The following is a 56,437-nucleotide window of genomic DNA, read 5'->3' on the forward strand; positions in this document are numbered from 1 at the left end:
CTGGATGCCGAGGTAGCGGAGCGCATAGGCTGCACACTCTCGCCGGATCGTCAGTGGATCCCGCGCCTCGGGAGGGAGGTCCGCCATCACCTTGGCCTCGATGGGAAGGCCGTGGCAGTCCCAGCCGGGGATGTAGGGGGCGAAGAAGCCCATCATGTTCCGCGACTTGAGGACCAGATCCTTGAGCGTCTTATTGAGCAAATGCCCAAGGTGGGCGTTGCCGTTCGCAAACGGAGGGCCGTCATGCAGGATGAACCGGGGACCCGAGCTGCGCGCCTCCAGGATCTGCTCGTAGAGATGGTCTTGGCGCCACCGTTCGAGAAGGAGCGGCTCCCGTTTGGGCAGCTCGGCGCGCATCGGAAAGGAAGTGCGTGGCAGAAGGACCGTGTCGCGGTAATCCATGGAGCTTAAGCGGGGGAGCTTTGGTTGCGGAGGAATCGGATGTCGTTTTCGGTAAAGAGCCGCAGATCGGGCACCTCCTCGACGATCATCAAGAGCCGCTCGATGCCGAATCCGAAGGCAAATCCGGAGTAGCGGTCCGGATCGATGCCGACGCCCGAGAGCACCTTGGGGTGGACCATTCCGCACCCGCAAAGCTCCAGCCACTCCTTCCCCGCTTTCGACCGGCCAGGACGCAAGCCGTCGATTTCGAAGCTTGGCTCGGTGAAGGGGAAGTAGTGGGGGCGAAAGCGGAAGCGAGTCTCCGGGCCCAGCAGCTCTCCGAAGACGAGCTCGAGCGTCCCTTTGAGGTCGAGCAGGCTCGTGTCTTCTTCCACGACGAGCCCTTCGACCTGGAAGAAGGCGATCGAGTGGGTGGCGTCGATCTCATCCCGCCGATAGCAGCGCCCCGGAGCGAAGATGCGGATGGGCGGTCGTCGCCTCTCCATCGCCCGGATCTGCACGGGGCTCGTCTGGCTGCGGAGCAAGAGCCGGCCGCCGCCACGGGAGGGAGTTGCGGGAAGGAGGCCCGGATCCTTGAGGAAAAACGTATCCTGCTCGTTGCGTGCCGGATGGTCGGGAGGAGTGTTGAGGGCGTCGAAATTGTAGAATTCCGTTTCGACTTCCGGGCCGTCGGCCAGGGCGAAACCGAGCCGATGAAAGATTTCCACGATCCGCCGCGACATGCGAGAGACCGGATGGATCGAGCCTTCGGGCACCGGGCGGCCCGGAAGGGTCGGGTCGAGAGAGGGTCCCCGGGGATGGGCGGAGGCCAGGGACCCGCGTCTCTCCTCGATCGCCGCCTCGGCCCAAGCCTTGAAGCGGTTGATCGCTCGGCCGGCCTCCCGTCGCTGCTCCGGCGGAAGGGCGGAGAGGGAAGCGAGCTGACGCGGGATCTCTCCCTGCCGGCCGAGGTAGCGGATGCGGATCTCTTCGAGAGCGGCTTCCGTCTCTGCCACCCCCAGTGCGGCTCGAAGCTCGGCTTCCCGCTCTTGCATTTCCTTTTCCACGAATGACACTCCTTGCTAGGCCGAAATTGTTCTTCCCCACTGCGCTTCCGTCCATCTACCGAGTCGGCGTGGCACCGGCGCTCCGCTCCGAAGGGATCTCGTCGGGCGGCAGAACCGTGGGGACCGGAGTCGGATTCTTGGGCGATCCACGATGGAGGAACATGAGGAGAATGCCTCCGCAAATCAAGAGCGAGCCGACCCACTTGCAGGGCCAGCCTGGATCGTAGAGCACCTGAAGGGTGGTTTCCTGGAGATCCTGGGGATTCCAGGATGCCTGAGAAAACTTGTAGTTGCGCCCGAGCGCCGATCGCCAAAAGCCTCCCGGGAAGGTCGCCGGCGAGTTCATGTGGGCGGTTGCGACGCGGGTCGTGCCGGCCTTCGGATCCTCAAAGCGGACGGTCGCCTGAAAGTCGACGGGCGACTCGCTTCCCTCTTCCCGGGGGACAGCGAACTTTTCCAGCGAAATGCGGAAGGGGAGGGATCGGCTCTCCAGCCCGTAGGCAACCCGGATGGGGATCCCCTCCACCGCGAAGGTCTGGGTGAGCCCCGAGAGAATCCAGAGGCGAGGGGATTCCGCCTTGCTCTTCGGATCCTCCACCCACGCGCGAACGCCCGAGCCGATCGTCATCGTGAAGGCCGTGCCCGGTTCCCGCTTCCGGATGATGGACTGAATCGATGCATGAGATTCGTAGCGGAGAACCGAGGCCTCCCAATCGGCCCATCCCAGGGAAAAGTTCTGACCGAGGGTGGCCTTTCCTTCGGCCGAGACCTCTTCCCGCCGATTCAGGGCCCGAAAGGCGATGCGGTCGTCATCTGGGGATTTCCACAGCGAAAGGCCGGTGGAGCCACCCCCCCCTTCCGTCCAGCGAAGCTGCACCAGGACGGCAGGATTTTCGGGACGATCCGAAAGGGAGGTCGGCTTCCCTTCCCGCATGGCGAAGTCGGGCCAATAGCTGGTCAAGAGCGCTTGCGCGCCGCCGGGTAACTCGAGTGCCTTGCCGATGTGGGAGGCTACCTCCCAGGCGTTCTTTTGTCCCGAGGGGGAGATAGCGACCAGGAGCATCTGCCGGCTCTGCTCATCGGGGACGAGAAAGAAGCGGTAGTGGGACGGGATGCCCTCGGCCGCATGGGTGATCGGTTGGTCGGGGGATCGGGCAAAGACGACCTGAGCCTCATGCACGGTCCGCCCGGAAGAGGAGGCGGGTGGTCCGGAGAGCCAGTGAACCTTGGCGAGGCCGAAGAAGTCCTGAGTCTGGTGGGCGGGCTCCCTTTCCAAAAGAGCGAGCAGCGTCTTCTGTCTGGCCATCCGGCTCTGCAGCAGGAGGGTGATCCCGGGTCCAGAGGAGGGATCGGAGGAGGGGACCACTTCCTCCGCAAGGGCCAAGTCTGAAGAAAAATCATCGACGACCAGCCGAAGGTCCGTTCCGGGAATCGTGAGCTTTCGTGGATGGTCGGAACGGGGACGCCAGAGCTCTGCAGGGAAGCTCACGCGGAAGATCTCCTTCCGGAAGGGGTCTTCCAGGAAAAGAGCGGTCTGATTGAGCGTCACCCGATCCTCGGCGGGCTCGCCGAGCCGCAAGTGGACGAATCCCTCGAAGCCCGCGATCCGGCCGATCATGGCCCCGGAAAGCAGCAGGATGATCCCGTAATGGGTGATGACGAACCCGAGGTGGCGCGGCTTCCAGGGGATCCGGGTCAGCGTGACCGCAAAGAGATTGAGGCAGAGGAGGACGAGCCAGCCGAGGAACCAGGGCGACCGATAGACGTAGTACTGGGCGACGCTCGAATCGAAGCGCGACTCGATCCAGGTGGCGGCGGCGCAGGCAGCAGCCAGGCTCAGAAGCAGGCCAACGGCGATACGGAGAGAGCCCAAAAGATGGATGGCCCTCCAAAGGACGGAGTTGCGCTTGCGCTCAGCGATGAGCTCCTGGCGGGCCTGATCGGAGAGGGATGTGAAGAATTTCACCCGGGCGGAAGGGAAGCTTGTCGCCTATTGAAAGGCATTTATGGTAGTCGGGAATGCGTGGAAAAGCCAAGCGGAAATCCGTTTGCCAGGCGGCGGACAAGAGACCAATCCGGAGGGAAGTCCCATGAGTCATCCGTTTACCGATCTTGCCATCGCGCAGCATGCCCGCCCCGCTCCGATCGAGGAGATTGGAGCCCGGCTCGGCATCCCGAAGGAGGCGCTTCTTCCCTACGGAACGGGGTCCGCCAAGCTGCGCTGGCCTTTCCTCAAGAGTTTGCGTGATCGACCCAAGGGCCGATTGGTCCTGGTGACGGCGATCACCCCGACTCCCGCCGGAGAAGGGAAGACGACGACGGCGATTGGCTTGGCCGACGCCTTGCGCCGGCTCGGGCAGAAATCGGCGGTCTGCCTGCGCGAACCGTCGATCGGGCCGATCTTTGGAAGAAAAGGGGCGGCAACCGGAGCGGGTTGGGCGCAGGTCGTGCCTCGGGAGGAGATCAACCTTGAGTTTACCGGCGACTTCGGCGCGGTCGGGCTCGCTCACAACCTGCTTTCGGCTCTTCTCGACAACCATTTCTATCAGGGGAACGAGCTTCACCTCGATCCAAGCCGGCTCCAATGGAAGCGAGTGGTCGATATCAACGATCGGGCCTTGCGGCAGATCGTTGTGGGCTTGGATGGCCACAGAGGGCCGGTCCGGCGGGATGGGTTCGAAATCATCGCCGCATCGGAGGTAATGGCGATCCTCTGCCTTGCCCGTAACTTTACCGATCTGCGAACCCGTCTTTCGGAGATTCGTATTGGCGCCCGTGTCGGCGACGGATCGGTGACTGCGGGAGATCTGGGTGCTGCCGGAGCGATGGCGGCGGTCCTCCGGCACGCCTTCCTGCCCAACCTGGCGCAGACGCTCGAGCAGGTCCCTGCGTTCATTCACGGGGGGCCATTCGCGAACATCGCTCATGGGTGCAGCTCGGTAGTCTCCGTAGAGGCGGCGTTGAGCCTTGCCGACTGGGTGGTGACGGAGGCGGGGTTCGGGAGCGATCTCGGGGGAGAGAAGTTCGTCGATATCTTCTGCCGTCAATCGGGCTTGCGTCCAGCGGCGGCAGTGATCGTCGCTACCATTCGCGCGCTCAAGTTCCATGGCGGTCTCCCCTTGGATGCCCTCGATCGGGAAGACTTCGGAGCGTTGGAATCGGGGATGGCGAACTTGCGGAGGCATGTGAGGATCCTGCGGGATCTCCTGGGGCTCCCCGTGGTCATTGCCTGGAATCGCTTCGCCTCGGACACCGACGCGGAATTGCGGTGCGTCGAACAAGGAGCGAGGAGCATCGGCGTGCCTTCCGCCGAGTGCCGGCACTGGGCGGAGGGAGGGGCGGGTGCGGAGGAGCTCGGGCGAAAGCTGCTGGAAATGGCGGCCGATCCCGCCCCTTTCCGTTTCCTCTATGACGAAGAGACCCCGCTCTGGGAAAAGATCGTCACTGTGGCCGAAAAGGTCTACGGCGCCGGTGAGGTGAGGGCCAAGCCGTCGGTTCGGCGCGCACTTGTCCAGATGGAGGAGGAGGGCTTCGGCCACTTGCCCGTCTGCTTTGCGAAGACCCAGTACTCGTTCTCCGCCGATCCCCGACTGCGCGGAGCGCCAGAAGGGCACTCGCTTCCCGTCCGAGAGGTGCGCCTGGCCTCTGGCGCGCGCTACGTGCTGGCTCTCTGCGGAGAGATCCTCACCATGCCTGGCCTGCCAAGCGAACCCTCCTCCCTGCGGATCGATATCGATGAGGACGGACGGGTCGTGGGCGTTCTCTAGGCCGGCTCGAGCGGGAACGGAACGGCCAGCCGATGCACATCTCTGGCAAATGCGGTCTTTTCCCGCGGGAGACCTTCGACTACTCTTTCAGTGGCCTCCGTGTATCACTGCTTGCTTGTACCCCTGGAGCAGAGCCCCGTCGATGACGCGGTGCTTGGCCATGCACGCGAGCTTGCGCGGCTCTCGGGCGCGCGCTTGGTGCTTCTTCATGTCTCCCCTCTTCCGGCCTTTCCGCTCGCCGGCATCGAGGAGTGGACTCTCGAATCGGGAGAACGGATCGCCTTGCGCCAGGATGAGGCGATGAACCGGGCGCGGCAATACCTCGAAGAGAGGGCGCGTGATCTGCGAAGCCAAGGACTCTCGGCTGAGGTGGAGCTTGCTCTAGGGGATCCGGTCAACCAGATCGTTCGGACCGCGAAGGAAAAAGGAGCCGATCTCATCGTCATGGGAAGCCATGCACACTCAATCCTCGGGGAACTCTTCGGGCGGAGCACCTCCTTCCCGGTTCGACGGCTGGCCGAGGCTCCGATCCTGCTTGTCCGGACCGAGAGCCAAGCGACCGCTCAGTGAATCCAGCCCCAGCGAGGGCTAAGCGGCCAGTAGACGAAAAGGCCGGTCCCCACAAGGTCGTTTCGGGGGACCGGCCCCCAGAAGCGGCTGTCCTGGCTATCGGGGCTGTTGTCGCCCATCGCCCAGTAACCATCCTTGGGGACAACCACCTGCTCTTCCGGGGAGAGGAGGTACTGCTGGCCGGGGAGGACGACGTAACCGTGGTACCCGGCGCGCCCCGCTTCGACCCGGGCCATGGCGGCATTCGGGGGCGTAGTGCTCCCGTTGATCCGGAGCGCCGGAGGGTCGATCTGAAGCCGGTCACCCGGAACTCCGACGCACCGTTTGATGTAAAAGAGCGATCCATCCAACCCGTGATCCCGCAAGGTGGATTCGATGCCTTCGATGCCGGCGGTCCGGAAGACGAAGACCTCGCCGCGTCTCGGGGGGCGCAGGTGATACACCGCCTTGTTGACCAGGACCTGGTCTCCCGCGACGCTCAAAAAGTTGAAGACGGGCTCTCCGGCGTGAAAGGTGAGGCCGGGTCGGAGCCCGACCTTGTAGACCAACGTGGGTGCCGGGATCCAGACGCGCTGCTTTTGTCCGTCGTCAAAGAGGAGATCGGTGTATTCGATGAGAAACTTTCCTGGAACCAGGTCGACCAGGGCGGCGTCATGGGAGAGGCGAAGATAGTGGTATTGCTTGCCGAAGAGAAGCAGGTGCAGAAGACGGACGGGAGCCGATGGGGGTGGGCCGGTCCGGGCGACCGTCTGAATCCCGTAGAGGGTCGGCTTCATCGAATCGGTGGGAATCTTGAACGGTTGGAGGAAGTAGGCGCGGATGGCCAGTGCTGCAGCGATCGCGACCAGGAAGATCTCGACGTTTTCCCTCAGCTCCCCCCAGGGCTTTCGCGGAAAGAGCTTCGCCGCGAGCTTGTCCCCCCGTTCGAGAAGAACCGGAGCCGTCGCGGAGGACGAATCCGCGTTGGTGAGGTAGGATGCCACCTCCCTTTCGAAGGTTTCCGCTTCTTGCCGGGCTTCCTCGGAAAGCAGGTCCCTCTGACGGACGCACATCCGATGAATTGCCTTTCTCAGCCGGTCGAGCGCCTTTTGGTGGCGGCGGCGTTCCCGCCGGTCCGAGAACGATAAGGGCGCCGATCTCATGATCCGGTCTCCGTCTTGAGGATCTGCAGAAAGGCTTCCTGCGGAATATCGACGCGACCGAAGGTCTTCATTCGCTTCTTGCCCTCCTTCTGCTTCTCCAAGAGCTTGCGCTTCCGGGTGATATCCCCGCCATAGCATTTTGCGGTCACATTCTTTCCCACGGAGCCGATGTCTTCACGAGCGAGGATCTTGCTGCCGACGGCCGCTTGGAGAGCGATCTTGAAGAGATGCCGGGGGATGAAGTCCCGCAGCTTGGCCAGGATCGCCCGGCCCCGGGCTTCCGCGCGGCTGCGCGCCACGATGCAGGAGAAGGCCTCTACGGGCTCGCCGTTGACGAGGATGTCGAGCTTGATCAGGTCTTCGGTCTGGTAGGGGGCCGGCTCGTAGTCCATCGAACCGTATCCTCGCGTGAGCGACTTCAACCGGTCATTGAAATCGACCAGGATCTCGCTCAGGGGCATCCGACAACGCAGCATCACGCGGTTTTCTCCCGCCGATTCGGTCGATTCGCAGATGCCGCGCTTCTCCAGGACGAGCTGGAGAATCTCCCCGATCCGTTCCGTCGGAATCAGCAGGAAGGCGCGCACCGTCGGTTCCGCGATCGAGTCGATCTGCGCAGGATCGGGCATCCGGAGCGGGTTATCGACCTCGAGCGTCTTCCCGTTGGTCAGATGCACCTGGTAGACGACGCTGGGATAGGTGGCCAGGATCTCGACTTCGTGCTCCCGTCGGAGCCGCTCCTGGACGATCTCCATGTGGAGCAGGCCTAGGAAGCCGCATCGCAGGCCCGACCCCAACGCCGCAGAGCTCTCTTGCGTGAAGACGATGGCCGGATCGTTGATTTGCAACTTGTGAAGAGCGGTCTTGAGCTTCTCGAAATCCGCCGGGTTGATCGGGTAGATGCCGCTGAAGACCATCGGGCGAGCTTCCTGGAACCCCGAGAGCGGTTCCGATGCCGGATGAAGAGCCGAGGTGAGGGTGTCCCCGATCTTGACCTCGAGCGGGCTCTTCATGTTGGCGATCACGTAGCCGGTGGCTCCCGCCTCGAGGCGATCTTGCGAGGTCATCTTGGGAGAGAAGATCCCGACTTCCTTGATCTCGTAGACGCTTTGCGTCGCCATGAGGAGGATCTTCTCGCCCCGGGAGAGCTCTCCGGACCGGACGCGTACGTAGAGGACGACCCCTCGGTAGGGATCGAAGATCGAGTCGAAGACCAGGGCTCGGATGATCCCGTCGGTGAAGGGATCCGGAGGAGGAATCCGGTGGACCACCGCCTCCAAGGTCTCGCCAATGCCGATTCCCGCCTTCGCACTTGCCAGGACCGCTTCCTCTCCGGGGATGGCGAGAACCTCTTCGAGCTGCCGCTTCACCGAGGCCGGGTTAGCGGTGGGCAGGTCGATCTTGTTGATGACCGGGATCAGATGGAGATTTTGCCGCGCGGCCAGGTGGACGTTCGCAACCGTTTGCGCCTGTACGCCTTGGGCTGCGTCGATCACGAGGAGAGCCCCTTCGCAGGCCGAAAGGCTTCGGGAGACCTCGTAGGAAAAGTCGACATGGCCCGGCGTGTCGATGAGGTTGAGCTGATAGGTTTCCCCGTCTGCAGCCTTGTAGCGCATGGTGACCGGGTGGGCCTTGATCGTGATCCCCCGCTCTCGTTCCAGGTCCATGGAATCAAGAAGCTGGTCCTGCATCTGCCGTTCGGGAATCGTGCCGGTGGCCTGGAGAAGACGGTCGGAGAGGGTTGTCTTGCCGTGATCTACGTGCGCGATGATGCAAAAATTGCGAATCCGGGATGGGGGAAACATGCGGGCGTTCTTTTCTTCTTATAGTGGGAAAGGAGCAGGCCGCAAAAGGTTAAAGCGTAGACGCGCTGCATCGTCCGAAGGTCCGTCGACGGGCGGCGGCTCCGGCTCCGTGGCCTGCCGCTGGCTAGACGAGCGCCTTTTCGATCTCCTGGTGGAGCTGATTGCAGCCGATCTGAAGCTCCACCAGGAGGTAGCTCAGCCGATTCTTGGAGGTGCCTCCCAGGGAGGCGAGAGCCGCCCTGAGCGCCAGAGCCGACTCAGAAGCGGAAGAAAGGGTGTAGGTGCTGCTCTTCTCGAGCCGCTCGAGCGAGGCCGAAACCGATTGCAGGAGCGCGGCGAAGCTCCTGGGGATCCGCCGGTCGCCCAGAAGGGCGCGGCAGACCGGTTCATCCTCGTAACAGGGGCCGAAGGTTGCCCGGTAGGCGTCGAGGGAGCAAAAGCCGCAGAGAATCGCCGCTTCTTCCTCCGGGGAGGGAGGCGGGCTTCCCGATTCATCCGGGACGAGCGCACTCAAGGCCGCCGTGAGGTTCCCCATCCCTTCGATCGCCTGACCCAGGGCGAGGCAATCCGGCCCCGCCCCTTGCACGAGGGAGAACCGGGCGATTTCGTAGATGGCGCTAATCCCCTGAACCCGGTGGAGGAAGACGCTCCATGGGAAGGGCGTTTCGAGGAGCGGCGCGGGGGGCACGGCCGGGAGCCCCGAGGGGAGCTCCCCGAGCATCTCCCATAGCTCCTCCGGGAGCTCCTCTCGCAAGAGGCGCGCATTGGATCGTGCGGCTTCGATCGAACTTCTCACGGAGAGAGGATTTTCGGTAGCCTCCAGAAACCAGAAGAGCTCACCCGCTGGTCCGAAGATTGGGCCGGGAGCCGACATGCGCAACGCTTGGCGCAGCCGGATCAGTGAGGCCTCGCCCCGTCCCTTTCCGCCGTCCCAGCAGAGAGGCCAATAGGCTTCCACGAGCCGGATCGTGTCGAGTGCCCTTGTCAGGTAGCGCGAGAGCCAATAGAAGTAGGCCGCCTTGCGAAAGATCATGGCTTTCCCAGGTTCTGCGGCCTTCCGGCATGCTTGTCGGCGCGCAACACCCAGGTGTCCTTGCTCCCGCCCCCTTGGCAGGAGTTTACGATGAAGGACCCTTTGCGCAGGGCGACGCGGGTAAGTCCTCCCGGGATGACCGTGGGAGAGGGTGCGAAGAGAACGAAGGGGCGCAGATCGATTCGCCGGGGCTCGAGGCGTCCGTCGATCCAGCAAGGGACTTGGGAGAAGGAGAGAACGGGCTGCGCAATGTAGTTGCGCGGCTGGGCGAGGATCTTCTCGCGAAAGGCCGCGCGCTCCCGGGCGCTGCTCGTGGGTCCAAAGAGCATGCCGTATCCTCCCGCTTGGCTTACTTCCTTGACGACCAGGTCCTTCAAGTGGACAAGAACATGGTCTCGCTCGGGTGGCCGGTCGCAAAGAAAGGTCTCCACGTTCGGCAGGATGGGCTCCTCCCCGAGATAATAGCGGATCATGGAGGGGACAAACGGGTAGATCGCCTTGTCGTCTGCGACCCCGGTCCCAATCGCATTGACCACATTCACTGCTCCGGCTCGACAAGCGGCCACGAGCCCCGGTACGCCGAGGAGCGATTCCGGGCGGAAGGCGACCGGATCGAGAAAGTCGTCGTTGAGCCTGCGGTAGATGGTGCCCACCCCCTTCCAGCCGGAAGAAGTGCGCAGCTGCACCTTCCCATCGATTACCGCTAGATCCTTCCCTTCCGCCAACGGGATGCCCATCTCCTGCGCAAGAAAGGTGTGCTCGAAGTAGGCCGGATTGTGAATTCCTGGGGTCAGAAGGACGGTGAGGCCGTCGCGAGCTCCCTCGGGGCGAAGGGCGGTGAGAGCCTCCCGCAGGAGGGTGGGGTAGGGCTCGACGGAAGCGACCGGGCCCGCTTGGAAGAGCGAGGGGAAGATCCGGCGCAGGACGCGGCGGTTGGCGAGCATGTAGGAAGCGCCACTCGGCACCCGCAAGTTGTCCTCCAGGACGACAAAGCCCTCCCGAAGTCGCAGAAGATCTGAGCCAGCGATCATCGCATGAAGCCCGTGGGGCATTGCAACCCCCACCATTTCCCTTCGAAATTGGGAAGACCCATAGACCAGAGAGGACGGGATGACTCCTTCCTGCAGGATCCGGGCCCGGGTGTAGACATCCCGGAGAAAGCAGTTGAGGGCGGTCACCCGCTGGATGAGCCCCCTCTCGATCGGGAGCCATTCCGAGGCGGAGAGAATCCGAGGCAGAAGATCGAAGGGGAAAATTCGTTCCTCGCTCTTCGAGTCTACGGCAAAGGTGACTCCGCGACGCAAGAGCTCTTCGGCAGCGGCCCGCTGCCGATGCTCCCACATTTCCGGCGAGAGCTTTTCGAGGAACTTCCAGAGGCCCTGATAGGGAGGCCGCGGCCCTAGCTCGCCGTCGACCATCTCGTCGAAATCGGCGGGGAGCGGGTAGTCGGGACCGGGTAAGCAGTTCTTTTCCTGACGGCCAACGCCGGTGTCAACCGGAAATGTCGAGTGCATGGCCTCCTTTATAAAGCAAAAACCATGCCGGGGCGCGGGAGCTGGGAGAACGGACGGTCGTTCAGAGCGGCGGAGCCATGAATTCCGGGCCGATCGGCTCCGGAATGCGCGCTGCCAGGATTCGGTCGATGTCGGCCAGCTCCCGCTCCGAGAGCAAGGAGGCCGGGACCGCTGCCGCCTCCAAGATCTGCCCGGGGTTTCGCGCTCCCCAGAGCACGACGGAAATTCCCGGCTGCTGCAAAGCCCAGCGGGCGGCCAGCTGGCCCAGCGAGCAGTGCCGGGCCCGGGCGATGGAGCGGAGATCCTCCGCCGCGGAGAGGTAATGGCGGAAGGCCTCCGCTTGGAACTTGGGATCGAACCGGCGAAGGTCGCCCGCCGGAAAGGTGTCGCCTGCGGAGAACTTGCCCGTGAGCAGTCCTCGGCAGAGCACCCCGTAGGCCACGACGCCGATGCCGTGAGCGCGGCAGTAGGGAAGGATATCCTTCTCGATCCCGCGCTCGAAGAGATTGAAGGGAGGTTGGTCGGTGTGAAGGGGCGCGACGCTCCGCCACGCATCCATTTGACTCGGGGAGAAGTTGCTCACCCCGAGTGCCCGAATCTTCCCTTGCGCCTGGAAATCGAGCAGGGTCTGCGCCGCCGCCTCGATCGGTGAGCGGGCATCCGGCCAGTGAATCTGGTAGAGATCGATCCAATCGGTTCCGAGCCGGCGAAGGCTCTCGTCGATCTCCTTTCTGAGCCGTGCCGGGCTCGAATTGCGTCGGATTTCCTCTCGCTCGTTCCATTCGAGGCCGCCTTTGGTGGCGAGGATGACCTTGTCTCGACCGATCCTCCGGACCGCTTTCCCGACGATCTCCTCCGCGCGCCCGAACCCGTAGACTGGAGCGGTGTCGAGGAAATAGATGCCCGCCGCGACCGCCGCCTCGATCGCGGCGATGGCGTCCGCTTCTTCGGCTCCACCCCACATCCAGCCCCCCACGACCCAGGTTCCCAAGCCGATCCGGGGCACCTGCTTTTTCAAGCCGGGCAGCGAAGTGTATTCCATGGCCTTATGCTAAGAAAACCGGAGGCTCCACGCAACGGCCTCTCCCCAAAGACGCCCTTCTTTCAGGATTGGGTGTCCGGGCGGAGCGCTTCTTCCAGGGCATCCCGGCAGGCCGCGAGCTCGGAGGGAGAGTCGTCTCTCGGGGGAGTGATCAGGCTCCCCACATGGATGGTGCATCGGGAGAACGGGTAAGGAATCTGAAAGCGATCCCAGCTTCGCAGCTCCCACTTTCGGGAGAAGCGGCAAGTGATGGGAAGGACGGGGCGTTGGAGCAGCTGGGCGACCTGCAGGACCCCGTCTTGCAGCTGGTAGCGGGGCCCGCGTGGGCCATCCGGCGTCACCGCGATGTCTCGTCCTTCCCGTCCCAGCCGAAGGATCGTCCGAAACCCGAGGCTTCCTCGCCGCGAAGATGAGCCTCGGGCCGCTTCGAATCCGAACTGGGCGAGCAGCCGGGCCAGAACCTCGCCGTCGTTGCTGGCGCTGACCAGTGCCACAAGCTTGCGTCCGGGAAGGTGGCGAGAGTAGAGCGCCGGCATGACCAGGAGCCGGTTGTGCCAAAATGCGAAGATCAGAGGCTCTCGCGGGGGACGGCTCACGATCCCCTGGGGGTCTTCGATGGTCGGACGCAGCGTCCCGGTCAAGCGGCGGATCAGGAGAGCCCCAAGTACCGGAGAGAGGTTCCTGCGGAGAGAGCGGCGGCGGGCCGTGAACCAAGCGCCCAGATCTTGCCGCCCGGGGGGTGCGGACCGGGTGCGGTTTGATTCGCGGTCCGAGCTCATGCCGATTCGTCGGTCGCTTCCGGAAATTCTTCCTTGAGCCGTTCGATGCGAACCCGCCGGAATTTCTGGGGGAGCACATCTTCGGCAACCAAGAGGAAGCCGTTGACACGGAGGGTTTCGAATCGTCTCGGCTGCCGGCCCCATTGGGCCAGGCACCATTGGGAGACGGTCTGGGTCGTCTCGGTGGGCAGCGGCCAATTGGTTTCGATGGCAAGATCGCGCAAAGGCAGATCCCCGTCGACCGTCGCCGAGTCCTGGGTCAGCTCGTAGATCGGGCTCTTTTCGATGTCGAACTCGTCCCGGATGTCGCCAACGAGCTCTTCGAGGACGTCCTCAAAGGTCACCAGGCCCAGCATGCGGTTGCCGGCGTCCGTCACGATCGCCATATGCGTCCGCGCCTTGCGGAACTCTTCGAGCATCGCGGGCAAGAGAATGCTCGGCGAGAACAAAAGGGCCGGACGAAGGATCGAGGCCAGGGTGGTCTGCTTGCCCAAGGCGATGTATTGCCAAAGAAGCTCCTGCAAGAGGATGATTCCAACGACCTGGTGCTCATTCTCCCCGCATACGGGGAATCGGCTGTAGCCCGAGCTTTGCGCAATGCGGATCGTCGCCTCGATCGGGGCATCCCGCCAGAGGAGGACCGCGCGCTCCCGCGGAACCATGACATGCTCGGCTCGGGTTTGACGCAAGCGAAGCGCCTTGACCATGATCTTGTTGATCAGCTCGTCGAAAGGATGAGCGTGCGGAGAGTGGATGAGGATCTGCTGGAGCTCCTCGCGGCTGAGCGAAGGGCCACCGCCTTGGGGCTGGGGGAGGGCGAAGCCGAGCAGCCGAAGAAGACGGTCGGCGGTCTCGTGCAGGATCCAGACAAAGGGAAAGAAGAGGTAATAGAAGGCGACCAGCGGTGGGCTGAGCAGAAGGACGATCTTTTGCGAGTACTGAAGGGCGAGAAACTTGGGGGCGAGCTCGCCGAGTGCGATGCAGACGAAGGTGATCAGGCTAAAGCCGAGGATCGAGGCGACCGAGCTGAGATAGGGACCCTTCGGCAAGCCGATCGAGAGAAGCAGCGGGTGGATGCAGTCGACCATGATCGGTTGCCCCGCCCATCCGAGGCCGATGCTGGCCAGGGAGACCCCGATCTGGATAGCGGGAAGAAAGCGATCGGGTTCGCGAACCATCCGCAAGGCGAGGGGAAGCCTCCAGTCGGAGCTCTTCAACAAGGGCTTCAGCTGGGTGACGCGGACCTTGACGATCGCGAATTCGATGGCGACGAAAAACGCGTTGGCTGCCACCAACAGCGGCAGCAAGAGGGCCCTCCACCCGGAATCTGCCCCTGTATCCATTCTCCGTTCGACTTTCCGTTTGCTGAAAGTTGCGCCTTGCCCGAATTCCCTTGGGTAAAAAAAATCTTTCCCCTTAAATGGAGCCTGGACGCTTCCTCATGAATCCTGCGGCCTCACCCTGCTCTGGTCGTCCACGAGGCCCGTCAGAGGAGGAGGCGTACCGGGAGGCGCTCGCCTTTCTCGGCCGATGCCGCCGATGGGGCATGAAGCTCGGGCTCGAGAAGATGGAGCTTCTGGCCCGAGCCGTAGGATCGCCGCAGGACGGCTTGCATTTTCTTCATATCGCCGGCACCAACGGCAAGGGATCGACGGCCTCCTTCCTGGCCTCCGCTCTCCGTTCCGCCGGCTACCGTGTCGGTCTCTATACTTCGCCCCATCTTTGCACTGTCCGTGAGAGAATCCAGATCGATGGGGCCATCGCTTCGCAAAGTCAGTTTACGCGTTGGATCCGGAGGGTTCAAGTGGCAATCCGAAACCTGGAACAGACCCAGCCCGGCTTTGCTCCGACCTTCTTCGAGGTCCTGACGGCGGCGGCTCTGCTCGCCTTTCGGCAGGAGGAGGTGGACTGGGTCGTCTGGGAAACGGGCCTGGGAGGAAGGCTCGATGCGACCAACATCGTCCGCCCGGAGGCCTGCGTCATCACCACGATCGCCCTCGAGCATACCCGGCACCTCGGCTGCTCCTTGTCCGAGATTGCTCAAGAAAAGGCGGGCATTCTCAAGCCGGGAGTCCCTGCCGTGATCGGGGTCTGCCCGGGGGAAGCTCGGCAGGCGATTGAGGAGCGGGCGCTCCAGGTAGGGAGCCCGCTCCGGGAAATCGGAGCGATGGCCGTGGAGCCTGGCGGGGAAGAAGGGCCTTGCCAGCGGGTGCGGATCGAGGGGCAGCGGCTCGTCCTCGGGCTCCTGGGCCACCATCAGCTGCACAATGCGGCCTGCGCCTACGCGGTGCTCCGGTTGCCTCTTTTTTCCGGAAGGGCACTGCCGCAGAAATCGATTCGTGCGGGCTTCCGGGCGGTGTCCTGGCCGGGCCGGTTCCAGGTATGGAAGAGGAATCCTCTCTGGATCCTGGACGGAGCCCACAACCCTCAGGCGGCTGAGGCCCTCGTCCACGCTTGGCGAACCGGCTTCGGGCAACGACCCTATCACCTGGTTTTTGGGGTCTTGGCAGACAAAGACTTTAGGGCGATGGCCGGCATTCTCTCCCGGCAAGCTTGCCGAGTCAGCCTGGTCAAGCTCTCTGCCGAACGCGGGCTCGATCCCGGTCGCCTCGCCGGATGCTTCCCCGCGTTGCCGTGCGAAGCCTACGGCTCGTGGGAAGAGGCGAGGCGGGAGTTGGCCAAGGTTCCGGGCCCCGTGCTGGTGACTGGCTCTCTCTTCCTGATCGGAGAGGTGCTGGCTGGTCATGGCGGTTTCGACCCCGATCTCGAATCCAATGAGCGGATCGAGCCTTCGCATGCCCATTCGCATGGTTCTTTTTGATCTGGTCGGCACACTCCTTGTGCCGGCGGTTCCCGTGGGGGAGACCTACGCGGCGGCGGCCGTGCGGCATGGGTTCCCAGTCGATGCCGCGGTTGTGACGGAGAACTTTCATCGGGCCCTGGCTCGCCGCCGGTATCGGCCTCGGGCGACCGTTCCCTCGGATGGGGAGGACCGCGCCTATTGGCGCGAAGTGGTCCGGGAGAGCCTCGCGCTGGTGCCCGGCACCTTGCCGGAGAGAGAGAAGCAGGTGACCGAGGAGCTCTACGCGCACTATGGGCGCGGCGCGGCCTGGAGGCTCTATCCGGAGGTTCGCGTCGTTCTCGCTGCTTTGCGGAGCTCAGGAAGGCCGCTGGGGGTTCTTTCGAATTGGGATCGGCGAGCGAGGCGGGTGCTGGCCGATCTGGGGCTGATCGACTCGTTCTCAGCCCTCTTCTTGAGTGCCGAGCTGGGTGCGGCCAAGCCCGATCCATACCTCTACCGCCTGGTGGCCGAGCGGCTGGGACTCCCGCCGGTGACCATCCTTCTGGTCGGCGACGATCCGGAGAACGACGGTACCGCCGCAAAAGCGTGCGGTTTCTCGACCTGGGTCTTCCGGCGGCCGGCGGCCGGCCTGGAAGGATTGCCCTGCCTCTTGGCGAGCGGTTCGCTTGGGGGACCCAGCCTGCGAACATCGGGCGCCGGACGCGCATAAGATCTCTTTGCGTTTTTCCTCGCGCTGTGCGATAGGAGAGCCCCGGTGACGGAGCGGACGAGCGTCTCGACGATCGGCCTGAAGGTCCTCATGGGGGCGACGGGCCTGATCCTGGTCGGCTATGTCTGCCTGCACATGCTGGGAAACTGGCAGATCTTTCTTCCCGCGGTCTACATCAACCAGTATGCCTATCTTCTCAAATCGGTTCCCCTCGTTCTCTGGACCGTGCGGTTGGTACTCCTGGGTTCGTTCGTCATCCATATCTGGTGCGCGGTCCGGTTGGCCCAGCTCCGCCGAGAGGCGCGACCAGCCCCTTACGACCAGCGGAAGCCCAATGGCGCGAGCTGGGAGTCCCGTTCGATGCTGCTGACCGGGATCGGGCTCGGTCTCTTTGTGATATTCCACCTCTACCATTTTACCTGGCACTTCCCGCCCTTTTCCGCGTTCGAGAGCTTCACCGCCCATCTTTCGGAAACAAGGCGCTCCGTTCCCGACGTGCACCGCATGATGATCGAAGGGTTGAGGACTCCTTGGGTGGCGGGAGTCTATCTTCTTGGGATGGGATGCCTCTTCTTTCATGTCCGCCACGGGATTGATGGGATCTTCAGCTCATTTGGGTTGGTCAACCGGCGGAGCTTCCCCTGGGAACGGTGGCTTGCCCACGCCCTGGGCTGGGTCTTTTTTGTCGGCTTTTCCGTCATCCCGGTGGCCATCGTCCTGAGGTGGATCCGGTGAGTGCTGGCGGGAGAAGCGAGGGACACGGATGAACGCCCCCGATGCCCGGATCCCCGATGGACCGCTCGAGCGAAAGTGGCAGCGATGCCGTGATGGGCTCTCCTTGGTTTCTCCTGCCAACAAGCGGCGGATGCGGGTGATCGTGGTCGGGACCGGGCTGGCGGGTTCCTCGGCGGCGGCAGCGCTCGGCGAGCTCGGGTACGCGGTCGACTGCTTTTGCATTCAAGACAGCCCTCGGAGAGCCCACAGCGTGGCCGCGCAAGGGGGAATCAACGCCGCCAAAAACTATCGGAATGATGGAGACTCGGTCTTCCGCCTCTTCCAGGAGACGATCAAAGGGGGAGACTTCCGGGCCCGCGAGGCCAACGTCTATCGCCTGGCCGAGCTGAGCGCCCGGATCATCGATCAGTGTGCGGCCCAAGGGGTGCCTTTTGCCCGGGAGTATGGCGGCATGCTGGCCAACCGTTCCTTTGGGGGGGTGCAGGTCTCCCGGACCTTCTATGCCCGAGGGGCGACCGGGCAGCAGCTCCTGCTGGGCGCCTACGGCGCCCTCAACCGGCAGATCGCATTGGGTCAGGTGCGGATGCACTCGCGGGCGGAAATGCTCGATCTGGTCGTGAGTGAGGGCCGCGCCCAGGGGGTGATCGTCCGGGACCTGGTGAGTGGCCGGATCTTCGCCTGTGCGGGCGATGCGGTCGTCCTGGCGACGGGCGGTTACGGGAATGTCTTCCATCTCTCGACCAACGGGCGGATGTCCAATGCGACCGCGATTTGGCGGGCCTACAAGCAAGGAGCTGGCTTTGCCAACCCTTGCTTCACCCAGATTCATCCGACCTGCATTCCGCCCGCGGGAGGCTCCCAGTCGAAGCTCACCCTGATGTCGGAGTCCCTGCGGAATGACGGAAGGGTCTGGGTCCCGAAAAGCCCGGGCGATCCGCGGCCGCCGGATCAGATTCCGGAATCGGAGCGCGACTATTTTCTCGAACGTCTCTACCCCAGCTTCGGGAACCTCGTTCCTCGTGACATTGCCAGCCGGGCCCTCAAGCGAATGTGCGACGAGGGTCGTGGCGTCGGTCCCCATGGGCTGGGCGTCTACCTCGATCTCCGCGATGCCCTGCAGCGGCTTGGGCCCGAGGCGATCCGGGAGCGATACGGAAATCTCATCGACATGTATCGCCAAGTCACCGGAGAAAGCCCGCTCGCTCAGCCGATGCGGATCTATCCCGCGATTCACTACGTGATGGGCGGACTCTGGGTCGATTATCATCTCATGTCGACCATCCCGGGGCTCTTTGTCCTCGGCGAGGCCAACTTCTCGGATCATGGGGCGAACCGCTTGGGGGCGAGTGCCCTGATGCAGGGCCTCGCCGACGGATACTTCGTGCTGCCTTCTACGATCGGCGACTACCTCTCGCGCAAGAAGGATCCTTGCCTGCCCTGGGAAGCGGCTCCTTTCCGAGACGGCATTCGGAGGGCGGAGGCGCGGGTGGGGAAACTCCTTGCGCTGCGTGGATCGAAGATCCCCGCCGACTACCACAAGGAGCTTGGCGTGCTGCTTTGGGAGCATTGCGGTATGGCGCGGAACGCGGCTGGCCTCCGGTTGGCGGCCGCAAAGATCCGGGATCTCCGGGAATCCTTCTGGGCGAATGCCCAGCTCGTCGGAAGGGCAGACGGGTACAATCAGGCGCTGGAGCAGGCGGGGCGAGTCGCCGATTTCCTGGAGCTGGGAGAGCTGCTCTGCCTCGATGCGCTCGCGCGGGAAGAGTCGTGCGGCTGTCACTTTCGGGAAGAGCATCAGACGGCGGAGGGAGAATGCCTGCGGGATGATTCCCGTTTCGCTCATGTCGCGCTCTGGTTCTTTCGAGGCGAGGGGGAGGCTCCCGAGCGGGCGGTCGAGCCTCTCCGGTTCGAAAGCCTCGAGCCGGTCGCAAGGAGCTACCGGTAGGTGAAGATCATCCTGCGCATCTGGAAGCAGCCTTCCCCCAACGAGCGGGGAGCCTTCGTCGAGTACGTTCGGGAGAACGTTCGCCCCGACCAGTCCTTCCTGGAAATGCTCGACGAGCTCAATCACGATCTGGAGAGGGGAGGAAGCGATCCGGTGGCCTTCGAGCATGATTGCCGCGAGGGAATTTGCGGGAGCTGCTCGCTCGTGATTGACGGGCGACCCCATGGACCCGGGAAGGAGACGACGACCTGCCAGATCTACATGAGGAGCTTTTCGGACGGGGCCCGAATCACCGTGGAACCCTTCCGCAGCAAGGCTTTTCCGGTGATCCGGGACCTTGTGGTCGATCGGAGCGCCTTCGACCGGATCCTGCAAGCGGGGGGGTACATTTCCGTCGGGACCGGGCAGGCTCCAGAAGCAAACAGCTTGCCCGTCGCTCATGACGTGGCGGAGGAAGCATTCGATGCTGCGCATTGCATCGGCTGCGGCGCCTGCGTCGCGACCTGCATGAACAGCTCCGCCGTCCTCTTTGTCGGAGCAAAGGTGAGGCACTTGGGGCTTCTCCCCCAGGGGAAGATCGAGGAGGATGCGCGGGTGCTGCGGATGGTGCGGGCGATGGATGAGGAAGGCTTTGGCGGATGCAGCTTCACGCGGTCCTGCGAGGCTGTCTGTCCGAAGGCCATTTCGGTCGAAGTCATCTCCGCACTCAATCGGGCCTACTGCTCTGCGCGCGCGAAGGAGCTCCTGGGCTGGATCCAGCCGAGCAGCCAAGCTTGACCCTCGCGGCCGTTGGTTGCCGCGTTTTGGAGCCGTGCTCCCCAGGAAGGAAAGCGACGTCATGGAAAAAAACGAGGGATCTTCCCCTCAGCGAATCGGGTTCTGTCTCGACTGGCTCCACCGCCGCTTCTTTTGGGCATTGCTTGCCGCGCATGGGCTGGCGGCGATCGCGCCGGGCTTGGGTCAGCGCGCGCGCAGCCTTACATTCGGGTCGTTTTCGATTCTGGGAGAGCCCTTCGCAATCTCCCTGCCGGTCGTCCTTCTGTTCCTGCTGCTCTGGAACGGGGGGCTCGGAGTGCCGGGAGGCAAGCTTGGGGAGCTTTTCCGCAATCTTCGCGCCCTGGTTCCCGGCCTTCTGGTCAATTTCCTGATCCCGCTGCTCTTTCTCGCCGGCCTGCGTGCCGCCCTGAGGCAGTGGCATAATTCAGAAGAAGTGGAAAGCCTCGTGATGGGGCTCGGTCTTGTGGTGGCCATGCCCATCGCGGGGGCTTCGGCCGCCTGGTGCCAGAATGCGGGCGGAGACATGGCCCTTTCCTTGGGCCTGGTGCTCGGCTCCACGGTGCTGAGCCCTTTTGTGGGCTCTCTCTCCCTCCATGCCGTAGCCGCGATGGTGGGAGGCGACTACGCGGAAGATCTCCACGAGATGGCCGGGCGCGGAATGGGGGTCTTCCTTTTCCTCTGCGTCGTCCTGCCCTCCCTGCTCGGGATTGTGGCGCGGCGCAAGGCAGGAGAAGCGCTTTTCGCGCGGATCCGCCCGGCCCTGCGGCCCGCCAACGAGCTGATTCTCCTCTGGCTGATCTACATGAATGCCTCGGTCTCCCTGCCGTACGCCTTCGGCCATTTCGACCCCGATTTTCTGGCGATGCTCCTCCTTGGCTCCGGTCTCCTCTGCCTGCTCCGCTTTCAGTGCGGGGAGTGGCTGGGACGGCTTCTGCGGACCTCGGCCCCCGAGAGGACCGCACTCGTCTACGGCCTCGGCATGAACAACAACGGTGGCGGATTGACCTTGGCGACCGTCGCGATTCCCGACCACCCGCTGGCGATCCTTCCGATCGTCTTCTATACACTCCTGCAACAGGTCACCGCTGCCTGGTACTACAGCTATCGGATCCCTCGTCGCAAGGAGCCGCGAGCCCCCGGCTCGGAAATCGATGCTACTCGAAGCGACCGGTGAGGTAATCCTCCGTCTGCTTCCGGCTCGGATTGGTAAAGAGCTTCTTGGTCGATTCGAACTCGATCAGCTTTCCCTCGAGGAAGAATGCGGTGAAGTCGGCTGTCCGTCCGGCCTCCTGCAAGTTGTGGGTCACCAGCACGATCGAATAGTGCTCCCGGAGATCCCGGATGAGCGACTCGATCTGGGCCGTGGCGATCGGATCGAGGGCAGAGCAGGGCTCGTCCATGAGAAGAACTTCGGGGCGGACGGCCAGGGCTCTGGCGATGCAAAGCCGCTGCTGCTGGCCCCCGGAGAGCTCGGTTCCCGGCGCATGGAGCCGGTCCCTGACCTCGTTCCAGAGCGCCGCCATTCGGAGCGCTTCTTCGAGCCGCTCTTCGAGCAGCCCGCGGTTTCGCATGCCCGCGAGCCGGAGGCCGACCAGGACGTTTTCCTGGATGCTCATGGTGGGGAAGGGATTCGACTTCTGGAAGACCATGCCGACGCGGCGCCGCAGAAGGATCGGATCGATTTTCGTCTCGTAGATGTCTTCTCCGAAAAGGCGGATCTTTCCTTGCACGCGTACTCCTGGCGTGAATTCATGCATCCGATTGAGCGCCCGCAAGAAAGTGCTCTTCCCACAACCGCTGGGGCCAATGATTCCCGTCACATGGCGGGCCGGGATTTCCAGCGAAATGCCGTGGAGCACGGCACGATTCCCGAACCAGACGCGCAGGTCCTCGATTTGGAAGGCGGGACGGCTCTTCTGCGGCGGGGTTCCCCCGTTGGGCGTCGTTCGCTTGGGATCGGAGGCGCTGCTGGTCATTCCGGATTCCCCCGGGAGAGCAGACGAAGCGCCAGATTCATGAGAAAGACCAGAGCGAGCAAAACCAGGGCTCCCGCCCAGGCTTGCCGGTGCCAGTCCGGATAGGGGGAGATGGCATAGGAGAAGATTTGGAGAGGGAGAGCGGCCATCGGTTCTTGCAAGCGGGCGGCCCAGATGCGGTTACCGAAGGCGGTGAAGAGGAGAGGGGCCGTCTCGCCCGCCACGCGGGCCGCGGAAAGCAGAACGCCCGTGACGATCCCCCGTCGGGCGGTCGCAAGCACGATGTGAAGGATGACCTGGCTCCTCCGGAGGCCGAGTGCGAGCCCCGCCTCGCGGTAGGCGGGAGGAACGAGTCGGAGGACATCTTCTGTCGTTCGCAAGATCAAGGGGATCATGATGAAGGAGAGAGCCAGACCGCCGGCAAGCCCCGAGAAGGTCTTCATGCGGAGAACCACCCAAGAGTAGACGACAATCCCCCAGATGATCGAAGGAACACCGTTGAGCACGTCCGCCGTGAAGCGGATGGCCGCACGAAGCCGCGGCTCCTTGTGCTCGTAGAGGAAGACCCCTCCGAGCACTCCGATCGGGGCTCCGATTACGGTCGCGATCGCGACCAGGATGCAGCTTCCGACGATGGCGTTCGCCATTCCGCCTCCGGTCTCTCCTACGGGCTTCGGGAGCTGCGTGAGGAAATCCCAGGTGAGCGAAGATCCTCCGGAAGAGAGAAGGAAGACGAAGACGAGAAGAAGCGGGCTGATGACGACGACGGCGGCAAGGAGCGAAAGGAGCTGGAAGAAGCGATCGAGGATCTTTCGGACCCGAAATCGGCGGGCGGCCGCCCGCTCTTCGCTGGACGCTCGCTTTTCCCGGCTCCGCTCCAGACCGGGGCCGCTCCCCGATGCGCTCACCGGTCTCCCTCCATCGATGGGGCGCGCAGGGTCCGAGGGGCAAAAAAGAAGGGTACATTATGGATCAAGAGACGGGCGAGGAAGTTGACGACCAGGGTCACGGCGACCAGGGTCAAGCCGATTTCGAAGAGTGCGGCGAGATGCTCCTCGGAAGTGGCCTCGGCAAATTCGTTGACCAGGACGCTCGCCAGCGTGTAGCCGGGGGAGAAAAGGGAGAGCAGGATCTCCGGCCGGTTCCCGATCACCATGGTGACCGCCATCGTCTCTCCCAGGGCTCGGCCCAGGCCGAGAACCCCGGCGCCGACCAGGGCGCTCCGGACATAGGGAAGGACGGCGACGCGGATCACTTCCCATCGGGTGGCGCCCAACGCCCAAGCCGCCTCGCGCAGCAAGGGTGGCACCGCTTGCAGGATTTCGATGGCCAGGGAGGTGATGATTGGCGTGATCATCATTGCGATGATCAAGGCACCCGCCAGGAGGCTCACCCCGTAGATCGGTCCCTGGAAGAGGGGAATCCAGCCGAACACCCGCTGCAGGAATGGGAACGCGGCCTGCCGCAGCCAGGGCACCATCTCGAACATGGCCCAGAGTCCCCAGACGACGCTCGGGACAGCGGCCATGAGGTCGACAAGCACCCGGACTGGGCGGCGAATCCAGAACGGAGCAAATTCCGTCATGGAGAGAGCCGTGGCGACCGACAAAGGGAAGGCGAGGAGCAGCGCGATAAAGGAGGAGACGAAGGTTCCGTACAGGAACGGGAGGGCTCCGAACTGGCCCGCCACCGGATCCCAATGAGATCCGGTGAGAAATCCTGCGCCGGAGCGGCTCAGCGCCTTCTCGGCTCCCCGATAGAGCTCCCATCCGAGCAGGCCGGCCAGAGCGAATACGGAGAGTCCCGCTCCCGCGATCAGGAGCCCGAACCCCCTGTCCAGGATGCGCCCGAAGCCAACGGAAACCGTCAGCGACCCCGCGCCGGGCGCGGTCGAAGTCGGATCGCTCGGGTGATCGCTCACGGCATGCTCTCGCTGCGTTCGAAGAGGGCGGAACACTCCCGCCCGCCTTCTTCTCCTGCGTCGGGTGTTGATCTGGTGTGCTTCATTCCAAGGCGTCTTCTTACCGAATCTCGGGCAAGGATGCCAGCACCCGTTCCCGGAGGCGAGGCGGGAGGGGGGCGTAGTCGAGGGAAGAGGCCAGAGCCTGACCGTCGGTGAGGCACCAGCGCACGAAGGAGAGCAGCTTTTGCGCCTTTCGGCGGTCGGGCGGCTTTTCGTAGAGCAGCAGCCAGGTCAGTCCGGCAATGGGATAGGCTCCGGGGCCGTCGGCATTGGCAATCGAGATGCGGAAATCATCCCGATCGAGCGTGCTTGAGATCAGCGCTTGCGTCACCGACTCAGGCGAGGGGAGAACGAAGCTCCCGGAGGGGTTTTGAACGGCAGCGTAGGGGATCTGATTCTGCACGGCAAAGGCGAGCTCCAGATAGCCGACGGCACCGGGCAGCGAGCGGATCTGGCCTGCGACCCCTTCATTTCCTTTGGCTCCGATGCCCGTCGGCCATCGCACCGCCGTCCCCCGCCCAGCGATCCGGGACCATTCCGGGCTCACCTTCGAGAGGTAGTCGGTAAAGATATAGGTCGTGCCGCTTCCATCGGAGCGGTGAACGACGATCAGCGGCAGGGACGGGAGGCGGGTTTCCGGATTGATTCGCGCCAGCCGCGGATCGTTCCAGTCCTGGATCCGGCCGAGGAAGATTTCGGCGATGATCTCCGGGGTGAGGCGGAGCGGAGGAGAGCCGGGAAGATTGTAGGCGAGCACGTCTGCGCCGGCGATCATCGGGACGTGGAGGATCTTTCCGGGTGCGGCCTCCAGGAGGCTCCTGCGCATGGGGCTGTCCGAAGCCCCGAAGTCGACAGTCTGGTGGAGCAGTTGCTGCTGCCCGCCTCCGGATCCGATCGCCTGGTAGTTGAAGCGGACCGAGGGGTCGAGCCCCTCGTAGGCGGCAAACCATCGGGCATAGAGAGGATAGGGAAAGGAAGCGCCTGCGCCATTGATGAGGGGGGGAGTCTCGTCCCTCCGAGGAGCCAGCGAGAGCCAGACAAGCGCGAGCAGCAAGAGGAGGAAGACGCTCCAAGGGCCCGGAATCTTCATGCAAAAGACCGATTGGCGCCGATTCGATCCACTAGCTCAATTTGCCCATGCCCTGGAGGCGGCGTTCCTCCCTCTTCCCGGCCGACCCAGGAAGAGGGAGGCATCCTCTCCCGCTTTGGGCGATTGACCCTGAGCGGCCACTATGCCACAAGAGGAGGCAGCACTCCTTTTCGTCAAGGAAAAGTGGCGATCGAAAAGCAGATCCTCGTGGTGGTGGAAGCCGATCCATCCCGAAGCCATCGAGCAGCAGAGGGAGTTCGGGTGGCAGCGGGCCTGTCGATGCATCCGGAGATTCGCGTCACCGTGGTCCTGGGGCAGAGCGCCGCGCAATCTCGGCGGGAGAGATCGCCCCGGCCCGTCGACGAGGAAGCGTGGGAGAGGGCTCTTGCCGATCTCGCCGAAAATCAGGTCCCTCTTTTGGAGGAGGAGCCGCGCGGCGTTGCTTGGAACGGGGTGATTCGGTTCGCAGGCTAAGGCGGAAAACGAGAGGAGGGAAGCGGCTTGAACAACGATATCCTCGCCTATCTGGCGGAGCGGAGAAGAGTCATCGAGGTGGCATTGCGACGCTACTTGCCGCCGCCTTCCCAGAAGCCTCGATCGCTTCACGAGGCGATGGGACATAGCTTGTTCGCCGGGGGAAAACGCCTGCGGCCCATCCTCTGCCTGGCGGCTTGCGAAGCGGTGGGGGGGGACTACGCTCGGGCGCTCCCGCTCGCTTGTGCTGTGGAGTGCGTTCATACCTATTCGCTCATCCATGACGACCTTCCTGCGATGGACGACGACGATTGGAGAAGAGGGAAGCCGACCCTGCACAAGATCTACGGAGAGGCGATTGCCATCCTGGCGGGAGATGCGCTGCTCGCCCACGCCTTCGAGATCGCTTGCCGCTATCCGGGAGGAAAATACGGGACCGGGCTCGTGGTTGCCGAGCTCGCTCGCGCTTCCGGCAGCCGAGCCCTGGTGGGAGGGCAAGTCTCCGATTTGGAGGCCGAGGGCAAGGTCATTTCGGTGCGGGAGCTGCGGGCCATCCATTTGCGGAAGACGGGGGCGCTCATCACTGCGGCTCTGCGGCTGGGGGCCATGGCGGGCGAAGCGAATGGAGAATCGCTGCGCGCGGTTACCGAGTTCGGACGATTCCTTGGGCTTGCCTTCCAGGTGATTGATGACATCCTGGACCTTACGCAGACGCGGGAGACACTGGGGAAGAGCGCAGGCAAGGACCTTGCGGCGGAGAAGGCCACCTACCCCCGTCTGCTCGGGCTCGAGGGCGCCCAGCTTACGGCGGAGCGCTACACCGCGCGGGCTCACGGAGCGCTTGCTCCCTTGGGGAAGGGCGGAGCGATCCTCGATGTGCTGGCGCATCATCTCCTCTCTCGGGAGAACTGACCGTGGGGAGGAGGCGCAAGGGATCGGTTTTGGGTTGACGGCAACGGGCTTCGCGCGCTATCTGCCGACGTTCCTATGCGATCCGGAAAACTCTTTTCCCAACCAGCGGAAGGCGAGGCCAAGGCCAAGCCCGTCCTGGTGATCGAGGAGACCCTCGATGCCGAACAGAAGGTCAGGGCGGCGATTGCTCGAGCGCAGCGCTTTCTCCTCTCGACCCAAAAGCCCGATGGGCACTGGGTCGGGGAGCTCTTTGCGGACGTAACCCTGGCTTGTGACCGGATCCTGCTGATGCACTGGCTCGGCAAGGTCGACTATCGCAGGCAAGCCCGATTCGTGAAGCACATCCTCGATCGGCAGCTCCCCGACGGGGGATGGAACATCTACCCAGGGGGTCCCAGCGAGCTCAACGCGACGATCAAGTCCTATGTGGCGCTCAAGCTCGCGGGCTTTACCCCGGAAGATCCGGTGATGGAGAGGGCTCGCTCGACGATCCTGCGCCTGGGGGGAATCCCCAAGTCGATGACCTACACGAAGCTCGGCTTGGCGCTTCTGGGGATTTACCCCTGGCGCGACCTTCCGGTGATCCCTCCGGAGATCGTGCTCTTTCCCCCTTGGTTTCCCTTTCATCTCTACAAGATGTCGGCTTGGACCCGGACGATGCTCGTCCCGCTGGCGATCATCCATCACTTCAAGCCGACCCGGCAGCTGCCGGCCCACCTCCAACTCCACGAGCTCTTTCCGGCGGGCACGGAGCAAGAAGGTCTTTCCTGGATCTGGTCGACCAAGTTCTTTTCCAAAAGGAACTTTTTCTTGCTTTGCGACAAGCTGCTTCAGCTTTGGGACTGCTCACCCTGGAAGCCGTTGCGGCAACGCGCGTTGAAAAAGGCCGAGGAGTGGCTCGTGGAGCGGATGGGTGCCGGATCCGACGGGCTGGGAGCCATCTTCCCGGCGATGCACTATGCAATCGTGGCGCTCGCAGCGTTGGGCTACCCCGAGGAGAATCCGGTCTATCAGAAAGCGCTCCGGGACTTTGACGGCTTGCTCGTGGATGAGGGGGAGGATCGCGATTTTCGCGTCCAGCCCTGCCTCTCCCCAGTCTGGGACACAGCGGTCGCGGGCGTGGCCTTAGGAAAGTCGGGGCTGGCACCCGATCGGCCCGAGTTGCGCAAGGCGGCTGCCTGGCTGATGGAGCGGGAAATTCAGGTGCGAGGGGATTGGCATGTCAACAATCCCCACCCTGAATGCAGCGGCTGGGCCTTCGAATACAACAACGTCTATTACCCAGACGTCGACGACACGCTGATGGTGCTTCTCGCCCTCCTGCGCATCGAAACCGATGACCCGACGAAGAAGCAGAAAGTGATCGAGCGCGCCTTCCGCTGGGTGGTCAGCTTCCAGTGTCGGAACGGAGGGTGGGCTGCGTTCGATCGGGATGTCAACAGCCCTTGGCTCGAGGATGTCCCTTTCGCCGATCATAATGCGATCCTCGATCCTCCCTGCTCCGACATCACGGCTCGGGCACTCGAGCTCGCCGGAATGATGGGAATCAAGCGAACCGAGCCTTTCGTCCAGCGCGGAATCCGATTCCTCAAGGAGACCCAGGAGGCCGACGGCTCATGGTTTGGCCGATGGGGTGTCAATTATGTCTACGGGACTTGGCAGGCCCTGCGCGGGCTGCGAGCGATCGGAGAGGACATGAACCAGCAGTGGACCCTGCGGGCCCGGGACTGGCTGGAATCCTCTCAAAACGAGGATGGCGGATGGGGAGAGACGCCCGACTCCTACGAAAATCCGCAGCTCAAGGGTCGGGGGCCCAGCACGGCCTCCCAAACCGCGTGGGCCGTCATGGGAATCCTCGCCTGCGGCGAAATCGATCGGCCCAGCCTGCGTCGCGGAGTCGCCTATCTTCTGCGGAAGCAGGATCCGGACGGCTCTTGGCCAGAAGAGTTTCTCACCGGTACCGGCTTTCCCGGGGTCTTCTATCTGAAATACGACATGTACCGGAATGCCTGGCCTCTCCTTGCTCTTTCCGAGTATGCCAAAGCTCTCTCTCTGGCCAAGGAGCAGACCGAGGCTTGGGTTCGTGCGACCCTTTCCGTTGCGGTCCGCTCCCGCTCCAGCGCCAGCGGAATCGGATGATTGGAATCGCGTTCGCCGTCAAGCACGAGGCCAAGGAGTTTCTCGCGACTCTCCAGAGGAAGCGGTGGGAAAAGGAGGGGGCAACCCCGCTTTGCCTCGGCCAAGTGGGAGATCGGCGGGTCGCGGTTGCCATCATCGGGATGGGCCGGGAAAGGGCGGCAAGAGGTACCGAGCTGCTTTTGCGGCGCTGCTCCGTCCGCCTCTTGATTCTGGCCGGATATGCGGGCGCGCTTCGACCCGAGATCAAGCGAGGGCAGGTCGCGGTGGCTTCCAACTACCTGGATGCGGGATCGGCTCTCTGGTTTTCCGGGGGGGAGGTGCCGGAACTGCGGATCGCAACCGCCGATGTCGTCGTGGGCGATCCGGAGAGCCGGAGAAAGCTCGCGGAAGAAACCGGAGCGGATCTGGTCGACATGGAGACCGAAGCGGTGGCGGGTGTTGCCCGGTCGCGAGGGATCTCCTTTGTGAGCCTGCGGGTCGTCACCGATGATTTCGAGGATCGACTTCCGGTTGATGCGATCGCTGCGGCCTGGGAGAGCGAAAGCGGGACCGTTCGCCCGCTGCCCCTCACCCTCTATCTGGCCGCCCATCCCGGCGAGATTGCGCCGCTGATCCGTTTCGCCCGGTTCCTCCCGGAGGCTCGTCACCGGTTGACACGAAGAGTCTTGGAGCTAGTGTACAGCTTAGGAGGAAGCGGAGGGGCGAGTGCAATCTAGGCCTATTGAGATTACCCAAAGGGCGCGGGAGGAGATTCAGCGGTTGGCTCCGGCCCACGGGGCTTCCCACTTGCGGATCGCCGTGACGCGGGGCGGCTGCGCCGGATGGGAATACCAGATCGAGTTCACGGCGGCGCATCCAGGCGATATGGAGTGGCAGGAGGGCGACATTCGGGTCGCCGTCGACTGCGCGAGCCTCGATCGGCTAGCGGGTTCGATTCTCGATTATCAAGGAGGGCTTTCCGGAGCGGGATTTCGCTTTCGGAACCCCCATGCGCGGGGGACCTGCGGCTGCGGTACCTCCTTCGAGGCTTAGCGGAAGCAACTGGAGCAGATCCGCGGTTTTGCCGCACCGGGGGAGATCGATCGGGCAGCTCGAAGCCGGGAAGGCCAGTTATGCTTCGTCCACATCCTTGTGAGACCAGATGCGCCGCACCAAGTATATGGGACGCTGCTTGCACTCTTCATAGGTCCTCCCCAGATACTCGCCGATCACCCCCAACGCCATGAGTTGCACACCGCCAAGAAACAAGAGGGTGACCATAATCGAGGGATAACCCTTAACCGGGCTGCCCTTCAGCAGGGTGCGAGCTACCAGATAGATCGCAGAGAAAGAAGCCAGGCCGGATACCACGAATCCAAGATAGGAGGCGAATCGCAATGGGACCTGACTGAAGGAGGTGATGCCGTCAAGTGCGAATTGCCAGAGCTTCTGGTAGCTCCACTTCGATCTCCCCGCATGGCGTGGCTCGCGATGATAATAGACGCTGGCGGTTCGAAATCCCAGCCAGGCAAACAGTCCCTTCATGAACCGTCGGCGTTCCGGAAGCGCCTTCAGAGCATCGAGTGTGGGACGGGAGAGCAGGCGAAGGTCTCCGGTGTTTGGTGGGATCTCCACGATGCTCATGCAGTTGATGGCTCTGTAGAATGCATACGAGCTGATCTTCTTTAGCCAGGATTCTCCCTTGCGCGAGATGCGAACTGCATTGACGACATCAAACCCTTCTCGCCATTTGGCAAGCATGCGGGGAATGATCTCCGGGGGATCCTGCAGATCTGCGTCCAGAGGAATGGCGCACTGCCCTCTTGCGTGAGCCAATCCCGCAGTGAGCGCGGCCTCCTTTCCGAAATTACGGGAGAGATCGATGACGACGACGCGCGGGTCTTCCTGATAGAGCTGGATCAACCGGTCGAGCGTCTCATCGGTGCTGCCATCATTGACACAGATCATCTCCCATTCTTCGTGGGAGCTGTCCATGACGTCCCGCATGCGCGCGTACAAGGCGGGGAGATTCTCGGATTCGTTATAGCAGGGGACGATGACCGAAACGGTCGGGCCTTGCGGCGAATGTCCCGTCATGCGCGAAGCCTCGTTTCGATCGCGTATTTCAAGCCGCGAACCCGATACGCTACTCACAAGCCCTCCCTCGAAACCGGAAGGAAGATCCGCTTGCTTCATTCCTCCGGGTTCCCCATCTTCGTTGCAGGTCGACATATAGACCCAGTGAGAAACCGGTTGTCCGCCCCGCATCCGTACCCCTCGGTGGCATTCGCTGCAGCGCTCCTGGGCGAGTGCCTGCGGAAAGGCCGCCCATCGGATGCCGAAGGGGGGAATAAAGAAGTTCGTCATGGGGTCAAAGCCTCGTATTACCGGATCAATCCATTTAACCCCTGGTTTGAGAAAAAGTTTCTTTCGGGTTCGCCATCGAGGAGAAATTTCCATGGCGATCTTTCGATGTCGGCTTTGCTGATTGGCGCGGTGCGCAGAGGGGCCAGCGCGCTTCGGGGGAGGAAAGAGAGGTTTTGGGCTTGAACCCGCTGCGATCTGCTGGCGGCAGCTCGCTCCTTCGGTTACGACTCCGGGCTTGAGCAGGCTGCTTCTGCGGCGAAAGAGCGATGTCCAGACTGGATCGTCAATGAAGTTGCCTCCAGTGTCCCAGCCCTCGCTAACCGAGCCTGAGCCTGACCCCTTGTGCGTCGGAAGGTCCTGCGACCCGCCGGTCCCTTTTCGGCATTGGCCGGGCATGTGAAAAACCCTTTCGCTTTGGGCGACGGCATGCCATGTAGAGGCGAGCATGGAAGCGCGTAGGGCCTACCCGTTCGATCGGATCGAGCCGAAGTGGCAGAGGGTCTGGGAAGATCGCGCGATCTTCCGCGCTCCCAACCCCGGCGAGCCGGGTGCCGAGAAGCCCAAATATTACGTGCTCGACATGTTTCCCTACCCCTCGGGCAGAGGGTTGCACGTCGGCCATTTGGAAGGGTATACCGCCAGCGATATCGTCGCTCGTTACAAGCGGATGTGCGGCTTCAACGTGCTCCATCCAATGGGGTGGGATGCGTTCGGCCTCCCGGCAGAGCAGCATGCCGTGGCCACCGGCATCCATCCGCGGATCACGACCGAGCGCAACATCGCCAACTTCCGAGCGCAGATCGCGGCCATGGGCTTCTCCTACGACTGGTCTCGGGAGATCCATACGACCGATCCCCGCTACTACCGCTGGACCCAATGGATCTTTCTCCAGCTCTTTCACCGCGGGCTCGCCTATGTCGCCGAAGCCCCTGTCTGGTATTGCCCGGCCCTGCAGACCGTGCTGGCCAACGAGGAGATTCTTCCGTCGCCGGAGGGTCCGGTTTCCGAGAGGGGCCACCATCCGGTCGAGAGGCGGCCCTTGCGGCAGTGGATGCTTCGTATCACCGCCTACGCCGAGCGGCTGCTCGCCGACCTCGATCTCGTCGACTGGCCGGAATCGATCAAGGAGATGCAGCGAAACTGGATCGGGCGGAGTGAAGGGGCGACCGTCCGCTTCGCGATCGAGGGGGAGGAACGCACGGTCGAGATCTTTACCACCCGCCCCGATACGCTCTTCGGCGCCACCTATCTAGTCCTCTCTCCCGAACACCCGCTGGTGGAAGCGATCACCCGCCCCGAGTGCCGGGAGGCCGCCGAAGCCTACCTGCGGGAAGCAGCCCGGAAGAGCGACCTGGAGAGGACGGAGCTTGCTCGGGAGAAGACGGGTGTTTTCATCGGCGCTTTTGCGATCAATCCGGTCAACCGCGAGAGAATTCCGATCTGGATCGCCGATTACGTCCTCTCATCGTATGGAACCGGAGCGATCATGGCGGTACCGGCTCACGACGAGCGCGACTTCGAGTTCGCCTCTCGCTTCGGCCTTCCGGTGCGCAAGGTCGTCGTTCCCAAGGATCCGGCTGATCCACCGGCGGGATGCTTTTCCGGAGACGGCGTCGCCTGCGCCTCCCAGTTCTTGGATGGCCTGCCCACGCCCGAAGCCAAGAGCGCGATGATCGCCTGGCTCGAGGAAAAGGGCTTCGGGAAGAGAACCATTCATTATCGGCTTCGCGACTGGCTTTTCTCCCGGCAGCGATATTGGGGAGAGCCCTTCCCCATCATCTGGCGCAACGGGGAGGCGCAGCCGGTCCCCGAATCGGAGCTCCCCGTCCTCCTGCCAGAACGGAAGGAGTTTTTCCCGGAAAAGGGAGGATTTGCCCCGCTTTCGCAAGAGAAGGGATGGGTGGAATTGCCTGACGGAGGCCAGAGAGAGACCAACACGATGCCCCAGTGGGCGGGCTCCTGCTGGTACTACCTGCGGTATCTCGATCCCAGGAACGACCGAGAGCTCGTTTCCCGCGAGGCGGAACGCTACTGGATGGGCCCGCAGGGCGTCGATCTCTATATCGGAGGGGCCGAGCACGCCGTGCTCCACCTCCTCTACTCCCGGTTTTGGCACAAGTTTCTTTTCGATATTGGGGTGGTTTCGACCCCCGAGCCGTTCCACCGGCTCGTCAACCAGGGCATCATCCTGGGAGAAGACGGCCGGAAGATGTCCAAGTCCTTCGGGAACATCGTCAATCCCGAAGGGCTGCTTCGGCAGTACGGTGCCGACACCGTGCGCCTCTTCGAGATGTTCCTGGGCCCCCTTGAGCAGATGAAGCCCTGGTCCTCCCAGGGACTCGAGGGGCCCCATCGCTTCCTGGCTCGCGTCTGGAGGCTCGTGATGGAGGAGGATGCTGAAGGCCGCTGGGTTCTTCGCTCGGGTATTTCGGAGCAAGGAGCTCCGGCAGAGATTCGGCGGCTTCTCCACCGGACGATCCGGAAGGTCACCGAGGACCTGGAGCAGCTCTCCTTCCACACGGCCATCGCGCAGATGATGATCCTGGTCAATGCGCTGACTCGGGAGCCCATTCCCTCTCGAGACGTTCTCGAATCGCTGATCCTGCTCCTTTCGCCCTTTGCTCCCCACCTCTGCGAGGAGCTCTGGTCGGTGCTCGGCCACGCCGACTCCTTGGCTTATGCTCCATGGCCAGAAGTCGATTCCCGGCTCCTCACCGAGGTGGAGGCGGAATGGGTCATCCAGGTCAACGGCAAGGTGCGGAGCCGGATGAGGGCAGAGATCGACCTCGGTCAGGAAGAGGCCGAAGCGCTCGCTCGCCGGCGACCCGAGATCGAAGCTCGGCTTGAAGGAAAATCGATCCGGAAGGTGATCTTCGTCCCCGGGAAGCTGCTCAACTTCGTGCTCGACCGGGAGCCGTAACCCGCGCTCAAGGCTCCTTCCAATCAGGAAGCCTGGGACACCGAGGAAAACCTAAACTCCTTGGAAACCAGTGCCGGGACTCGAGCAGGAAGATCGTCGATCTCCGATCCCACCGCCGCTTCGGGTTTCCCGAGAGCCAGCACGTTCTTGAGAAGAGAGACCGGGCTCTCGTTGAAGCGGAAGTTGTTCACCGGATAGCCGATCTTCCCCTTGTCGATCCAGAAGGTGCCGTCCCGGGTGAGACCGGTGAGAAGGAGCGTGCGGGGATCGACCGTCCGGACATACCAGAGGCGTGTGACGAGTACGCCTCGATCGATGCCCTGGATCAATTCTTCGGTCGAGCGGTCGCTGCCGGAGAGAAGGAGGTTCGTCGGTTCGGGAACGACCGGAGCCTTTTTCTCCTGCGCCCAAAATCGGGTGCGGATCAACTCGCGGAGTCGACCCCCCTCAATCCAGCTCCGGGGCAAAGCGGGCAGCCCCTCGGTCGAATAGATCGAGCCGGGCGCAACGGGGTCTGCCGGATCCGACCGGAGCGAGACCGAGTCGGCGAAGAGCTTTTCTCCCAAGAGCGTACCCCCTCCCGGGCGAGAGAGGAAGCTTCTCCCCTCGTCGGCGGGGCGGGCCTGGAGGGAGAGCAAAAGAAAGCCGATCAGGTCGCAGACCGCCGAAGGCTCGAGCAGGACGGTGTATCGACCCGGAGCCAATGGCTTCGGATGGCGAGAAAGGAGCGCCTTCTCCACCGCTCGGCGGGCGAGGGCCGGGAGGGCGATTTCTGCGGGAGCGTAGGCGGCGGTCGCCGCCCAGCCGGCGCCCCCGCCGTCCCGGGTGCGCGCAGAGACCGTATATTGCAGGCGAGTCGACTGCTGAAAAACCCAGAGGCCGCTCGTGGCCATGCAGGCAGAAAAGCTATTCTCGCATTCGAGAAAGGCCGCTCCGACAACCCGCTCGGCCTCTGCCGCAGCAAGGATCGTCCGCCCCTGCTCCGCCAAGTCCTTCGCAGTCAAGCGAGCCGCCTCGGGGGAATAACTTCGGGAGCAAGGATAGGTCTGCGGACCCGGAGGGGGAAGAAACTCCGGGTCTTCCGGAGAAACGCGTGCGACCTCCTCGGAACGATGCACGAGCGTGGCCAGGTCGCCGGGCTCCGCCTTGTTGCCCGCGGCTTCCCCCCGGCGCTTTCCGAAGGAGGAGGCGACGCGGCAATGGAAACCTTCATCCTTTCCGTCGGTCGTGACCGTGTTGCAGGCGATGCGGACGTTGAGCCGGCTCCAGCCGGCCATCTCGGCCACCGCGGTATCCGCGCGGGATTGGGAGAGAAGCTTGGTTCCGATTTCCCGGGCTTCCCCTTCCGACAGGATCATGCCCCCCTCCCGGTGTTGAGCACGGTGATCCCCCGAAAGCGGGCGGGAACGACGCCGTGAGAGACGGGCGCCGATTGGACCGGTTGGCCCTTGCCGCAGGAGAGCGTGCCGCCGAGCCAGTATTCCTTGGCTCCGCCGATCCCGTCGCATGCCTTCCAGAACGGAACCGTGGTCCCCTGGTAGGCGACGTCCCGGAGCATCTCTCCGAGCTTCCCCTTTCGGATTTCGTAGAAGAGCTGGCCGCCGAACTGAAAGTTCCTGCGCTGCTGGTCGATGCTCCAGCTTCCGTCGCCCATGATGTAGACCCCCTCGTCGACGCCGGAGATCAACTCTTCGATGGAGATGTCTTGCTCGGAGGGTTGCAGGGAGATGTTGGGCATGCGCTGGATCGGAAAGTAAGCGTGTCCTTCGGCGAAGGCGCAGGCGTTGGAATGGGGTAGCCCGATCCACCGGGACTGGCCGATCGCCATTTGAAAATTCTCGAACCGGCCATGAGAGAGGATGGGGAAACGGGCGTAGCGTGCGGGCATCCCGTCATCATCATACGCGGCGGTGGCAAGTCCTCCCGGTTGATCGCGGTCGGCCATCACCGTCACGAGCTCGCTGGCGAAGGCCAAGCGCCCCCGATCGGCGGGGGTGATGAAGGTCGTGCCCGCGAAACCGGCCTCATAGCCAAAGGCCCGGTCGAGCTCTGTCGAATGGCCCACGGTCTCGTGGAGGGTCAACCAGAGGTGGGTTGGATGAAGCACCAGGTCCATCCTGCCTGCGGCCACAGGCTTGGCCTTGAGCTTTCGCTGCGCATCCTCCGCCGCTTGGTGCGCTTCCCGCTTCCAATCCTGCGAGCGGATGTACTCGTAGCCGGCCGCCCGCGGCGGAAAAAAGCTGGAACGGTTGGCGAACCGCCCGGAGGCCGGATCGGTCGCAGTGACAGTGAGCCGCGGATAGGTCCGGAAAAAGAGCTGTTCGAGGAAGGAGCCGATGCTCGATGCGAAGAACTTTTCCTGCCGGACGAAGAGAAAGAAGCTGTGGGCGAAAGAGGCGCCCGCTTTCATCGCCTCGGCATTGATTGCAAGGAGCTGCCCCGCCTTCCGATCAAGCGGGACAGCGAAAGGATCCTGCTCGATGGGTACCTGCCAGCGGTCGACCTTGGGCTCGATCCGCTCGATCTCGATCGGCTGGGTTGCAAGCGCGCGGTTGGCCTTGGCGATTTCCACCGCACTCCGTGCGCAATCGCTCGCGTGTGCCGGGTCGAGGACGCTCGCCGAGCTGAATCCCCAGACTCCGTTCACCAGGACCCGCACGCCAAGGCCGCTGCTCGTCGATACCTCGACGTTCTCGATCCGTTCCTCGCGAGCCGAGATCATCTCGGATTCAGAAAAGAGGATGCGAAGATCCGCGTATCCCGCTCCTGCGGAGCGAGCCGCGGAGAGAGCCGCTTCCGCGAGGCGCGCGGCATCCGCCCGCCGGGAAGAGGGGGCTTCGGACGCCGAGGCGGCCGTTACCAGCGGTCCTCCTCCTCCAAGGAAGCTTGCGGCCAAGCTTTGGAGGAATCTTCTGCGGGAGATGCTCATATCCAGCCGTCGGCGCTCGCCAATACCCCATAACTAACAGGGGCCCCCGGGCTGCGGCAAGGGCGGGGAGCCGCCATCGCCGGCCCGCCGCGAAAAAGGCTGCCATCGTCTACCAGCGTGGTAAAAGGGAGAGGGGGAAGAGAAACCGTGAACACCGACGCGGAAGCCTGGCTAGCGGAGCACGAAGGAGAGCTCTGCTCTTTCCTCGGCGAGATCGTGAGCATTCCCACCGTGAATCCCCCAGGGGATCATTATACGGATCTGGTAGGGCGATTGGAAGCCAAGCTTCGGGAGATCGGCCTCTCCACCGAGATCTTGACCGTCCCGCGCGAGATCGCCGCCGAGGTTCTCCCACCGGGCTCGGCGGATCTTCCCCGGCACAATCTGATCGGCAGATGGGAGGTCGGCGGCCAGAAGACCGTCCAGCTCAACTCCCATTACGACGTCGTTCCGGCAGCGGGAAGGTGGAAGCACGGCCCATTTTCGGGAGAGCGCGACGGAGGCTGGATCTTTGGCAGGGGGACTGCCGACATGAAAGGATCGCTGGTTGCGAGCCTCTTCGCGGTCGAGGCGCTGCGGAGGACCGGGACGCTGCCTCGGGTCAACGTGGAGCTTGCATTCGTCGCGGATGAGGAGATCGGCGGGGAGCTGGGTACCGGGTATCTCGTAACCCATCAGGGGAAGCCCCCCGATTTCGCCATCGTCTGCGAAGGCGGAGCCGCGGGAAAGATCGGGATCGGCCACAACGGGATCGTTCAGCTCGAGGTGACTGTTCTTGGCAAAGGGGGCCACTCGGCCTATCCGAGTCGGACCGTGAATGCCTTCGAGCGGATGATTGCCCTCGTTTCTCGCCTCGAGCCAGAGCTCAAGCGGGTAATCGCCGATCCCCGCAGGCGCTTTGCCACCCCGTCCGGCGAGGACCTGGAACCGGTGGTCAACTTGGGAGGGGTCTTCGGTCCGGGCAAGGCGGCCAAGGTCAACATCATCCCGGGCGAGGCCTCCTTTACGATCGATCGGAGGCTCACTCCCGCCGAGCAGGCCCCCGCGGTCGAGCGAGAGCTGCGGCAGATGGTCGAGGTGGCTGCGGCAAAGACTCGGGCAGGGATTCGGATCCGAACCATTCACACGACGGCCCCGTGCTCGCTCTCGCCCCGTGCGTTGCTGCCCCAGGCCTTCCGAAGGGCGGTGGAAGGGGTGCGGGGTGGGCGCGCTCGCTTCAGCGTGAATCGCGGAGCCACCGACATGCACTACTACGCGCGAAAACGGGGAGTGGACACGATCGGTTACGGGGTCGATGGGAAGAATATCCACGCCATCGAGGAAAGGATCCCGGTCAAGGAGCTGGTGACCACGGCCCGAGTTTATGCGCGCTTCCTGCGTGATTTCACGCCGGAGTCCCGGAAGGGCGGGTAGGCCGGTTGAGCCTCCCCCCGAAGCAGAGACCGCCTCGGGAGATTGGAGCAGTACCCGCTGTCTGCCGCAGAGCGCGAGCCCCGCATGAGAGATCCCCACTCCCTTGTCGTCTTGCTGCTCCTGGGGTCGGCCTCCATGATCGGCCTGCCTCGCCTCTACCCGCAGCAGCATCCCTTTGAAGCGGGTGTCGGCATGGCCTATGCACCGGGACACGCCTTCATCCTCAAGGCACCCGATGGCTGGATCCTCGATCGAGAGTCCCGTGGCAACGCGCTCCCGGAGCCTCTCTTCTATCCGGTCGGCTTCACCGCAAAAGATGCCCCCGTTCTCAGCTGGGCGGGTTCGATGCGCAGCGAGCCCGGTGGCCGCGATCGCATTCAAGGGTTCTTGGAGGAGAGGGCTCGTGCGCTCTCAGCGCCACGCGGAGCAGGGGTCAAGGCCGATCGCCTGGACGAGTGGCGCATAGGGAAAAATGGAGCCCGCGTGGCAATCTACGCCTTTGTCTCGGAGCCGGGAGGAGACCCGCTCCTGGAGAGGGTTTGAACAGTTGATTCATTATTTGTCTTTTTCAATCTTTCTTGTAGATTTTAACTGACAGTGGCCGTCCTGGACGGCCCTACGGCGAGTTCCGCCGGAAGTCACGCCTGTGGAGAGGAGGGCTCTGGCTCGGCACGCAAGCGCCGGGTGAAACCAGCCTCGAAGAAGCAGGAAGTCAGCTTTGTTCCTGTTTAGGCAGGAATGAGCAAGTCTGACGGAACGGTCGGTTGTTTTCCGACTGCAAGCTCGATCGACTATGTCGTGCTTCGGGCGAAGGAGAGGGCCTTTTATGAAAGGTCGCTTGCCGCCTTTGCGTCGATCGTGAAGTCCTACATTCCCTTCCAAGGCGGTCCGGTGTACATCCCTCGATGAGCCTTGGGCGAAGCACCGGCGCCGGCTGGACCAAAAAAAGAGACGATGGGTTCGGGTACCAAAGGAAAGGGAAGCGGCCCGTGGGCACTACGCTAGGCATTGAAGGAGGGGGAACCAAGACGACCTGGGCGGTTCTCGACCCGGAAGGAGCGGTTCGCGCGCAAGGATTGGCCGGCCCGGGGAATGTCAGCCTGCTTCCGGACGAGGAGATCCGGAAGCTCCTGGCGGGAATCCGTGCTTCGGTCGGAGGCGCAGTCGACACGATCGGAGCCGCTTTTGCTGGCTGCCGACTGCCGGTGCAGCGGCAGCGGATCGACGAACTGCTCCGGGCCCTGTGGCCGGCTGCGGTGCGCATCGTTGTCTCCGAGGACACCCGTTCGGCCTTTGCCGGCGCCTTCGGCTCCGGCGAAGGAATCGTCGTCATCGCGGGCACCGGCTCGAACGTCCAGGGGCATCGGGAAGGACGATGGGAGCGAGCCGGCGGCTGGGGCCACATCCTGGGAGATCCCGGCAGTGCGTACGACCTGGCGCATATCGGTCTCCAGCGCGTCTACGATGCCTTGGATGCCACCGGCGGCGTCGTTTCACTGGGAGCCTCCTTTCTGCAATGGACCGGCCAGAACAGTCTCGAGGAGCTTTTTGCCTATGTTCTCCGCGATCCTTCGAAGGATCGGATCGCAGCCCTCGCTCCTTGCGTCCTGGACAACGCGGCGGCGGGCGATCCGCTCGCCGTCGACATCGTGCGATCCCGTTCGAGGCTCCTGGCGGAGCAGGTGAGGTACGTCGCGGAAAGGCTCGGGCTCGCGCGTCCCAGGATGGCCCTGGTCGGCGGTCTCTTCGAGCATAGCGAGGCCTACGCAACGCTTTTCGGCGACGAAGTGCGGTCCCACCTGTCGGTGAGTGAGATGTTCGTCTCCCGCGTGCCGGGAGCCTTGGGTGCCGCCCGGCTGGCCGACGAGGCGCTCTCAGCGCCGCGGGCGGCCGAGGCGGAGTCGGGCTCGATCCGATCGCGCGAGATCGCCGCTTCGCTCGAGGGCGCGCTCACCGAGGAGCGGAACCCTCGTTCCCGCTTTCTCGATCAGAAAACGGTAGCGGAGCTCGTCGAGCTCTTTCTTTCGGAAGAGAAGCTTGTAGAGCGGGCTCTCCGAGATCGGCAAGAGGAGATCACGGCCGTGGCCGCGGCGGTGGCGGCGGCCTTGCAGGAGGGAAACCGGCTCTTCTACGTCGGCGCCGGAACCAGCGGGCGATTGGGGGCGCTCGATGCGAGCGAGATGCCACCCACCTTTGGGGTCCCCGCCGATCTCGTCCAGGCGATCATGGCCGGGGGATCCGAGGCGTTCTTCCGGAGCCAAGAAGGGGCGGAAGACGATCGCGGGGCGGGCGCGCGCAGCGTGATCGAACGAGGCGTTCGGAAGGGAGACGCCGTTTGCGGGATCACCGCGAGCGGACGGACGCCGTTTGTCCTGGGCGCGCTCGAGCAGGCGGCCGCGATCGGTGCCCTGCCGATCCTTCTGAGCTGTAACCCGAGGCGCTCTCCGGTTCCTTTTGTCCGCTTCTCGATCGATCTGCCTACCGGGCCCGAAATCGTTGCCGGCTCGACCCGCCTCAAGGCCGGGACGGCGACCAAGCTCGTGCTCAACCTGCTTTCGACCATCGCGATGATCCGGATCGGGCGAGTTCGGGACAACCGGATGATCCACGTCCAGCCGAAGAGTGAAAAGCTCCGCTATCGCGCTCTCCTTCTTGTCATGGAGCTGGCTTCCTGCAGCGAGGAGGAGGCCCTGAGGCGCTTGGAGTGCACGGATTGGCGGGTGGCTGCGGCGATCGACCTCCCGAAACCGCTCTGAAGTCGACGGGGCAATCGGATGGCTGCTGAGGCAGCGGAGGCAAGCCTTGCCGCGGGCAGAGAGAGAGCAGCTCGCAGTGGGGGCAATCCGGCTTGCGGGCCCGGCAGCGTTTGCGCCCGTGGAAGATGAGGCGGTTGCTGAAGGCGATCCACTCCTTTCGGGGAATCGCTTTCATGAGGTCGGCTTCGATGCGCTGCGGGAGCTTCTCCCGGGTCAGGCCAAGCCGATAGGAGACGCGGGCGACGTGGGTATCGACGACGACGCCGATCGGGAGAGCAAAGCCATTGCCGAGCACGACGTTCGCGGTCTTGCGGCCGACGCCAGGCAGCGCAAGCAACGCTTCCATTCTCTTGGGCACCTCTCCTCCCCAGCGTTCGCTCAGGATTTGAGCCGCTGCGCGGATATGGCGCGCCTTGGTACGAAAGAAGCCGAGCTGGCGTAGCGCGTGCTCCAGATCTTCCAGCGGAGCGGCGGCATAGCTGGCGGCATTCGGGTAGCGGGAGAAAAGCCCGGCGGTCACCCGATTCACCTGCTGGTCCGTGCACTGTGCGGAAAGAATCGTAGCGATCAGCAGCTCCAGAGGATTCCGGTAATGGAGCGCCGGACGGCTCTCCGGGTAGGCGGAGGCGAGCCGGAAACAAATGGCGGAGGCTCTCCTTCTTTCCGCTCGGTCGCGATCTGGGGATGGGCCCTTCCCGGGCCGGCGTCGTTTTCCGATCGCCGCCTCAGTGCCTTCAGCCGCTACTGACACGAGCAGCCTCCCTGGCGATCAAGTCATAATCGGAGACTCCCCGAACGACGACCTCGGCGAAGGTTCCCGGGGTCAGCTTCGGAGAGACAAAGACCCTTCCGTCGACCTCCGGGGCATCGGAGGCCGAACGGGCGATTCCGGGGGAATCGACGAGCACGCGAATGCGTCGTCCGATCCAAGCGGGCGCTTGGCTACGGACGACCTCCTTTTGCCGCGCCATGAGCTCTTCCCACCGTCTCTTCTTCTCGGCTTCGGGAACCTGTGCTGCGTGCTGCGCGGAACGGGTTCCCTCTTCCTGAGAGTAGGAGAAGACGCCGAGCCGGTCGAAGCGGGCTTCGCCGACGAAGCGGAGGAGCTTCTGGAAGTCTTCTTCGCTCTCTCCGGGAAAGCCGACCAGGAACGTCGTCCGCAGGGCAACTCCGGGAATGGCTTGGCGGAGGGCGGCGAGAAGCTCACGCAATTGTGCTTCGGAGGTGCCCCGTTGCATCCGCTCAAGCACCGGGTCGGCGATGTGCTGGAAGGGAACGTCGACGTAGCGCACCAGCTTGCGCGCCCCGGCAAACGTCTCGATGAGCCGCTCGCTCCAATGGGCCGGATGAGTATAGAGCACCCGGATCCAGAAGTCTCCCGGAATCTCGTCCAGGGCGGAGAGGAGATCGGCCAGGGTCTCTCCCTCTCGCGAAGCGCTCGCCACCGTATCGCGCCTCAGGCGGTCCTTGCCGAAATAGGTCGAATCTTGGGAGATCAGAATCACCTCCCGGACGCCACGGGCGATGAGCGCTTCCACTTCCTGGACGATCGAGGAGATCGTCCGGCTCCGGAACCGGCCGCGAATCCGCGGAATGATGCAGAAGGTGCAGGGATGGTTGCACCCTTCGGCGATCTTGACGTAGGCCAGATGGCTGGGAGTGAGCGGGAAGCGAGGCGAGGAGAAGTCGGGAAGAAAGCGGGAGTCGGAGGAGATCGCCTCGCGGCGCACGCCTCCGTCGGGAAGCAGAAGATGGGCGAGATGCTCGGCGATCCTGTCGACCTCGTCGAGGCCGAGAAAGAGATCCACTTCCGGGAGAAGCGAGGGGAGATCCTCGCGATAACGCTGAGAAAGGCATCCGGTCACGACGATCTTCTGCCGCCCTTCTCGCCCCGAGGTCTCACGCTCTTGGTGGGAGGAGAGGACCGTGCGAATGGCCTCCTCTTTGGCCGGGTCGATGAATCCGCAGGTGTTGACGATGAGGATGTCCGAGGAGGAGGGATCGAAGGAGACCGCCGCCCCCGCCTCCGCCAGGCGACCGAGCATGATCTCCGCATCGATCAGGTTCTTGGCGCACCCGAGCGGGATCATCCCGACCGTCTTCCCCTCGAGCGATGGGGAGATCATGGGGTTGGGAGAGTCAGCTCTTGCCCGGGAGAAGAGTTGGAAGCCATCGAGACCGTCTGTCCGTCCAGGACGATATCGACCACGGAGCTATTGGCCACCTTGATCTGAAACTTGGGGCCCAGGAACTCCTTGCGTTCTCCCGTATGCAAGACGCCCGCGAAGAGCTGCCGGCGGTGGCCATTCTCGATGACATTCACGTGGACCCATGATTCCTTCCTGGCTTGGAGAACCAGGTGGTACGCCTTGGTCGGAGAGGGGAGCTCGACCGTCGGGGGGACAGCCGAAGCGGAGGGTTCCGCCGCCTGGGCCTCCTCGTCATTGGTCTCTGCCTCCTCCGCAGATACCCTGGAAGAGGGGGCCTCCGCCTGCGGTGCGTCCGCATCTTCGCCGGGCCGGACCGGGATCGCCCGAGCCACCCGGACCGGGGCTTCGGCGGCCGCAGAAGGGGCGCCGGGGGAGGGATTCACGGGCAGCGCCCGACGCACCTCCATCACGTCTGGCGTCGGGGGCGGAAGCGGCGCCCGCTTCCGGATTTCCGCCTCCACCGGCTTGCGGGCAGACCGGGCTTCGGGGGAGAGCTCCAGGCCGGTGATGTCTTTGGGTTCGGAAGGCAAGGGTCGCCGGTACGAGGCGACTTGGTAGACGCGGTAGACGCCGACCGCGCACATGAGAGCGAAAAGCCCGGCCGCCACCAAGAAGGCGACGAGCTGCGGAGTGATCCAACGGCGTCGGGGAGCGGACTCTGCCCGGCCCATCAGGAGGAGAGGCTTCTGGGTGGGAAAGGGACCTTTGCGCATTGGCCAGAACGCTTGATCCAGCTGCTCGAGCAGCGCCTTCTCGTCCAGGTGGAGAACTCGAGAGTAGGTCCGGAGGAAATTCCGCACGTACGCCGGAGCGGCGAAACTGCGATAGTCGTCCTGTTCCAGAGCCACGAGCTGCTCTGGCAAGATCTTCGTGGCCTTGGAGGCTGTATGGATGCTCCACCCCAGTGCAGCGCGCGCCTCCTGCAACTGGTGACCGATGCTCTTCCCCGGCGGGAGCCGCTTTACGTTATCGATTGCCATGACGGAGCACGCCTTTATGCTGTCGGGACCGGGCCGTCAAGATCGGCAAGAATCTCCCTGGGCTTGGCGCCGTTTTCCGGTCCGACCCATCCTCGATCCTGGAGCAGGTCCATTACCCATGCCGCCCGATTGTAGCCTAGCCGCAAGCGCCGTTGCAGAAGGGATGTGCTGGCGCGCCTTTCTTGCCAGATGATTTCCAGGCACTTCTGGACCAGCTCCCGATCCGGGTCCGACAGATCGTTGGTGGCGGACTCCCCCGCAAGCTGCTCATGGAGCTCGTTCTCGAGCGTGGGCCCTCCTTGGGCGCGAACATAGTCCACCACCTCGGCAACCTCCTCTTCCGAAACATACGCTCCTTGCCCTCGGACCATTTGACCGACGCCCGGCGGCACGTAGAGAAAATCTCCTTTCCCCAACAGGTTCTCTGCACCATTTTCGTCGAGGATGACGCGGGAGTCAAGCGAGCTGCTGACCTGGAAGGCGATGCGGCTGGGGATGTTGGCCTTGATGACCCCCGTGACCACTTCCCTCCGTGGAGTCTGGGTTGCGACGATCAGGTGAATGCCGGCAGCTCGAGCCTTCGCCGATAATCGTGCGATTGCGACCTCGACGTCCGCGGACGCGGTCTGCATCAAGTCGGCCAGCTCGTCTACGATCACGACGATGGAGGGGAGCGGTTTGGGAGGCTCCTCCTCGGCGGCTCCCGTGCTGGAACCATTCGAAGAAGGGGGAGATGCCTTGCGTTGAGCGGAAAGCGCCTTGAGAGCGTGCGCGTTATAGGCGGAGATGTTGCGCACTCCGGCCGACGCCAGGAGCTTATACCGCTTGTCCATTTCGACGATCACCCATTTGAGAGCGGTAATCACCTTCTTGGGGTCGACTACGACCGGCACGATCAAGTGTGGGATTCCGTTGTAGATCTGCAGCTCGACCTGCTTGGGATCGACCAGGATGAGCCGTAGCTCTTCCGGGCCGAAGCGAAAGAGCAGCGAGAGCAGCAGCGAGTTCACGCAGACCGACTTGCCCGAGCCGGTCGCTCCCGCGATGAGCAGATGCGGCATCTCCGCGAGGTCGGCGATCAGTGGTTGGCCGTAGACGTCCTTGCCGAGAGCAATCGGGAGGCGCGCCCGGGTCTGCTGGAACTCGGGGAGGCCGAGGATATCTCGCAGAACCACGGCCGACTTGTTCGGATTGGGAATCTCCACCCCGACGCTGTCCTTGCCCGGAATCGGGGCGAGGATGTTGATCTTTTCTGCGCGCGTGGCGCGCGCGATGTCCCTTTGGAGGCTCAGGATTCGATCGACACGGACTCCCTCCGCCGGATAGAGCTCGAACCGGATGACGGTGGGTCCCTTCGTGATGGTTCCGAGGATGGTCTCGATGCCGAAGCTGGCGAGCGTCTTGACGAGGAGATCCCCTGTCTGGCGAAGGTCGTTGTCGCCGGGGCCGCCTTTGCGAGGAGCGGGGCTTTCCCGGAGCAGACGGAGCGGGGGGGGGCAATAATCGGCGGCGCTTCCGGCCGAGGCGGTGCGGGAAAGGGGATCCGGTGGCCGCTTGCGCACGGGCTCCGGCTCGGGCGTGGGGGCATTGCTTGTCGCTGTTCGCTCCGCGGTATCGATGACCTCGGGCGAGCCCGTTTCCCTCCGTGCACCGAGGCGGTTCTCCTTCCTGGACAGCTTCCGCGAAAGGAGCCTCTCCTCTTCCGCGAGCTTGCGTTCGGCGATCTCGATTTGACCGCGAACCCCCTCTCTCCGGAGGCGCTCCTCCCGGTAAGCAGCCCAGCGTTCCTTCGCCCAGCGCGCCATCCGGATCAAGCTGCGGATCGGCTCCGCCTCATAAAGAATGATCAGCAACAGGAGGCAAGCGATTCCGAGAAAGATCTGACTTCCCGTTTTGCCCAGCGCTGGGGAGAGCAAGGGGCGGTCGAGGAGCTCGCCCACGAACCCTCCTGTGCTCCCGATGTTGACACGGGCGCGCAATGCGCTGCCGAAGTAGGGCTGGACATTGAAGAGCCCGGAGGCCGCGATCAAAAAGAGAGCCGTCCACAGGAGCTTACGGCTCCAGGCCACCCGGGCCTGCAGGCTGAACGCCATCCCGGCGGTGAGCAGCAGGAAGGGAATCAGGTAGGCTCCGAGGCCGAAAAGGGAGTAGAGGGCGAAGGCCGTGTAGGCTCCCAGCGGTCCGATGGCGTTGGCCACCTCGGCCTGGCTGGGCCACTGGTTGTAGGCGATGTCGCCGGGGCGGTACGAGACCAGGCTCAGGAGCAGGAGGAGGGCAAGCCCGAAGCAGAAGATGCTGCTGATCTCCGCCAGGAGGCGGCTCTTCGCGTTCTCCCAGAGCTTCACGGCCCACTCTATCGCGTCGGAAGGGAGAGGCGCAATCGTTGATTCGTTGGCTCCCCAAGGCGAGCAGAGCAACGAAACCGGATGGGTAGGGGAAACTCCGGGGGCACCCGAGGAAAAAGTCCTTGCCTTTCCGGAGGCCTTGACGTTTGAGTGGACTGATCCTTTGGGCAACCGGGTTGCGGCGGTTTCGGGACCCCGGGGAGCCGGAGATCGCAGCAGTGGCGCGCGTCGATCGGCGCCGGCTGGAAAAATTGGCAAGAAGGTGGAAAGAGACAGGAGGATTCCTTATGGCATACGAAACCCCTCAGCTTCCCTATCCGTTGGACGCGTTGGAGCCCTACGTCAGCACGATGACGATGGATTGCCACTACAATGGTCATCATAAGGCCTATGTGAACAATTTGAACAAGGCGCTCGTCGATTATCCGGAGCTGGCAGCGAAGAGCCCGGAGGAGCTGATCCGGAACCTGAGCGCCGTCCCGGAGAAGATCCGTACCGCGGTGCGCAATAACGGCGGAGGCCACGTCAACCACTCGATGTTCTGGAAGATGATGGCTCCTCGCGCCGGTGGAGAGCCTTCCGGGAAGCTTCTCCAGACGCTGCAATCCGCCTTCGGCAGCTTCGGCGAATTCCAGGGGAAGTTCGAGGCGGCGGGTTTGGGCCGGTTCGGGAGCGGCTGGGTCTGGCTCGCGCGCAATCCTTCAGGGGCGCTCGAGGTCACCTCTACGCCCAACCAGGACAGCCCGCTCATGGAGGGCAGCTATCCCCTTCTCGGATGCGATGTCTGGGAGCATGCCTACTATTTGAAATACCAGTTCCGCCGCGGAGACTGGCTCAAGGCGTTCTGGAGCGTTGTGAACTGGCCGGAGGTCGAGCGGCGCCTGGACGAGAAGGGGGCGTAGGCTCCCCGGGTTCGCGCGCTCTACCCTCTAGAAAGCCAGGAGCTCGGCGGTGCCGGAGATCAGATCCGCCAGCAAGCCGAGCCCGCCGTAGGTGACATCGGGATTCCTCGGAAGAGAGCGACGCATGGCGGCGTAAGCGCAGCCGAAGAGCCGCAGTTGCGGCCCGGCCAGGGCGTGAAGAGAGTCGATCTCCCGGATCCCGTCGTCGAGGCAGTAGAGGTAGATCTGCTCTCCTCGCGCCCTTCGCTCTTCCAGCACCTGGAGAAATTGGCTAAACTGCTCGCTCCTCCGATCGACGGTCAGGAGAAGGCAGAGCTGCTTGGGGGAGGAAGGGCTTGGCATGCGGACACAGGGGCTAACGGGGAACGGGGCGAGAGGCAACCTTCGCTCGCCTCGGACGGAACGGAGCGGCCATACGCGTATTCTTGCTCGGCACGCCTGGCGGCGCAAGATGCTCTACGGAAGAGTTGCCTTTCTTTGCTTCCTGGCGCAGCTTGGCCCGGTGGCGCTCCTTTCCCGCTCGACCGCCGCGGAGGCCGCGGCGGTACCGTTGCGGCTTTCCGTCGGATCGGGCCGCTTGGCGGTCGAGGTGGCGCGAACGCACGAGGAGCTCTCCCGCGGGCTCATGTTCCGCCGAAGCTTGGACGAGGATGCGGGAATGCTCTTTTTGCTCCCGCACGAGGGAGTGGCATCGTTCTGGATGGCGAATACGACCATTCCGCTTTCCGTTGCGTTTCTCGACCGAACCGGCGCGATCCTCGAGATCCACGATCTCGAGCCGCTCGACACCCGCATCGTCTCCAGTGAGAGCGCGCGGGTCCGGTTTGCTCTCGAGGTCAATCGCGACTGGTTTGCCCGCCACGCTGTTCGGGCGGGCGAGACGGTACGGCTAGAGGGAGCGAGCTGGCAGCAGCTTGCCGACCGGAAAGGAAATCCATGAATCTGTTTAGCGACTATCACATGCACCCGCAGGGGCACCGTCTGCAGCCTTACGACCGCGAGCTGCTGGAACCCTGGTCGAAAGCCGCCCGCAAGCGCGGGATTCGCCACTTCGCCATCACCGATCACGACCGTTACCACGAGGGGGTCGACTTCGAGGCCTTTCAGCGCTGGCGCGAGGAAAACGGCGACTTGACGATTCGCATGGGGATCGAGCTCGACAACGATCCTCAGAGCGGCGAAGCGGGCCTTGCCTGGGTGCGGCGGAATTGGGAGAAGCTCGACTTCGTCTTGGGCTCCGTCCATTTTTTGAAGAATTGGCCATTTGATCGTGCGGGGGAGGATGTCGGCTTTGCGCAGCGGCCGATCGAGGAGATTTACCGCGAATACGCGGGAGCCCTACGGTCGCTCGTGCAGCGCGGTTGGATCGATTGCCTGGCCCACCTCGACTTGATCAAGATCTTCGGATTTCGGCCCAAAGCGGGCTTCCTCGACTACTTCGAGGAAGTATTGGTTCTCGCGCGGGAAAAGGACTTGGCTCTTGAGATCAGCACGGCGGGGTGGAGAAAGCCGGTAGGCGAGGCGTACCCCGACGAAGCCATCTTGCGACGAGCCAAAGAGCTGGGCATCCCCTTTACTCTCGCCTCCGATGCTCATTCCTCCTTTCAGATCGGGGAAGACTACGAGCGGCTTTCCGGGCTGCTCGAAAAAGTGGGCATTCGCGAAGTCGCCCTCTTCGAAGGGCATCGGCGGACGCTCGTCCCGCTCGCCGCGTAAGGATCTCCGGCTAGGACGAACCAAGAGCGACGGATTCCGACAGGCGGGGAAGACCGTCCCGAATGCGGAAGAACGCCTTCGCCAGCAGAGTGGGTGCATCGAGGGCGTCCAGGGTGGGGCGATGGTGAAGGGTGTCGAAATCGAGGTCAACGATCTTTTCGAGGATGCGACGGCCGCTCTGCCAAGTGAGCTCGATTTCCCAGCAAAGAGGACGGGGAAGGGTCGCCATCAGGCCATAGCCTTGCTCGAAGAGCTGAAAGGCCCTCTCCACTTCCATGGCGAGCAGCCCGCGGAATTCGCAGCTTGCCAGTCCGGCAAAGAGACTCTCCTCGGTAACCCCGAAGCGCTTCATCTCGTCTTGTGGGAGATAGATGCGGTCCTTGAGCAGATCGACGGAGAGGTCCTGCCAAAAGTTGGTGATCTGCAAGGCCGTGCAAATCGCGTCCGAGGCCGCAAGCTGTTCCTCTCGCTTCTGACCGTGAATGAGCAGGACAAGCCGGCCGATCGGATTGGCGCTGCGGCGGCAGTAGTCGAGCAGCTCAGCGAACGAGGCATAGCGTCGCTTCTCGACGTCCTGCGCGAAAGCGCTCAGGAGATCGAGGAAGAGATCGATCGGCAGGTCGAACTCCTGGATCGTCTGGTGGAGGGCTACGAAGACTGCGTCCTCTGGTGCACTCGCCGGATCGCGAAGCGCGGTTTCGAAACGGAGCAGACCCTTCCTTCGTCCCGCCGCCGTCCGCTCCGGGAGAGCTTCGTCGGAGGAGGAGTCGTATCCCTCATCGGCGATGTCATCGGCCAGCCGCGCGAACGCGTAGATGGCGTGGATGTGAGGTCGCAAGGGGCGGCGGACCAGAAGGCCGACAGGGAAATTTTCGTAATGCTGAGCGATGCGCCGGCAGGTGGCGTAGGCCGTTTCGAGAGTCACCTGCTCCTTCTTTTCCGAAAGGGAGAGCTTGTCAACAGGGAATGGACGGGGCTACCCCATGGCCAAGGGGTGATCGAGGAGCGGGCAGAACACAAGTCGGGAAGAGGAACGGGTTTCCCGCTGGTCGGAAGGGGTCGGCCGCTCGGCCCGCTCCATGGAGGAGGTCTCTCGCCATGCCGGTTTCTTATGTCGGTCTGACCGGCGGAATTGCCGCCGGCAAGTCGACGACCTCCGAATGGCTTCGGAGGATGGGATGGCTTGTGATCGACGCGGATGAGATCGCCCGAGAGTTGACGGCGCCGGGACAGAAAACATGGCAGAAACTGGTTGACGCGTTCGGGGAGCAGATCTTAAATGAGGATAAGACCATCGATCGAAAAAAGCTCGGGTCGATGGTTTTTCGTTGTTCTCAGTTGCGGGAGACGCTAAACGGGCTCACTCACCCCGACATCGCCGAAAGGTGGCGCAAGGAAGTGACGGATTGGAGGGCTCGGAACCCGAACGCAAAAATTGCTGTGTCGGTTCCCCTCTTGCATGAAGTGGCCCTGGAGGGAGAGTTTGAGAAAATTCTCTGCGTAGGTTGCTCCTACGCGACGCAACTGCGTCGGCTCCTGGCACGCGGTTTGGAAAGGGAGGAAGCGGAGGCACGGATCGAGAGTCAGTGGCCAATCGAGAAGAAGGCCGCGCGCAGCGACGTACTCCTCTGGAACGACGGTTCGTTGGAACTTCTGGAGCAGCAGATTTCTCGCTTTGTCCTCGCTTGCGCAGCACCTTGAGACATTGTCCCTTGCGGGACGAGGAACGGGGTGCGCGGTGGAATCCAACACGCGATCGAGTGGAACGGGCAGTTTCTGGTGAGAGAGGGGGAAGAGGGAAACCTCAATGGAAAAAGAATGAATGCGGATGAAATCGGACAGGAGAAGGGTGAACCTTCAAAGAGTGGCGCATCGACCGGGACTAGTCCATGGGAAGCGGGCGCGCCCTCCGAAGAGCAGCGGCAGCCTCGGAGCGGACACCCGGCCCGGCCTGCCGAATCCCGCGGCGGTGAGCAGCCCAATCGCAAGGAAGGAGGTGGGGAGTGGTCTCGTCCTCTTGCGACCGGCCAGCCGCTCAGCCTGAGCGAGCTCCAGCACCTTTCCTTTGCGGAGCTCCAGCTGAAAGCCGGGGAGTATCAGATCGAGAATCCCGGGCTACTCCGGAAGCACGAGTTGATCTTCGAGACGTTGCGTCGTCATGCCCAGCGCAACGGTCCGATTTTCGGAGACGGGGTCCTGGAGGTGCTCTCCGAGGGGTATGGCTTCCTGCGGTCGCCCGCCTACAACTACTTTCCTTGTCCCGAAGACGTCTACGTCTCTCCTGCGCTGATCCGGCGCAACGGCCTCAAGAAGGGCAACCTGGTTTCGGGCCCCATTCGTCACCCGAAGGAGAAGGAGCGATATTTCTCGCTTTTGCAGGTCGATCTTGTCGAAGGGGAAGAGCCGGACAAGGTCCGCAATCGCATCTTTTTCGACAACCTCACCCCCCTCTTTCCCAACCGTCGGATTTTCCTCGAAGGAAAGTCGAAGGACGCTTCCCTGCGGGTCATCGATCTGGTTACGCCGATCGGCTTCGGTCAACGCGGTTTGATCGTGGCTCCTCCGAGGACCGGGAAGACCGTCCTGATGCAGAAGATCGCCAACGGGGTCAGTGAAAATCATCCTCAGGCGCATCTGATCGTCCTTCTGGTCGACGAACGGCCCGAAGAGGTGACCGATATGGAGCGCTCCGTCCGCGGCGAGGTCATCAGCTCGACCTTCGATGAGACACCGGAGCGCCATGTCCAGGTGGCCGAAATGGTGATCGAGCGGGCGAAGCGCCTGGCGGAGACGAAGGTGGACGTGGTCATCCTGCTCGACTCGCTGACCCGGTTGGCGCGTGCGTACAACACCTTGCAGCCCCATAGCGGAAAAATTTTGACCGGAGGCGTCGACGCCAATGCGCTGCAGAAACCGCGGCGCTTTTTTGCGGCGGCGCGGAACTTGGAAGAAGGCGGGAGCGTGACGATCCTGGCCACGGCCCTGATCGAGACCGGGTCGAAGATGGACGACGTCATCTTTGAGGAATTCAAGGGAACCGGCAACATGGAGGTCCATCTCGACCGTGCGCTCGTCGACAAGCGAATCTACCCGGCGATCAACATCCCCAAGTCGGGTACGCGCAAGGAGGAGCTCCTCTATCATCCCGACGAGATTGCGCGGATTCATGTCTTGCGCCGCGCGCTTTCCTCCGTACCTCCGGTGGAGGCCATGGAGCTGCTGCTCGAGCGGTTGCGCAAGACCAAGAGCAACGTCGAGTTCCTCCTTTCGATGAATCTCAAGGAGTAGAGTTCTTTCCACTCGTCCCGATGAAGATCCTGGTGACCGGTGGGGCGGGGTATGTGGGAAGCGTCTGCGTGGAGTTTCTCCTGGAGGCAGGCATTTCCGTAGTGGTCGTTGACAATCTCTCCGAAGGACACCGGGCGGCGGTGGACGAACGGGCCACCTTCCATCGGCTCGATTTGAGCGACCGCGAGGGGATTCTGGCCTTATTCCGAGCCGAGAGGCCCGATTCGGTCATCCATTTTGCGGCCAACGCCCTGGTCGCCGAGTCGATGCGGGATCCTTCGGCCTACTTCCGCAACAATGCGTTCTATGGGATCCATCTGCTCGACGCCATGGTGGCAACGGGAGTGCGCAAGATCGTCTTTTCCTCCACTTGCGCCGTCTACGGGCTCCCGCTCAAGATTCCGATCGAGGAGCGGGGAGAGGCGAAGCCGATCAATCCCTACGGCGAGTCGAAGCTCTGCTTCGAAAGGATCTTGCGCTGGTATGCGGAGATCCACGGGATCGTTCCGCTGATTCTGCGCTACTTCAATGCCGCCGGAGCTTCGGACCGGTATGGGGAAGACCATGAGCAAGAAACCCATCTGATTCCCAACGTATTGCGGGTGGCGTTGGGAAAGCGCAGGACGGTAGAGGTCTACGGGGACGGATTTGCCACCCCTGATGGCACGGCGATCCGGGATTACGTCCACGTGCGCGACCTGGCGGCAGCCCATCTGGCTGTGCTGCGGCGAGAGCAACCCAGCCTCTACAACGTGGGGACCGGAGAGGGGTGGTCGGTCCTGCAAGTCGTCGAGATGGCGCGCAAGATCACCGGAGCCCCGATCCCCTACGACGTCCGGCCAGCTCGTCCGGGGGATCCACCGCGCCTTGTGGCGAACGTTCACAAGATCCACCAGGAGCTCTCGTGGAAGCCGGAACGCTCGCGGCTTTCCGAAATCATCGAGAGCGCCTGGCGGTGGCATCGGGCACATCCCGACGGATATCCGGAAGACCCAGCGGAAGCGGAGAGGCAGAGAGGAAGGGCCACATAGCGGAATTCCGCGCCGGGCCGCTTTCGTGCACCCAAAACGGAGGGATTGGTACCCAACCGGGCACCGACTCCGCAGGGCGGAGCTGCTCTTTTCCCTTGTGGAGCAAGCAATAGCGCGGTACATCGAGAAAATGGGCGGTGATCGCCGGGAGATGCGGGAGCGCCGAGCTCAGAGAGTTCCGGCTCGGTTTGCGGGCTGCGGGCTCCCGGAACGGCCGCGGCGGTGGGCCACAGGCTTTTCCCCAGCACCGCTGGCTACTGCGGGCTTCTCGGACGAACCGAGAGGGATCGCCGGAAGAATATGGCGCCATGCCCGTGCGGCCGTGGTGCTCGTAGCGGTGGTGCTTCCCGTGACGGGAAGGGCGGACGGGATTCGCCTCGACCGCGACAATCCGGCGAGTGAGGCGATCGTTCAGGTGGTCGCCTATCAAGGCATCGGCAACGGCATCGTTCGGGTGACCGGAACCGGGTTTTTCGTCAACCCCCATGGTCAGCTGATCACCAATCGACATCTCCTGTCTCGGGCGGTCTTCTGTGCGGTCCTGGGACCCGGGACGGAGCCGCTCCGCGTCGACCGGGTCTTGGCGGAGGCGGGAGATCTGGTCCTGGTGCAAGTCGACCTTCCGACCGGGGCAAAGGCCGAAGCCCTCCAGCTGAGAAAGACCCCCCCCATTCGGGGGGAGGCGATTCGGATCGAAGGCTATCCTCTGGGTGTGGGTCTTGCCTCCGCGTCCGGGCGGGTGGTTGGATTTCGGCATAAACCCTATCACGGAGCTCTTTCCTTCGAGGTGGACGCGCCAACCTTTTCCGGGAATAGCGGAGGCCCCGTTGTCGATGAAGTGGGACGAGTCGTCGGAGTGACGACCTTTCGTTCCCTCCAGGGAACGAACCGGCTCGCCGGGGCGCTCTGCCCCCGCGTCCTGATGGATGAGAGTCGCATCGTCGACCTCCCCTTCCCGGTCTGGTCTCGGCGAACCGGAAACGGAAGGGGAGCGGTCGGCCCAGCCGCCAATGGATGGAGGGCGCTGCAGTGCGGAGACCTCCAGTCGGCGCGCCTTTTTTTTCGAACCGCCCTCCGCAGTCAAACCAGAGGGGCATTGCTGCACCAAGGCCTTGCCGAAGCCCTGCTGGAAAGCGGACGGCCCCAGGAAGCCGCCTTGTCTCTCTCCGCCGCGATCGAGGAGAGACCGAAGGATTTTCTCGCTCGCCTTCGGCTCGCCGCCGTCTACCGTCGGCTGGGAAAACCGGAGTTGGCGGCACTCGAGGAAGCGGCCGGCCGAAGAATCGAAGGGTCGATCTTCTCTCGGATCGAAACCGAGGTGGCCGCCCGGGAGCAGACCGGCCTTCCCGGACTTTGGGAAAAAGCACGCTTCATTCTCCAGCGGCCAGTCGAATCGGGAGAGCTGCGTTAGCTTTCCGGAGCCGGCGGTTTCTCCCCCTCTTCGCCCTCGCTCTCGATTTCCTGGAGAATGCGCAGGATGCGATCCCCTCGTTCCAGGGAGTCGTCGAGGCGAAAGGTCAGCTGGGGTGTAAACTTGGACTGGAGCTTCTTGCCGAGCCGATGCTGCCACTCCCTGCGGTGGCGATGGAGGAGAGAGAGCAGCTCTTCGTTCCGCAGGGGAGACTGCCATGCGCTGACGAAGACGAAAGCCTCTTTCAGATCCGGAGTCGTTTCGACCGCAGCAATGGTCAGCAGCAAGCCTTCGAGTGAGACTTCCCTGCGAAAGTATTCCGAAAGTTCCTTTCGGATGACTTCTGACACCCGGACGGTTCGATGTGTACCCATGATAGCGGCTCCGAAGGATTTCTGCAGGAGAGGACAGGGCAGGTCGTGAGCCGGGACCCGGATCCGTCCCGGTGGGGAACAGAACAGGAGCTCAACCGGCGGGATGCAGCGTGGCCCAGGAGCGAGGCGTGACCATCAGAGGCTTTGGGGAACTCGCTCCAGCTGATAGCACTGGATGGTGTCGTTCGGCTCGTAATCATCGAAATTCCCCAGGCGCATGCCGCACTCGAGTCCCGCCCGGACCTCCGGGACCTCGTCCTGAAAGCGTTTGAGGGTTTGGATGCTCCCATCGTAAATCGGCTGCTTGCCGCGGAGCACCCGGGCCTGACCCTTACGGACCATTCTGCCCGACTGTACCAGGACACCCGCAACCGAAAATTTATTGAGCTCAAACACCTTCTTGACGAGCGCCGTACCGAGCACCGTTTCACGGAGCTCCGGTTCGAGCAGTCCCGCCATGGCGTCCCGGACTTGGTCGACGAGCTCGTAAATAATGCTGAAGAGCTTGATCTGGACCCCTTCCCGCTTGGCGGCGGCCGCGGCGGAGCTATCGGTCTTGACGTTGAAGCCGATCACGATCCCCTCCGACGCCTTGGCCAGAAGAATATCTGACTCGGTTACCGGGCCAGCTGCGGAATGAATGATCGATAGCTCCACCTTGTTGCTGGGAATCTTTTGGAGTTGGCCGATCAGGGCTTCGATCGATCCCTGAGTGTCCCCCTTGAGCACCAAGTGCAGCGTCTTGCGCTGACCCTCGGCGATCGCCGCGAAGAGATTTTCCAACGTGATCTTCGGACCGTCTTCCTGCCGGGGACGCTTGAGCGCTGCGAGCCGTTCTTCTGCGGTCTGCCTCGCCTTGCGCTCGTCGCTCTCTACGATCAGCTCTTCTCCCGGCGAAGGGAGGCCGCTCAAGCCGAGGACCTTGACAGGGGTGGATGGCATCGCCTCCCGCACCGTCTTCCCCAGATCGTTGATGAGCGCCCGGATCCGTCCCCAATACGGCCCGCACACCGCGATGTCTCCCGCATGCAGGATCCCTTTCTGAACCAGGACGGTCGCCGTCGGTCCTCGCCCCGTCTCCATCTGTGCCTCGATTACCCGGCCGACCGCCGGACCATGAAAGGGAGCATGCAGCTCGAGAACCTCCGCCTGGAGAAGGATCATCTCGAGAAGATGATCGATCCCTTTCCCTT

The 56,437-nt window shown here is 63.3% G+C and carries 51 protein-coding genes (2 of these 51 running past the window's edge); 26 read left to right on the forward strand and 25 right to left on the reverse strand.

The window, feature by feature from the left end; translation table 11 throughout:
• The 3 genes in view from ileS to MacB4_RS08555 are tightly spaced (at most 55 nt apart) and all read right to left on the reverse strand, a layout consistent with a single transcriptional unit that may run on beyond the window.
• A protein-coding gene (gene ileS, locus MacB4_RS08545) for an isoleucine--tRNA ligase (RefSeq protein ID WP_206863434.1) crosses the window boundary here: on the reverse strand, positions 1-402 show its beginning. It extends 2,301 nt beyond the left edge of the window; 402 of the gene's 2,703 nt are visible here — the first part of the coding sequence; the start codon lies at positions 400-402; the stop codon falls past the left edge of the window.
• 5 nt (positions 403-407) lie between these two features.
• Complete coding sequence (gene pheS, locus MacB4_RS08550) at positions 408-1,448, reverse strand: phenylalanine--tRNA ligase subunit alpha (RefSeq protein ID WP_206863435.1); 1,041 nt, start codon at positions 1,446-1,448, stop codon at positions 408-410.
• Between the two features lie 55 nt (positions 1,449-1,503).
• Positions 1,504-3,414 carry a cytochrome C biogenesis protein ResB gene (locus MacB4_RS08555; protein WP_206863436.1) on the reverse strand — a complete coding sequence of 637 codons (1,911 nt, stop codon included), beginning with the start codon at positions 3,412-3,414 and terminating at the stop codon, positions 1,504-1,506.
• A gap of 124 nt (positions 3,415-3,538) precedes the next feature.
• On the opposite strand from MacB4_RS08555, the gene MacB4_RS08560 reads away from it, so the two are divergent.
• Positions 3,539-5,215, forward strand: a complete 1,677-nt coding sequence (locus MacB4_RS08560) for a formate--tetrahydrofolate ligase (protein WP_206863437.1) — start codon at positions 3,539-3,541, stop codon at positions 5,213-5,215.
• Positions 5,216-5,305: 90 nt separating this feature from the next.
• Positions 5,306-5,785 (forward strand): universal stress protein, encoded by a 480-nt coding sequence (locus tag MacB4_RS08565; protein ID WP_206863438.1) that lies wholly within the window; start codon positions 5,306-5,308, stop codon positions 5,783-5,785.
• On the opposite strand, the gene lepB is transcribed toward MacB4_RS08565, so the two are convergent.
• The 7 genes from lepB to MacB4_RS08600 all read right to left on the reverse strand — a co-directional run bounded on the left by lepB (position 5,779) and on the right by MacB4_RS08600 (position 14,443).
• Positions 5,779-6,927 (reverse strand): signal peptidase I, encoded by a 1,149-nt coding sequence (gene lepB / locus MacB4_RS08570; protein ID WP_206863439.1) that lies wholly within the window; start codon positions 6,925-6,927, stop codon positions 5,779-5,781. The genes MacB4_RS08565 and lepB overlap by 7 nt on opposite strands.
• A complete protein-coding gene (gene lepA / locus MacB4_RS08575; protein WP_206863440.1) occupies positions 6,924-8,732 on the reverse strand; it encodes a translation elongation factor 4 in 1,809 nt (602 codons plus the stop codon). The genes lepB and lepA overlap by 4 nt, the downstream gene beginning before the upstream one ends.
• A 124-nt stretch (positions 8,733-8,856) precedes the next feature.
• Positions 8,857-9,765, reverse strand: a complete 909-nt coding sequence (locus tag MacB4_RS08580) for an alpha-E domain-containing protein (protein ID WP_206863441.1) — start codon at positions 9,763-9,765, stop codon at positions 8,857-8,859.
• Positions 9,762-11,279: a circularly permuted type 2 ATP-grasp protein gene (locus MacB4_RS08585; protein WP_206863442.1), complete on the reverse strand. Its 1,518-nt coding sequence runs from the start codon at positions 11,277-11,279 to the stop codon at positions 9,762-9,764. The genes MacB4_RS08580 and MacB4_RS08585 overlap by 4 nt, the downstream gene beginning before the upstream one ends.
• 61 nt (positions 11,280-11,340) lie before the next feature.
• Positions 11,341-12,321, reverse strand: coding sequence for an aldo/keto reductase (locus tag MacB4_RS08590; protein WP_206863443.1), 981 nt, complete (start codon positions 12,319-12,321; stop codon positions 11,341-11,343).
• A 62-nt stretch (positions 12,322-12,383) separates the two neighbouring features.
• On the reverse strand, positions 12,384-13,100 hold the full coding sequence (locus MacB4_RS08595) for a lysophospholipid acyltransferase family protein (protein WP_206863444.1): 717 nt from the start codon (positions 13,098-13,100) through the stop codon (positions 12,384-12,386).
• Positions 13,097-14,443, reverse strand: a complete 1,347-nt coding sequence (locus tag MacB4_RS08600; protein WP_206863445.1) for a hemolysin family protein — start codon at positions 14,441-14,443, stop codon at positions 13,097-13,099. The genes MacB4_RS08595 and MacB4_RS08600 overlap by 4 nt, the downstream gene beginning before the upstream one ends.
• 77 nt (positions 14,444-14,520) lie before the next feature.
• Here MacB4_RS08600 and MacB4_RS08605 point away from each other — a divergent pair, with 77 nt between their 5' ends.
• From MacB4_RS08605 to MacB4_RS08630, 6 genes are all read left to right on the forward strand, one after another.
• Positions 14,521-15,921 (forward strand): folylpolyglutamate synthase/dihydrofolate synthase family protein, encoded by a 1,401-nt coding sequence (locus tag MacB4_RS08605; protein ID WP_206863446.1) that lies wholly within the window; start codon positions 14,521-14,523, stop codon positions 15,919-15,921.
• A complete protein-coding gene (locus MacB4_RS08610; protein ID WP_206863447.1) occupies positions 15,896-16,612 on the forward strand; it encodes an HAD-IA family hydrolase in 717 nt (238 codons plus the stop codon). The genes MacB4_RS08605 and MacB4_RS08610 overlap by 26 nt, the downstream gene beginning before the upstream one ends.
• 45 nt (positions 16,613-16,657) lie before the next feature.
• The gene (locus tag MacB4_RS08615) at positions 16,658-17,347 is read left to right on the forward strand and encodes a succinate dehydrogenase cytochrome b subunit (protein ID WP_242529204.1); all 690 of its coding nucleotides are present in this window, start codon (positions 16,658-16,660) and stop codon (positions 17,345-17,347) included.
• 28 nt (positions 17,348-17,375) lie between these two features.
• Complete coding sequence (locus tag MacB4_RS08620; protein ID WP_206863448.1) at positions 17,376-19,292, forward strand: fumarate reductase/succinate dehydrogenase flavoprotein subunit; 1,917 nt, start codon at positions 17,376-17,378, stop codon at positions 19,290-19,292.
• Complete coding sequence (locus MacB4_RS08625) at positions 19,293-20,069, forward strand: succinate dehydrogenase/fumarate reductase iron-sulfur subunit (protein ID WP_206863449.1); 777 nt, start codon at positions 19,293-19,295, stop codon at positions 20,067-20,069.
• Positions 20,070-20,130: 61 nt separating this feature from the next.
• The gene (locus MacB4_RS08630) at positions 20,131-21,243 is read left to right on the forward strand and encodes a bile acid:sodium symporter family protein (protein ID WP_206863450.1); all 1,113 of its coding nucleotides are present in this window, start codon (positions 20,131-20,133) and stop codon (positions 21,241-21,243) included.
• On the opposite strand, the gene pstB is transcribed toward MacB4_RS08630, so the two are convergent.
• From pstB to pstS, 4 genes are all read right to left on the reverse strand, one after another.
• Complete coding sequence (pstB, locus tag MacB4_RS08635; RefSeq protein ID WP_206863451.1) at positions 21,224-22,045, reverse strand: phosphate ABC transporter ATP-binding protein PstB; 822 nt, start codon at positions 22,043-22,045, stop codon at positions 21,224-21,226. The genes MacB4_RS08630 and pstB overlap by 20 nt on opposite strands.
• Complete coding sequence (gene pstA, locus MacB4_RS08640; RefSeq protein ID WP_242529205.1) at positions 22,042-22,953, reverse strand: phosphate ABC transporter permease PstA; 912 nt, start codon at positions 22,951-22,953, stop codon at positions 22,042-22,044. The genes pstB and pstA overlap by 4 nt, the downstream gene beginning before the upstream one ends.
• A complete protein-coding gene (gene pstC, locus MacB4_RS08645) occupies positions 22,950-23,966 on the reverse strand; it encodes a phosphate ABC transporter permease subunit PstC (protein WP_206863452.1) in 1,017 nt (338 codons plus the stop codon). The genes pstA and pstC overlap by 4 nt, the downstream gene beginning before the upstream one ends.
• Before the next feature lie 100 nt (positions 23,967-24,066).
• Complete coding sequence (pstS, locus tag MacB4_RS08650) at positions 24,067-25,098, reverse strand: phosphate ABC transporter substrate-binding protein PstS (RefSeq protein WP_206863453.1); 1,032 nt, start codon at positions 25,096-25,098, stop codon at positions 24,067-24,069.
• Here pstS and MacB4_RS11335 point away from each other — a divergent pair.
• From MacB4_RS11335 to MacB4_RS08675, 6 genes are all read left to right on the forward strand, one after another.
• Entirely contained in the window at positions 25,097-25,225 is a 129-nt protein-coding gene (locus MacB4_RS11335) for a hypothetical protein (protein WP_255551655.1), read from the forward strand. The genes pstS and MacB4_RS11335 overlap by 2 nt on opposite strands.
• Before the next feature lie 56 nt (positions 25,226-25,281).
• Complete coding sequence (locus tag MacB4_RS08655; protein ID WP_206863454.1) at positions 25,282-25,572, forward strand: hypothetical protein; 291 nt, start codon at positions 25,282-25,284, stop codon at positions 25,570-25,572.
• 27 nt (positions 25,573-25,599) lie between these two features.
• Positions 25,600-26,484, forward strand: a complete 885-nt coding sequence (locus MacB4_RS08660) for a polyprenyl synthetase family protein (protein WP_206863455.1) — start codon at positions 25,600-25,602, stop codon at positions 26,482-26,484.
• Positions 26,485-26,559: 75 nt separating this feature from the next.
• A complete protein-coding gene (gene shc / locus MacB4_RS08665) occupies positions 26,560-28,623 on the forward strand; it encodes a squalene--hopene cyclase (protein ID WP_206863456.1) in 2,064 nt (687 codons plus the stop codon).
• Positions 28,620-29,339, forward strand: a complete 720-nt coding sequence (locus tag MacB4_RS08670) for a nucleoside phosphorylase (protein WP_206863457.1) — start codon at positions 28,620-28,622, stop codon at positions 29,337-29,339. The genes shc and MacB4_RS08670 overlap by 4 nt, the downstream gene beginning before the upstream one ends.
• The gene (locus tag MacB4_RS08675; protein WP_206863458.1) at positions 29,329-29,655 is read left to right on the forward strand and encodes an iron-sulfur cluster assembly accessory protein; all 327 of its coding nucleotides are present in this window, start codon (positions 29,329-29,331) and stop codon (positions 29,653-29,655) included. The genes MacB4_RS08670 and MacB4_RS08675 overlap by 11 nt, the downstream gene beginning before the upstream one ends.
• A 78-nt stretch (positions 29,656-29,733) precedes the next feature.
• On the opposite strand, the gene MacB4_RS08680 is transcribed toward MacB4_RS08675, so the two are convergent.
• Positions 29,734-30,699 carry a glycosyltransferase family 2 protein gene (locus MacB4_RS08680; protein WP_206865009.1) on the reverse strand — a complete coding sequence of 322 codons (966 nt, stop codon included), beginning with the start codon at positions 30,697-30,699 and terminating at the stop codon, positions 29,734-29,736.
• 715 nt (positions 30,700-31,414) lie between these two features.
• Between MacB4_RS08680 and leuS the strand changes: the two genes are divergently transcribed.
• The gene (gene leuS, locus MacB4_RS08685; protein ID WP_206863459.1) at positions 31,415-33,889 is read left to right on the forward strand and encodes a leucine--tRNA ligase; all 2,475 of its coding nucleotides are present in this window, start codon (positions 31,415-31,417) and stop codon (positions 33,887-33,889) included.
• A 23-nt stretch (positions 33,890-33,912) separates the two neighbouring features.
• On the opposite strand, the gene MacB4_RS08690 is transcribed toward leuS, so the two are convergent.
• Complete coding sequence (locus tag MacB4_RS08690; protein ID WP_206863460.1) at positions 33,913-35,247, reverse strand: TldD/PmbA family protein; 1,335 nt, start codon at positions 35,245-35,247, stop codon at positions 33,913-33,915.
• A complete protein-coding gene (locus MacB4_RS08695) occupies positions 35,244-36,818 on the reverse strand; it encodes a TldD/PmbA family protein (protein ID WP_206863461.1) in 1,575 nt (524 codons plus the stop codon). The genes MacB4_RS08690 and MacB4_RS08695 overlap by 4 nt, the downstream gene beginning before the upstream one ends.
• Positions 36,819-36,965: 147 nt before the next feature.
• Here MacB4_RS08695 and MacB4_RS08700 point away from each other — a divergent pair, with 147 nt between their 5' ends.
• The 4 genes from MacB4_RS08700 to MacB4_RS08715 all read left to right on the forward strand — a co-directional run bounded on the left by MacB4_RS08700 (position 36,966) and on the right by MacB4_RS08715 (position 40,987).
• The gene (locus tag MacB4_RS08700; protein WP_206863462.1) at positions 36,966-38,231 is read left to right on the forward strand and encodes a M20 family metallopeptidase; all 1,266 of its coding nucleotides are present in this window, start codon (positions 36,966-36,968) and stop codon (positions 38,229-38,231) included.
• A gap of 84 nt (positions 38,232-38,315) precedes the next feature.
• Complete coding sequence (locus MacB4_RS08705) at positions 38,316-38,774, forward strand: hypothetical protein (RefSeq protein WP_206863463.1); 459 nt, start codon at positions 38,316-38,318, stop codon at positions 38,772-38,774.
• Positions 38,775-38,969: 195 nt separating this feature from the next.
• On the forward strand, positions 38,970-39,140 hold the full coding sequence (locus tag MacB4_RS08710) for a hypothetical protein (RefSeq protein WP_206863464.1): 171 nt from the start codon (positions 38,970-38,972) through the stop codon (positions 39,138-39,140).
• An 80-nt stretch (positions 39,141-39,220) separates the two neighbouring features.
• A complete protein-coding gene (locus tag MacB4_RS08715; protein WP_206863465.1) occupies positions 39,221-40,987 on the forward strand; it encodes an N-acetylmuramic acid 6-phosphate etherase in 1,767 nt (588 codons plus the stop codon).
• Here the strand turns inward: MacB4_RS08715 and nth are convergent.
• From nth to MacB4_RS08735, 4 genes are read right to left on the reverse strand one after another with little or no spacing between them, the layout of a single operon-like run.
• Positions 40,887-41,738: an endonuclease III gene (gene nth, locus MacB4_RS08720; protein WP_242529207.1), complete on the reverse strand. Its 852-nt coding sequence runs from the start codon at positions 41,736-41,738 to the stop codon at positions 40,887-40,889. The genes MacB4_RS08715 and nth overlap by 101 nt on opposite strands.
• Positions 41,722-43,113 (reverse strand): 30S ribosomal protein S12 methylthiotransferase RimO, encoded by a 1,392-nt coding sequence (rimO, locus tag MacB4_RS08725; RefSeq protein ID WP_242529208.1) that lies wholly within the window; start codon positions 43,111-43,113, stop codon positions 41,722-41,724. Before rimO ends, nth begins: the two co-directional genes overlap by 17 nt.
• The gene (locus MacB4_RS08730; RefSeq protein ID WP_206863466.1) at positions 43,110-44,177 is read right to left on the reverse strand and encodes a helix-turn-helix domain-containing protein; all 1,068 of its coding nucleotides are present in this window, start codon (positions 44,175-44,177) and stop codon (positions 43,110-43,112) included. Before MacB4_RS08730 ends, rimO begins: the two co-directional genes overlap by 4 nt.
• 14 nt (positions 44,178-44,191) lie before the next feature.
• Positions 44,192-46,522, reverse strand: a complete 2,331-nt coding sequence (locus tag MacB4_RS08735; RefSeq protein WP_206863467.1) for a DNA translocase FtsK — start codon at positions 46,520-46,522, stop codon at positions 44,192-44,194.
• A gap of 287 nt (positions 46,523-46,809) precedes the next feature.
• Here MacB4_RS08735 and MacB4_RS08740 point away from each other — a divergent pair, with 287 nt between their 5' ends.
• Entirely contained in the window at positions 46,810-47,424 is a 615-nt protein-coding gene (locus MacB4_RS08740) for a superoxide dismutase (RefSeq protein ID WP_206863468.1), read from the forward strand.
• Positions 47,425-47,451: 27 nt separating this feature from the next.
• Here MacB4_RS08740 and MacB4_RS08745 read toward each other — a convergent pair whose 3' ends face one another.
• On the reverse strand, positions 47,452-47,766 hold the full coding sequence (locus MacB4_RS08745; RefSeq protein ID WP_206863469.1) for a hypothetical protein: 315 nt from the start codon (positions 47,764-47,766) through the stop codon (positions 47,452-47,454).
• Between the two features lie 109 nt (positions 47,767-47,875).
• On the opposite strand from MacB4_RS08745, the gene MacB4_RS08750 reads away from it, so the two are divergent.
• Positions 47,876-48,364: a DUF192 domain-containing protein gene (locus MacB4_RS08750; protein WP_206863470.1), complete on the forward strand. Its 489-nt coding sequence runs from the start codon at positions 47,876-47,878 to the stop codon at positions 48,362-48,364.
• Positions 48,361-49,140, forward strand: a complete 780-nt coding sequence (locus MacB4_RS08755; protein ID WP_206863471.1) for a histidinol-phosphatase HisJ family protein — start codon at positions 48,361-48,363, stop codon at positions 49,138-49,140. Before MacB4_RS08750 ends, MacB4_RS08755 begins: the two co-directional genes overlap by 4 nt.
• Before the next feature lie 10 nt (positions 49,141-49,150).
• Here the strand turns inward: MacB4_RS08755 and hpnC are convergent, their stop codons facing one another.
• Positions 49,151-50,065, reverse strand: coding sequence for a squalene synthase HpnC (hpnC, locus tag MacB4_RS08760; RefSeq protein WP_206863472.1), 915 nt, complete (start codon positions 50,063-50,065; stop codon positions 49,151-49,153).
• Between the two features lie 173 nt (positions 50,066-50,238).
• On the opposite strand from hpnC, the gene coaE reads away from it, so the two are divergent.
• The 4 genes from coaE to MacB4_RS08780 all read left to right on the forward strand — a co-directional run bounded on the left by coaE (position 50,239) and on the right by MacB4_RS08780 (position 54,870).
• Positions 50,239-50,841 (forward strand): dephospho-CoA kinase, encoded by a 603-nt coding sequence (gene coaE, locus MacB4_RS08765; protein ID WP_206863473.1) that lies wholly within the window; start codon positions 50,239-50,241, stop codon positions 50,839-50,841.
• Positions 50,842-50,958: 117 nt separating this feature from the next.
• Entirely contained in the window at positions 50,959-52,428 is a 1,470-nt protein-coding gene (gene rho / locus MacB4_RS08770) for a transcription termination factor Rho (protein ID WP_206863474.1), read from the forward strand.
• A gap of 20 nt (positions 52,429-52,448) precedes the next feature.
• On the forward strand, positions 52,449-53,459 hold the full coding sequence (galE, locus tag MacB4_RS08775; RefSeq protein ID WP_206863475.1) for a UDP-glucose 4-epimerase GalE: 1,011 nt from the start codon (positions 52,449-52,451) through the stop codon (positions 53,457-53,459).
• A 322-nt stretch (positions 53,460-53,781) separates the two neighbouring features.
• On the forward strand, positions 53,782-54,870 hold the full coding sequence (locus MacB4_RS08780) for a serine protease (protein WP_206863476.1): 1,089 nt from the start codon (positions 53,782-53,784) through the stop codon (positions 54,868-54,870).
• On the opposite strand, the gene rbfA is transcribed toward MacB4_RS08780, so the two are convergent.
• Together rbfA and infB are read right to left on the reverse strand one after the other, a co-directional pair.
• Entirely contained in the window at positions 54,867-55,244 is a 378-nt protein-coding gene (rbfA, locus tag MacB4_RS08785) for a 30S ribosome-binding factor RbfA (protein ID WP_206863477.1), read from the reverse strand. The genes MacB4_RS08780 and rbfA overlap by 4 nt on opposite strands.
• 135 nt (positions 55,245-55,379) lie before the next feature.
• Positions 55,380-56,437: the 3' portion of a translation initiation factor IF-2 gene (gene infB / locus MacB4_RS08790; protein ID WP_206863478.1), read on the reverse strand. The gene runs 862 nt beyond the window's last position; only the last 1,058 of its 1,920 coding nucleotides appear in the window; its start codon lies off the right edge, out of view — the gene reads right to left on this strand; its stop codon occupies positions 55,380-55,382.

It is taken from the genome of Methylacidimicrobium sp. B4, from assembly GCF_017310545.1.
Taxonomy (GTDB): Bacteria; Verrucomicrobiota; Verrucomicrobiia; order Methylacidiphilales; family Methylacidiphilaceae; genus Methylacidimicrobium.

What these genes read in the sequence shown, in the direction of transcription:
- MacB4_RS08605 (WP_206863446.1), top strand. Translation starts at nt 14,521, where the DNA reads ATGGAGCCTGGACGCTTCCTCATGAATCCTGCGGCCTCACCCTGCTCT.
- rbfA (WP_206863477.1), bottom strand. Translation starts at nt 55,244, where the DNA reads ATGGGTACACATCGAACCGTCCGGGTGTCAGAAGTCATCCGAAAGGAA.
- MacB4_RS08600 (WP_206863445.1), bottom strand. Translation starts at nt 14,443, where the DNA reads ATGGATACAGGGGCAGATTCCGGGTGGAGGGCCCTCTTGCTGCCGCTG.
- shc (WP_206863456.1), top strand. Translation starts at nt 26,560, where the DNA reads ATGCGATCCGGAAAACTCTTTTCCCAACCAGCGGAAGGCGAGGCCAAG.
- MacB4_RS08560 (WP_206863437.1), top strand. Translation starts at nt 3,539, where the DNA reads ATGAGTCATCCGTTTACCGATCTTGCCATCGCGCAGCATGCCCGCCCC.
- MacB4_RS08705 (WP_206863463.1), top strand. Translation starts at nt 38,316, where the DNA reads ATGAGAGATCCCCACTCCCTTGTCGTCTTGCTGCTCCTGGGGTCGGCC.
- pstS (WP_206863453.1), bottom strand. Translation starts at nt 25,098, where the DNA reads ATGAAGATTCCGGGCCCTTGGAGCGTCTTCCTCCTCTTGCTGCTCGCG.
- rimO (WP_242529208.1), bottom strand. Translation starts at nt 43,113, where the DNA reads ATGATCTCCCCATCGCTCGAGGGGAAGACGGTCGGGATGATCCCGCTC.
- MacB4_RS08745 (WP_206863469.1), bottom strand. Translation starts at nt 47,766, where the DNA reads ATGCCAAGCCCTTCCTCCCCCAAGCAGCTCTGCCTTCTCCTGACCGTC.
- lepB (WP_206863439.1), bottom strand. Translation starts at nt 6,927, where the DNA reads ATGAGATCGGCGCCCTTATCGTTCTCGGACCGGCGGGAACGCCGCCGC.
- rho (WP_206863474.1), top strand. Translation starts at nt 50,959, where the DNA reads ATGAATGCGGATGAAATCGGACAGGAGAAGGGTGAACCTTCAAAGAGT.
- lepA (WP_206863440.1), bottom strand. Translation starts at nt 8,732, where the DNA reads ATGTTTCCCCCATCCCGGATTCGCAATTTTTGCATCATCGCGCACGTA.
- MacB4_RS08590 (WP_206863443.1), bottom strand. Translation starts at nt 12,321, where the DNA reads ATGGAATACACTTCGCTGCCCGGCTTGAAAAAGCAGGTGCCCCGGATC.
- MacB4_RS08585 (WP_206863442.1), bottom strand. Translation starts at nt 11,279, where the DNA reads ATGCACTCGACATTTCCGGTTGACACCGGCGTTGGCCGTCAGGAAAAG.
- pstB (WP_206863451.1), bottom strand. Translation starts at nt 22,045, where the DNA reads ATGACCAGCAGCGCCTCCGATCCCAAGCGAACGACGCCCAACGGGGGA.
- MacB4_RS08670 (WP_206863457.1), top strand. Translation starts at nt 28,620, where the DNA reads ATGATTGGAATCGCGTTCGCCGTCAAGCACGAGGCCAAGGAGTTTCTC.
- MacB4_RS08730 (WP_206863466.1), bottom strand. Translation starts at nt 44,177, where the DNA reads ATGGCAATCGATAACGTAAAGCGGCTCCCGCCGGGGAAGAGCATCGGT.
- MacB4_RS08710 (WP_206863464.1), top strand. Translation starts at nt 38,970, where the DNA reads ATGAGCAAGTCTGACGGAACGGTCGGTTGTTTTCCGACTGCAAGCTCG.
- MacB4_RS08630 (WP_206863450.1), top strand. Translation starts at nt 20,131, where the DNA reads ATGGAAAAAAACGAGGGATCTTCCCCTCAGCGAATCGGGTTCTGTCTC.
- galE (WP_206863475.1), top strand. Translation starts at nt 52,449, where the DNA reads ATGAAGATCCTGGTGACCGGTGGGGCGGGGTATGTGGGAAGCGTCTGC.
- MacB4_RS08680 (WP_206865009.1), bottom strand. Translation starts at nt 30,699, where the DNA reads ATGACGGGACATTCGCCGCAAGGCCCGACCGTTTCGGTCATCGTCCCC.
- MacB4_RS08620 (WP_206863448.1), top strand. Translation starts at nt 17,376, where the DNA reads ATGAACGCCCCCGATGCCCGGATCCCCGATGGACCGCTCGAGCGAAAG.
- MacB4_RS08595 (WP_206863444.1), bottom strand. Translation starts at nt 13,100, where the DNA reads ATGAGCTCGGACCGCGAATCAAACCGCACCCGGTCCGCACCCCCCGGG.
- MacB4_RS08750 (WP_206863470.1), top strand. Translation starts at nt 47,876, where the DNA reads ATGCTCTACGGAAGAGTTGCCTTTCTTTGCTTCCTGGCGCAGCTTGGC.
- MacB4_RS08580 (WP_206863441.1), bottom strand. Translation starts at nt 9,765, where the DNA reads ATGATCTTTCGCAAGGCGGCCTACTTCTATTGGCTCTCGCGCTACCTG.
- leuS (WP_206863459.1), top strand. Translation starts at nt 31,415, where the DNA reads ATGGAAGCGCGTAGGGCCTACCCGTTCGATCGGATCGAGCCGAAGTGG.
- MacB4_RS08690 (WP_206863460.1), bottom strand. Translation starts at nt 35,247, where the DNA reads ATGATCCTGTCGGAAGGGGAAGCCCGGGAAATCGGAACCAAGCTTCTC.
- MacB4_RS11335 (WP_255551655.1), top strand. Translation starts at nt 25,097, where the DNA reads ATGCAAAAGACCGATTGGCGCCGATTCGATCCACTAGCTCAATTTGCC.
- MacB4_RS08755 (WP_206863471.1), top strand. Translation starts at nt 48,361, where the DNA reads ATGAATCTGTTTAGCGACTATCACATGCACCCGCAGGGGCACCGTCTG.
- MacB4_RS08740 (WP_206863468.1), top strand. Translation starts at nt 46,810, where the DNA reads ATGGCATACGAAACCCCTCAGCTTCCCTATCCGTTGGACGCGTTGGAG.
- MacB4_RS08610 (WP_206863447.1), top strand. Translation starts at nt 15,896, where the DNA reads ATGCCCATTCGCATGGTTCTTTTTGATCTGGTCGGCACACTCCTTGTG.
- coaE (WP_206863473.1), top strand. Translation starts at nt 50,239, where the DNA reads ATGCCGGTTTCTTATGTCGGTCTGACCGGCGGAATTGCCGCCGGCAAG.
- MacB4_RS08695 (WP_206863461.1), bottom strand. Translation starts at nt 36,818, where the DNA reads ATGAGCATCTCCCGCAGAAGATTCCTCCAAAGCTTGGCCGCAAGCTTC.